Raw genomic sequence first — 43,307 nt, 5'->3', positions numbered from 1 at the left:
TTCTAGCTAATGCCGGAATATCCATCTCGTAGTACCCCTTCGGGTAGGAACTTTGCTTGAACCCTAGCTTATAGGAAGGTTACGGAGCCTCCACTTCCTTGAGCGCCTTCTTCGGTCGCCCAGATACATCAATTATGTCCTATTCTGAACGCCTTCATCCGTGGGTGATAGTTCGGCTATTGCCAAAAATGCAACGAGTGATTGTGGCTCGGTTTCGCAACCGATCGGATGCCCAAGGCCACTTGCAGGCTCTGAAACGACTGATGCCCGATGCTGAATTTATAATTATTTTTGATTTAGGAAAGCCGATGGAAGAAGACTCTGAAGACTCTTAGGGGTTTGGGTGATTCGTGATGCCATAGCGCTGCACCCAAGGGCATAGGGAGTAGGCGTCCGGAAATGAAACGGGCAAGATGCCCGTTCCACCTACCGGGTCAAAGTAAAACTACTCTTCCCGATTCCCGATTCCCGTTCCCCTCCTGGGAGGGGTTAGGGGTGGGTTCCGATTCCCGATTCCCTGGGCGCAGCGCTATATCAGAGGATTTTGGTGTAGCGGCGGATATCTGGTGTATCAGCCACTAAGCCATCAAGTTGCTTGATGGCAGCTTGGAGATGCTCAGTGACCAGATGAGCATCTAGTGCTTCTGGTGTTGCCCACTCTTCCACAAAGGTAAAATCTGTTGGTTTTGTCTGATTTTGAAGTAATTCGTACTTCAAACAACCTTCTTCTGCTCTTGTGGGTTCAATCAATGCGCTCAGGACAGCTTTGAGTTCCTCAACTTTATCTGGCAGAGCTACAAGACGGGCAACAACATGCAAGGTAGAGTTAGACATATAGTAAAGGGAGTAGGGAGTAGGGAATAGGGAGTAGGGAGCAGGGAGCAGGCAAGAGGCAAGAGGCAAGAGGTAAAAGGCAAGAGGCCAAAAATCCTGTGTACTTGATAGCTATGAGAAACGCTATAGAACAAAGGGAGTAGGGAACTTCAGATCAAAAATTATCACAATTCCTACACGGATTGCTATATTTTAAGCTGACGGCTGACAGCTGACGGCTGACAGCTGACAGCTTAATCCTTACTAATTTAAGACAAAAACTTCAAGCCTAAAAACAAAGCAGCAATTGTTCCTGAAACACAAATTTCTCCTTGTTCAATTTTTTTCATAACCTCGTCTATAGGTACCAAAACAATTTCCACCTCTTCCGTAATATCTAGATTTTGGATACCCGATGGCTGAGCATCTTCCGCCATAATTAAATGAATTGTATTGGTATCTTTTACCGGATTATCATATAAGGTTGCTAGGGAAAACATATGCTCAGAGACATAACCAGTCTCTTCTTCTAATTCCCTAGCAGCTGCCTTCAGACTATCTTCTACTGTTGAGTTGAAACCACCCCCAGGGAGTTCCAATAAAATTTCTCCCACTCCATGGCGATATTGACGGACAAAAACAACATTGCGATCGCAAGTAATTGCCAGTATCAGCACAATATCCGGTCTAACATTGATGAAGTAGTCATCAACAATTTCACCACTTGGTAATTCTACTTCATCTTGCCTGACTCGACACCATTTATTGTCAAAAACCAACTTTGATTTCATGGTTTTCCATGGCTGTATTGAAATCATTAAATTACTGAATAATTACAAAAGGATAAGTTACAGTATTAAGGGTGAAGGTTGAAGGTTACAGGTTGAAGGTTGAAGGTTACAGGTTACAGGTTACAGGTTAGAGGTTGAAGGTTACAGGTTACAGGTTACAGGTTGGGTTAGAGGTTGAAGGTTACAGGTTAGAGGTTGAAGGTTACAGGTGGTAGGTTACAGGTTACAGATTGTAGGTTGTAGGTTACAAATTGGGTTACAGGTTGTATGTAGGTTAGAGGTTACACCTTGTAGGCGAGTATGATCTGGCAAACCTATTATTGACCATCGTCCTAGTAGAGTATAACCTTCAAGCTACCCTTCACCGAACCCCAAAGGCGAACAACCTTGGCCTTTGGCCACGCTACGCGAACAACTAAACAACCTTCAACCTTTAACCAAATAACCTTCAAGCTACCCTTCACCGAACCCCAAAGGCGAACAACCAACTAACCTTCAACCAACTAACCTTTAACCTTAAACTAAATAACCATATACTAAATAAACAATGCGTATTGGCGTTGAAACGTTCACGGTACATAAGCAGTTCCCTTTAACCATCAGTCGTGGCACCACTTCTGAAACCACCAATGTCTGGGTCAGGATCGAACAAGAGGGTATTGAAGCGTGGGGCGAAGGGTCTCCCTTTTCCCTAGGAAAGGCAACTAGCCTCAGCAATAGCTCGTCAGATCCAGGCACAGAAAGTTTCCTAACCCCCACCCCCCATAAGCAAACTACTGAGATTCTGCTGGAAGCCCTAGAGGTGGTTATCCCGATGCTGGAGGTATTTAGTCCTTGGGAACACCAACAAATTGAACGGGTTTTGGAGGAGGTACAGGTGCCATCAGCGGCTTGGGCGTCCATTGATTTGGCAATACATGACTGGCTAGGGAAGCGGGTGGGATTGCCCCTCTGGCGGCTGTGGGGATTGAACCGCCGCCGAATTGTACCAATTTCCGCTACGGTAGGCATTAGTGACCCAGAAAAGGCCAGGCAACGGGTGCAGGAATGGATTCCCATTACTGGTGCTCATGTACTGAAAATTAAATTAGGTTCACCTGAGGGGATTGCTGCTGATCAACAGATGATTCTGGCTATCCGAGATGAGGCACCAGAAGCCGAGTTGAGTGTAGATGCCAATGGGGGTTGGAGTTTGGAGGAAGGGGTAGAGATGTGTAACTGGCTGGCGAGTCAGGGGGTGAGGCATGTGGAACAACCCCTCGCTCCCGGAAAAGAGGTTGATTTACCCGAGTTGTATAAGCAATCCCCTTTACCAATTTTTGTGGATGAAAGTTGCAAGACTAGCCAAGATATTCCGCCGTTGGCAAACTGTGTCCATGGTATTAACATTAAACTAATGAAATCTGGTGGTTTAACTGAGGCAATACGGATGGTGCATACCGCAAAAGCTTGTGGGTTGCAGGTGATGTTTGGTTGCTATTCTGACAGTACTCTGGCGAATACAGCAGCTTCTCATCTCTCACCACTGGCAGATTATCTTGATTTAGACAGCCACTTAAACCTAGTAGATGACCCCTTCACAGGGGCAACCCTACAAAATGGGCATTTGATACCGAATAATTTACCAGGACTGGGGGTGAAACGCCGTGAATTTAACCACTAATCGGCGTATTGCGATTCTACTCCATGAAGGGATTCTTGGTTCAAAAGGCAAAACCGGACTGACTCTGTTACGCTATTGCCCAACTGAGATTGTGGTGGTGATCGACCAGCAGTGTGCTGGGCAGTCTTTGTCTAAATTAACTGGAATTAAGGTTAATGTCCCGATTGTAGATTCCGTGTCTGCTGCCCTGGCTTATCAACCGGATATCCTAGCCATTGGTATTGCGCCCTCTGGGGGAGCATTACCAGAGCCTTCGAGGCAGGAGGTCAAAGTAGGGGTAGGAGCAGGGTTATCGATTATCAATGGTTTGCATACTCCCATGGCATCTGACCCAGAGTTACAGCAATTACTGCAAGACGGTCAGGTAATTTGGGATATTCGTCGGGAACCGAAGGGATTAGGAATAGCAAGTGCTCAAGCGCGATCGCTACCTTGTCAGCGCATCTTGACAGTAGGTACAGATATGGTAGTGGGCAAAATGTCAGCAGCTCTGGAGTTATATTTGTGCGCCCAACGTCAGGGCATATCATCGAAGTTTCTAGCCACTGGTCAAGCTGGAATTATGATTTCTGGGGATGGCATTCCCTTGGATGGGATTCGGGTAGACTTTGCGGCTGGTGCTGTGGAACAAATGGTACTGCGCTATGGTAATGACCACGACTTATTGATCGTAGAAGGGCAGGGTTCCCTTTTGCATCCTGGTTCCACAGCTACTCTACCGCTAATTCGAGGAACTCAGCCCACGGGATTACTATTGGTCCATCGAGCCGGACAGGAGTCTGTTCGTAATCATGACCATGTGCCGATTCCCCCATTACCCAAAGTGATTGAGCTTTACGAGACCGTTGCTAGTGCTGGTGGGGCATTTGGTCAGGTAAAGGTGATTGCGATCGCACTTAATACTGGCCACTTGGATGATCAAGCTGCCCGGTCGGCCATTGAACAGGTACAAACAGAGACTGGCCTACCTTGTACCGATGCTGTGCGATTTGGAGCAGATGTATTGTTGAAAGCAGCAATTGGTGATCGGGAGTCGGCAGTCGGGAATCGGGAGTCGGGAATCGGGAATCGGGAGTCGGGGTAAGACAAGAATTTACTATACCTCAAACATGTTTCCCAGCTCCCCAACTCCCCAACTCCCCATCTCCCCAGCTCCCCAACTCCCCAGCTCCCCATCTCCCCAGCTCCAGCTCCCCAGCTCCCCATCTCCCCATCTCCCCATCTTCCCATCTCCCCATCTCCCCAGCTCCCCAGCTAGCTCCCCAGCTCCCCATCTCCGGATTAATCTTGGCGTACCTGGCATACTGAAAGAAGGGGGCAAGTAGCAACTACTCCCAGGAAATCTTGACCCAGAAAATTCTAAACGTTAATTACGTTAATTGAGTCAAATGAAACGTGAATCCAACAGTTCTAATGGGATACCTGAACTTAATTACACAACCTTAGCGATTCTTGGTGGGGTTTTTGTCTTGGGACTTGGAGTTGGTATTGCTTTTAGCTCTGGTGCCACTCTCAACCCAGAAAACGTTGCCTCCCGTGAAGTGATTGACCGCAGCGCACCAAACCCAGAGCTTTGTATTCAGTATGGTGCCAGTGCGATGGTGACGGATATGCAAGTTTTCGTGACTCTCAATCCCTTTAATGTGTATGTGACCCAGCCCAAGATGCGACCTGGGTGTGTTTTACGTCGGAATAACTGGTCAATTTTGGAACAGAGGAGGCTGATCTCATCGGAACAGGTCCGGGAATGCAAAAATCGGATGAATACTTTTGGTTTCACTGGTGTCCTTGAAGGTTCACCAGAAATCCGCTGTATCTATCAAAACGATGCAACCGGTAACTTATTCCTTAATCAAGGGGGTGCCACCGGACCACGGGAAACGGATCAGTTTTGAACTCCGATCTTGCACCAAGTTTAAAATTTACCTGTAAAAGTAGGGAACAGGGAACGGGGAACAGGGAACAGTGATTAAGATTTTACTCTCTCTTGATGCAAAGGGCGAGTGGGAGAAACCCCGTTTTACCGACTGCATCGCTTTCAGTACTGAAATTGATTGTTATCGCTTCCGTTATTAAGTTTTTTTTGTACTGGTGCAAGATTTCAGCCCAGGATTAGTATTTTTATAATACTGTTTTCGTCAATTATTACCCCCTGCTCCCTATTCCCTATTGCCTATTGCCTATTGCCTATTGCCTATTGCCTATTGCCTATTCCCGATTCCCGATTCCCGATTCCCTCCAATATAGATAAGGAAATTGTTTGATTTCCTTATCTCGATTTCATAGGTCCTTAATAAGGAGAAGACCAAGAGCGAACTTCGCCTAAAGTCACAGGAATTAAATCACTAACATCAATGGTAAAGCGGAAGACTTTCTTAGCTCGACGGTTGTTTTCTGGGTCAAAGAATTTCAACTGCACATCCCAACAATCACTATCCATCCGACAGAAAGGACTGCGCTGCACTACAATACTATCTAATTCCATTCCAGCTGCTACTGCTTCAGAGAAAGTTTGAGCTGCTTGGAAAGCGTTTGTTGCCGCAAAATTCAGCGCCCGGTCTTGAGAAGTTTGTCCTAAGTTACGCAGATCATAGTAAACCCGGTTGAGAAAACTGCTGAGGCTTTTCCGCATTTGCTCATCATCTGCCTCTGCCTGCTGACCCCGTACCGCTTCCAAAGCAGAAGAAACCAGCGTATTCACCCTCCAACCGTAGATGCCACGAGGACTTACCGGTTCAACCACTGGAACAACTTGCCCAGAGAACAGTTTTACGGTTCTTCCCGTTAACCGTCCAGGGATACTTACCCGTTCAATGTATTCCTCAGAATCTTCTGCTTGTACTTCCCCAGAGAGCAATTCCTGAAATGCAGCATAGACATCTCTGGCAAAGGACCCCGAAGGTTCGAGGGCGTAAATTGGAGTCAACTCCATATTCAGCGTCCAAATTAAGGACTTGGCTTCCGACAGATTTGCCTCCAGATAGTCCACCATCTGACGGGCATCATAGGGATTTGCTGGCACCTGAGTGCCTTCAATCTCATAAGGTGGCATCAACTGTTTGAAGGAGTCGCGCCGTGCTTCGGTTCCAAAGTCGTAACCCAGGGTTCCGATCACATAAATTATATCGCCACCACTGGCTTGAACGGGCTGGCTGGGGGTAATTGCATTTGCAGTAGTGTTGGACATTGCAGAGATCTGGTGATTTGATGTGGATACAGAGGTCGCGGTGACCGGGGCTTGTGTAGATTGAGGTTCAGAAGCAATAACAGCAACATCAGTGGGTTGTGCAGGGGCTACCGCTGTCTCAGTTGAGGAGGCCGCAACGGCAGGTTGAGCTTCTGTGGGATCAACGGCTGAAGTTACCTCAGCACTGAGTGCCAGTTGGGGGCTAGTTTCTGGTGTTCCGTCACAGCCACAGCCCGATGCTTCAACGGTTGAGAGTTCTTCAGATTCAGACATGGTTTCTCCTGTTAAATCAGTAAACGCCCCAGCAATATTAACCTCACCCACCAAACAACGAGGACGCTGATCGTTTTCCGGTAGGTTACAGGGTAGGGCTGTTTTTAGCAAGGCAGTACGAACTTTTTGGGGGTCAGGTTCTTCACCCCGTTGCCGTTGCAGACTGAGCAAAAGTGCCGCAACTCCACTGACAATGGGGGTGGCAAAGCTGGTGCCACTGAGTCTGACTGTACCACCTCCGGGTTTAGCTCCTAGAATATTCTCTCCCGGAGCCAGAATCCCTTGGTTTTGATAGGTTTGACCCCAATTACTCAGTTCTAGGGGTTGTCCCTGGCCATCCGTGGCTCCAACTGCTAGGACAGCCGGAAGGGCAGCGGGAACGTGTAAACACTCACACCCGTCATTGCCCGCAGCCGCCACAATTAATACATTATTGTCTCGGCACAGACGGACAGCCTGTTGGAGCCAGTCCTCTGCTTCACCATAGTCAGTCAGTTGTCCGCCGCTGATATTGATAATATGCGCTCCGGCATTAACGGCCTGTTCAATGGCACGAGACAAATCCAGTTGGGAGAGGCGGCGACCTTCATCGGCGAACACAGGTATGACTAACCCCTGGCAGTTCGGGGCAATCCCCTGCACAGGAGAACCATGCTGACCCAAAATCAGACTGGCAACATGAGTCCCATGGCTCGACATCCTCCCCCTCGGGTGTGCCTCTCCCTGAACTAACGTTGGCAACCGCTTTAGCCTAGCCCCATCAAAACAAGGATGAGCCTGGTCAACAACCCCATCTAGAACTGCAACAACAACTTGGGAGTCCCCTTTGGTTTTTTCCCAAAGTCCCTGTATTCCTGGGATTTTAGCAATTTCAGACATTGAATCCCAAACTAATTTTGGATTGTTAAGCCATTGGTTAACATACTATGTCCAGTGGTATAGAAGACTGATATAGCCACAAAACTTAATATTTAGGCACTTGCGTGTAAAAAAAATATCAATTAAAGTAGAATGGGCAGAGTTATATATAGCAATTTTTAGCGACGTTTGAGGACAAATCTTATCTTTTTAATGCAAAAGGCAAAAGGCAAAAGGCAAAAGGCAAAAGGCAAAAGGTAAGCTATCAGCTATCAGCATATGCTTAGATGGGCAAATCCCCAAACTTTCAATTCTGTCAAATCTCGAAATATTAAATTATCCTGTTCGATGTTTATTTTAAGCATTAGGCATTATAGCTGACCGCTGACTGCTGACCGCTGACTGCTGAATGTTGAGGGCAAAAGGCAATATTCAAGAGGGTTTTAAAGGAATCAGCCTCAAATAAAACTGTACCTCATAACTGCGATAAACCCTATAATCTGGCTCAAAAAAACCAAACTGTTTTTGACCACCCTAAAAGCTATTCCCAATAGTCCAGGGCTATAGTAGGGTGGGCAAAGTTCTATAATCTAGAATACTCAAAAAAACCAAACTGTTTTTGCCCACCCTACAAGCTATTCCCAATAGTCCAGGGCTATAGTAGGGTGGGCAAAGTTCTATAATCTAGAATACTCAAAAAAACCAAACTGTTTTTGCCCACCCTACAAGCTATTCCCAATAGTCCAGGGCTATAGTAGGGTGGGCAAAGTTCTATAATCTAGAATACTCAAAAAAACCAAACTGTTTTTGCCCACCCTACAAGCTATTCCCTCGGTTCAGCTCAAATCGAAATGCTATAGTTATTAAGGTTTGACTGGAACAGAAGCTAACATAAATTCCCCGACAGAAGACTCTTCATAGTAGTCAATTCCAGTGGCTTTTTGAAATAGATCAGAATTACCTGCTCCGATACCGCAGGGGGCTAAATTCATACTGGTGGCAACCAGATAGAAGGTTTGATAGATAACTCCAACGTGTTTTAAAATCGCTGCATAGGCCATGGATTGATATTTCCAAAACATTCGTCCGAAGCGGGCGGTAATCACGAATACAACCTGGGGCTGATCATGTTGAGCGCTGGCAAACCAAACATCCTGAACTAATGCTTCCGTTTCTGCGGTCCATGCTGAGACTTGACACAACACATGGTCTAAGGGGTGATAGTGATAGAGTCCCTGTTCTAATCCTTGACAAGAGTTAACCACGGGATAAATTTCCAATTCATAAATCGCACCCCCACCAGGATAGGGACGGTTACTGACCTCTCCCCGTTCTGTATCGAAGAGTTTTTTCACCCTGGCGCAACGATAGAGAAACTGCCCCAATTGTTCAAGGGTGATCGGGGTTTCGTCATATCGCCGGATCGAACGGCGAGTTTCTAATGCCTGACTCAAGGGCATATCGGTTTGATTCAGTTCCTCTAAGTTTGGTTTTGCCAAGGGAATCACCACATCGGTCATCAATGGCTTCACCCCAGGCAAGGGGTCAATTTTACCGACATAGGGAAATATGCCACCCAAGGGATTATTATGTCTACCGAGGCGACTGCGGGAATGGAACAGTAAATCGTGAAATTCCCAAAACACTAAGGGTGGAGTTGCTTCTTCGCTCTCAACCTCTTCATCTTCTTCAAGAGGACTAGCAAAGGATGCAGACAACATCTGGGCCGCAAACAGTAAACTGAGAAACTGTTGGGCAATCTCTTCAGTAATTCCCGGAATTTCCTGACTCAAGCTGGCAGCGGTTTGGGGTTGAGATAACTGACTCACTAACCCAGGACCCCGCCAGTCTGAAAATTTAATCTTACCTTTGGTAAGGGGAGACTCTAATACCATTTCCCCTTCGACTTGATGGAGATAGGCGAAGCGAGACAGGGTAAATGCGAACGCATCCCAATCAATCTCAGGACAATCGAAGTAATAATCCCCTACCATGGGGATAGCGATCGCAAGGGGAGAAAGCTCAGGGGATGAGGGGGGGATGGCGTGACAGATCCAGCCCAGTTCGATCAGACGATTCAGGTAAGCATCGAACTTTTCCCGGACTTGTGTGCCGTCGGTTTCTAGGACTAAGGTTTGAAGTTGCCCGGCGGTGTGGGTTCCCTGTTTGAGAGCATCTAGAGCAGTTTTTAATCCCGGTTCCGGTTGATGAAATGTCAGCTTACGGCTTGAAGATTGGAGCAGAATATTGCTGTCAACAGAGGTGAGGGTGATTTCGGGTTTGAGGGAAACAGTTAAGGATGAGAAAGTCATTCTTCCAGTCAGAAGTCAACAGTAAGGCTGCATTTAACATTAACCCAAGCTGACAACAGATAACGAGAAGAATTTTTGCGCGTTAGCAACACCCTATATTATACCAAGTTGCGGTCAAACGTACAACTTTCTCTTCCGCCAATCTCCCTATCTCCCTATCTCCCTATCTCCCTATCTCCCTATCCAACCAATCTACTCTGTTTGAATGCAACTCGGTATTAAATTTGATCGGGATTAATGCCCAGCTGTCGTAACCGTTCTGGGAGTTGTTCAGCTCGTTGGTGTTCGAGTTGAGCTTTTTGTTGTCTTTCCTACGTTGCAAAAGCAAGTTCTGATCACAGGCAGCAATCAGTCCAACTTTTGATGCACTGAAAAAACAGATCACACTTGTCTATACAAAGTAGCTAGTCTGCGGGTAAACAAGCTTCTGCTAGTATTTATGGTGCATCTCATATTTGTAAAAAAGATGGGAAGTGTGGGGCCCGGGCGCGGGAATTTTCGCCCGAATTTTTGCCTAATTGCAAAAGCGATGCCTCAGGTGCGACCCGTGGCGAATTTAATTACGGGTCAAGCGCACCTAAGCGGTCTTGGGGAGGCAGCGCGGTCTTGGGGGTCTCCCCCACTCGCTATTGCCGTGGTTTCCCCCATGAGCGACTGCATCAAGACACTGAGATGCACCCAGTATTTATTAGAGTTTAGATAATTATTACTAATAACCTGATATTCAAATTGCTATATTTTTCCATTAAAAATGCCTTATTTAAGGTAAATGCAATGTTGTATCACTACTTATTTATCACTACCATACTGTGTACTTCCTTTCCAATGGCAGCAATTACGCCAAGAGCCTGCGTATCTGTGACCGAGTTCCGGCAGAAACTAGCTTTATTGCCGACGCCTTCAACCAAGCGGCTGGTTTCCCAGCTAGTGATGTCGGGATTGCCTTGTTCGAGAGTACCAATCCCTTAGCCACCAGTGGTTTAGCTGAGCCGAACATCTATCTGACTAATATCCCCGATAGCGATCGCGGTCGCTATTACTCACCGGGAACCTCAGTGCCCGCAGGATGTAATGTAGCGATCAACCAAAATGGAGTAGTGGTTGTCGAAGTCGGAGATGTGCCCCAAGCTACTGCACCAGGAGAGCCACCGAATTCCTATGGGTTTATCCGATTCCGGGGTCGAGTCAAGTAAACTGTTAGCCATTTAAATTGTGAATGGGGGCGCTTTGGGGAGATGGGGAGAGCCGAAACACTCAATACTGGCAAATTCTAGCTAGCGATCGCAAAAGTGCTAGTGCAGAAAATGCCAATGGCCAAACCATCACCCATGATTCTCTAGAATTGCCTGACTATCATGATAAGAGCAGGCTCGGAGAGGAACGAATTATGATAGCTAGCACAGCTACTTACGAAGTTACCTGGGAAAAGTTACCTGATGATTTCGTTCTAGATGACGAACCAGTGGATAATATCAATCAACCATCCCTGGCTGCTGCTCTGACACAAAGTTTGGAAATTGCTGGCAAACTACCAGCTAATGCCCTGACTACTACCAATTATGGCATCTGTGCCACTTTGAATGGCAAAATCGCGGTAAAAGCCCCAGATTGGGGATATGTGCCATCGATTCGGGTGCCCAGAGAAGAAGTGAAACGCAGTTATACCCCAACACTTCAAGGGGATATTCCTGCTATTGTCATGGAATTTCTCTGTGATACTGAAGGTGGGGAGTATTCCAACAAGCCAACCTATCCTCCGGGCAAGTGGTTTTACTACGAGCAAGTGTTACAGGTTCCCAACTATGTCATTTTTGAGCCAGACACTGGAGTAATAGAAGTCTATCGGTTAGATGATTCAGGACGTTATCAACTCCAACCACCCGATGGTAATAACCGTTACTGGATTGATGAAATCAGCTTATTTCTGGGTATCTGGCAAGGAACTAAGGAAAACGGAACTGGTTACTGGTTACGTTGGTGGGATCAGCCAGGAGAACTGTTGCTGTGGGGTTCGGAGTTGGTGATCGAGGAACAGCAACGAGCTCAACAGGAACGGCAGCGAGCTGAGCAGGAACGGCAACGAGCTGAACAGGAACGGCAGCGAGCCGAGAAATTGGCAGCGCAGCTAAGAGCAGCAGGCATCGAGCCACAGGGATAATTGCTCAACTGGGATATCATATCCATTCCGGTAGCATTGCTCTTTTCAAGCTTGGGTAATTGGTCATTGGTCATTAGTCATTGTGATTACTCTCAATCCATGACTTATGGCCGATAAATGGAAAAAATAAAAGCCAACCAAAAATTAGTTAACACTTAACCAACTAAACATTTCGGCAACGGATAATTGCCAATCTTTAAGACTATCTAGTACAGGTAAAATTTCTTGATCTGATTTGATTTCTGGCAATTGATTCGGTTTAAAGATCATCACTGATTCATCTTCAGGATCAATTAACCAGCCTAATTCTGTTCCTTGGTTCAGACAAAACAGAATTTTTTTTATCACTTTATTCGCAGATTGTTCAGGAGAAAGAATTTCGATTACCCAATCATGATAAAGCTCAAATTTCTTGGCAATTCTTCCTTTTTCTGTTTTCGGAATACGATCCCAACTAAATACTGTAATATCTGGAACAATAGAACGTCCCCCAAAAGTACATCTTAATTCAGGGAAAGCATGGGCGATTTTTTTCGATAAAACAACGTCATTTATCGCTGTACCAAGACGAATTTGTAAGGTACTATGTTCTCCTTGAGGCATAGGTTTTTGTTGAATTTCTCCATTGACATATTCACTAGCAGGTTTCGTTTCAGGAATTTCTAAAAATTCCGCCAGGGTCAACGTTTGTCTAATTTGATTAACAGCAACCATTTATGACCTCCTGTTTGTTAGATTTTAAGTAAGCATTCAGCGGTCAGCCGTCAGCCGTGAGCCGAAGGCTCACGCTTCGCGAACAGCTTATTTTATTCAAAAGCTGTTGCTGTAGCGTGTGCTATGGACATAAACTGTTCCCGTAGCGTGGCCACAGGCCTTTGGCTGATAGCTGTTGCCGTAGCATCTCAAGTAGCGCATTAGCTGATAGCTGATAGCTGAATGCTTAAGATTTTTACTGTTGCTGGATTCAGTTCCAGTAATCCCCACCAGAAAAGCGATGCTCGGTACGAGCCGCTACGCGAACGCATCCTACAAGATCCGTTTACTCTTTCAACCAATCAAATATCTCACCCACCTTAAGCTGCACTGCTTCGGCAAACTCTGGCACCGGCAACACCACCTCTAAGTTCTCAAACAGTTGCACGGATTTATCGGCACTATAGACAAATATCAAGGACTCTTCCGGATCCAATAACCACCCCATGTTAGTACCATTGTCGAGACAATGGAGAATGTTGCGAATGACTTTGGTTTGGCTCTGCTTGGGGGATAAGATCTCGATGGTCCAATCTGGATGTAGATTGAAGGAATTAGCCACTTGGCCATCATGATCACGAGGAATCCGTTCTGTACGAAAGACGGCAACGTCTGGGACAATTGATCGCCCACCAAAGGTACACCGCAGTTCGGGGAATGCCTGGGCAGTTCGCTCTGGCTTTAAGGCGAGTGTTAAAGCAAAACTCAATTCCCGTTGAAGGATGCTGTGCTTTCCTTGAGGCATAGGTTTTTGTTGAATTTGTCCATTGACATATTCACTAGCAGGTTTCGTTTCAGGAAGTTCTAAAAATTCTGCCAGGGTCAAGGTTTGTCTAATTTGATTAACAGCAACCATTTATGAGCTCCTCAGGACTTACGCGGTTAAGTTGATAAGCGCCCCCCTAGCCCCCCAATTTTGGGGGGTAATGATGTCAAAGTCCCCCAGAATTGGGGGATTTAGGGGGCAAATGCGTAAGTCCTACTCCTGTTTCTTAGATTTTAACTGTTGCTGGATTCAGTTCCAGTCATGCTCACCAGAAAAGCGATGCTCGGTACGAGCCGCTACGCGAACGCATTCTCCAAAACGCGATCGCATCTTTCATTCACTACAACCATCGCACTACAAAAGCTAGATTTGCTTTAAGATATCATCGTACTTGCTGTGTGGGCCGATCCAGAACCATAGAACTCCCTCTGGTTCATCAGAACCTAAAGCTCTATAATTTCTACCTACTCTTACCGACCACAAACTTTTGATCTTTTTTAATTTCAAAGATGGATGTTTGGGATCTTGCTTAAGCAATTCATAGTTCTTATCTGCTAATTCTTGAATTTCCTGTGGCAACTGACGGTAGTACTCCCAAAACTGTGAAGTAGTGAAATGCTTTAAATTTCCTGGCACTTTCCCTCTCTGAATTCTTGCCTTGCTTGTTTAATTAGATGATCTAGCTTGCCAGATTCAAAGTCTTCCTCAATTTGCTTATCCCATAGAGATTCATAGAATTCATCAAGCCATTTAACCAGATCTGTTAATTCTCCCGTAGAGAGTTTCATTACTGCTTCTTTGATTTCTGCGACACTCATAAAATTCCATCGCCTTTATCTACTGCATCTATAATTATAATAGTGATCTCCCATACCGCCAAATTGGGGAAGGGATGGAAGTCTAGAAATACCACAGGAAATTTTTGTCTTGAGGTTAATATTACCGTGTATGTATGGCTTGAGGTGCATAATTTACCACAAACGCCGCCCTCAATAAAATAGCGATCGCCCCTCAATTCACTACAAGCGATCGCCCTATTTCCCAATTTAAGAATCAGCTACACATCCTTCGCCTTGATGATCCAATTGACGTAGATGTTCTTGGGGCGGGTTTCTTTTCCACCTGCCTCCATCATGCTAGCAGTTATATCCCCACTTTTCTGGATATCGCCTGTTGTGTTAGCATCTTTTTTGTCTTGATTACCGTTGCCTGTTGTGTTCTTGAATTTGTGATTGTGAGCTTTAAATTCATCCTCCTGCACAGAACCAACATTATTACCCTCATTTCCACCTCTACCAGAAGCAGTGCGCTCATGAGTATCTGGATCTCGTCCTGCCGTACCATCTACGCCTCGGACAAAGCGACCTCGCAAATCGGGTACCCTGAAAAATTGAGCATTTGAAGCTACTCCATAATAACTTCCAATTACGCCGTTTAGCTCCGGATAGTTGCTCTGTAGATACTGGTTCCCATCGCAGATAAGCCATCCTTGACGTTGTAATTGTCCTGCAGCAGTTCCGTCAGTTTTTCCTGCATATGCCATAATCGTTCCAATTGGTACTGTCATGATTTAAGTTTCTCCTTTGTTTGATTTCAGTGTTTATTTGATAGTTCGATCCATGTCCATAGGACAATAAATCAGGGTTTGATATTTCCTGTTATGGGGGTCGGATCGAATGGTTTTGATTGTGAGTTTTCATAATTTTAGATTCTCCTTTGTTTTATTTCAGTGTTTATTTGATAGTTCAATCCATGTCCACGGATAGGAAATCTTCCCATTTACCCTCCTCTTCACCACCATGCGTGGAAGACGGCAAGCGGATTTCTGATAGAATCGGGAAGATAGGTTAGTGTTCTTGTCGGTAATGTCATCCTATGCCTGTTTTGAATAAACTGATTCTTTTCCCTAAAAACAAAATCCCGAAGAATTTGAGGATCTGTGCTATCAGCAGCAGAACCCATACGCCTTAATTCTTCATGGGCTAATTTAGCAGGGAGGGAATCGAAAGGAGACGCTAAACCTCTATTCGCGTTGTAAAGTGCGCGTGAGGGACTTCCAGGTGGCATTCGGAATTCCCTTGCAATATCAGAGTTTATCGCCTGCCTTGTTAGTCTATTTGCTATAATCCTCCCACATGGAGGATTATGAACCAAAATCCGTTTCTGGGTTACATAATAAGTATGCGCCCCGCCTACTTCAAAATTAAAGACTTGCGATCGCTCTAACTTCATTTCAATCCTGTCTAGACTTAATTTACGCCCAGCTTTATTGAGCAAAATATCGCCTTTTTTTAGACCTTCCGCAGGAGTCCAACCTTTTCCATTTACCCAGAAAGGATGCTCTGGGGTTGTTATAATTTCCTCCTCTCCAAAGGTAAGCAGAACAATATATCTTGATGTCCGCTCAAATGCTTCCAAAACGGGATACAATCCTACTTCACCCGTGTCTTCATTGAAAGCCCAGACTAAATCACCTTTCTCGATTTTTTCAATCGCTATAAAACCATCTTCAACCGCTACCTCAGTACCTGCCACAAAACATTTGGTTGTGTTATCTTCGGCAATGGTAGCAGCACCTCGTTCTTCTAAGGTTGCGGCACCTTTTTCTTCAGCAGTAGCAGTAGCTCTTTCTTCCAGGCCAACAGCAACTCTCTCTGCTGCTTCTTCCTCTCCTCCTACTGGTATAAGTAGGGAGCCTACTTCTGCGATACCTGCACCAAATTGCTCATCCTTGTTAATCTTGAATGGATGTGGAATCCCTACAGATTTCCCTTGAGACATCCTGTATGCGGCATAAGCCATACTGTAAGGTGAAGAAATTATATTGGCAAAGTTATAAGCATCAACGCCTAAGTTGACCGCCTCCTTACCTAAGCCTGAGAAAAAGCTTGTAAACGAACCAAAATTTCCTGTTGATAAAGACTTATCCAGGTCAGGTGCCAGGAATTTTATAGCGAAATGACCGACAGGGTTGATTTTTGACCAAACATGATACACAGATTTGGTGATATCACCTAGAAAACTGAAAACGGATTCTCCTGTTGGATCAGTATGTGATAGAGGATCGTTTCCTGCATAGAGATAGGGACTGAAAAACTCTCCTGCGGGGTCAATGGTATAGAAACGCCCCAACGTGCTGTCGTACAAGCGTGCGCGATAATTATATAAGCCAGTTTCTGGCTCGTATTCCTGTCCGGTATACCGATAACTGAGAATTTGCCCATCCCCTGTTGTTCGCAGTAGATTGCCAAACGGCATATAGTCATAGGAAGCAGCAACTGGATGCTGATCACCGGAAACATCAATAACGACTCGACTAGAACCCTCGTGATCCTTCAAGACATAGTAGAGTTTCTGGTTTTTCACCATCGCCAGCAAACCACCAGGTCCATAGATATAGAGAACTTCAGACTCCCCATTGTTTACATCCCTAATCTTCTCCAGCAACGGATAGGAGTTCATACCCCGGATATACAGTTTGGCAGTATTAGGGGAATTCCCACGCCAAGATTGTTTCAAAACCCGTTGATTCTTACCACCATAAGCATAGGTAACCAGACTGACAGTTTCATCATCTACCGCAATTGATCTGGTCAGTTGAGTCATGGGGTCATAGGTAAGCTTAGAGAGTGGCTTATTTAAGCCGCCAGCCCCTTTAATGGCAGTAGTAATATTGCCGTTGTCATCATAGTGGAAATCATCCTCGTTCCCACCAGTATTTTTGACCTGATTCGTACCTGGAAGGTAGGAGAATTGCGCCTCATCGCTACCCCGTTTAACATCCAAGAAATTCCCATTAGGATCATAAGTGACAGGTTGACCAACACCGAGATTACCCGTTTCGATCTGGTTATTCTGGGCAACCTTTAACTGGTCGATATTATCGTACTCAAACCGATAATTATAGGCTTCGGGAGCATTTTCCCAAGCGAAAGCCTGTTCAATTTGACTAATTTCGCCATTGTAATAGCCGTTATCGTCACTTTCTTGGGGCGTATATTCAAGGGTTTCGTTAAAGAAATCGTCAGCAATTTGAGTCACCCATCCCGGCGAATTATACTGGTAATACCGTTTGATTTGACCAGAATTGCCATTGTGCAACAACTCTGCTTTCAAGCTGCCATTAGCGTTATAGTGATAAGCTGCCAATGTTTCTGGCTGATCGGGAGATGTGCCAATGCCCTTGAGATAACCGAGATGGTCATAGGTGTAAAAGATTTCTGTGGGGCTTTCACTGCTTGTTTCTGTCCCATTGGGATAAGTTATCTTAATGACATTGCCCAGGTTATCGTATTCATAATGGGTAATATAGGTTTCATCCCCATAAGCATTGACTTTGAGGGTTTTGCTGAGAACATCCCCATAGACATCATAGGTAAACGTCTCCTCCACATCTGGCTCACCATGATCGCTATTATTGGTTAAGATTTTAGTTAACGCACCGATGGCATAAGGAGAAACCCCATCTCCATCATAGAAATACTTTTTTCGCCAAGTAGGGGGAGTTGATGGCCAATCAGGAGTTTCGGCTTTCTCCTGAAGGTCAGCTTCATCCCAAGTATATTCTAGATACCCCTTTTCCACAGGTCGGCTCAGGCGATCGTACTTAGTATAAAGAATATAGGGTGATTGTGCTGCTGCTCCATTAGCATCCTGCATGAAACGAGGTTTGCCCCCTCGGTCATAGATGTATTGTGAGGACTTATTATCAGGATTATAACTTTGCGTCAACCGACCTAAGAAATCATACTGATTGGTGGATACCCATTGTTCCGGTTGCGAGCCATCAGGGGGCTGGTAATAGTTGGGGGGTTTAGTGGTAACTAGCCTTCCAGCATCATCATATTCATAGGCAAGGGTGATATATTCATTTGTTTCCGGTTCAATCAGCGTTTTCTTGGCAAGTATTTGGCCTGCTTGATCTTTGAGGGTATAAGTCTTGACCCCATTGGGATCGGTAATAGTCTTGATCAGATATTCGTTACCAGGAAACTTGAACTCGCCAAAAACATCCCCTTCCCCGTTAATCCCATAACCATACCTCAAAGTATGATTCAGAGCAGGATTGTCTGTATTTGCGATCGCAAAATCCTTCCCTGGTTTACCCCTTTCCATCACCCGCGATAACGGAGAGTTCTCAAACAACTTACGAGAATAAGGATAGCCCCCATCATCGGAGAAACCGCCCCCTGTAGCTGAGTAATACTGGGCAACATCCCCTTCCATTACTCCAGTTTCCCAATCAAATGTAGTGACAAAATTACTCTGAAAAGCAAACAAAGTATTCTCATATTGAGCCGTTTTTGTCTGCACTGCTGCACGTCCAAGTTCGTCATAGATAGCTTGGTTAACCAGACAATTTACTCCTTCTAGCAATTGGGTTTGCTTCTTGCGACCATTGCCATCGAGATAGTCAATAGAGGTCATCGGATCTTGGAAGACGACAACATCTTGATAAGAAACCCGATCTCCACAGAACAAGCTCAACGCCCCAGAAACCGTCTGGTCTAGGATGCCAGCAAATAGTTGTTGCCCATCAACATAGAAAAGAACAGCACTCTCTATAGCAACAAGAACCCAATCTCCCGCAGGTTTCATAGCCGATGGAATCTTATCACCGTTTACCTGCCACCCATCCGAGGACGACCATTGAACGGTCAGATGTGAGCCAATGGAGATACCAAGGGGCTGATTCACTGTTTCTGGCGGAGTTACTTGCACTCGCACCCCATAATTAGAGTAAGCATCGGAGTTTTTGAGAGTTATCTGGTCTGTTTGCGTACCAACGTGAACCAAAGCCTCATTTTCCACCTTCCACGCATTGGCATCTCCATCCCATATATCCTGCCATTGTCCATCATGGAAGTTATCGTAAATCCCCCCATTTCTGGCAGCAATCCGCAAGCTACTGTTAGGATCTGTCCCAGTGAATGCGTCATTCCCTTGTCGGGAATAATAGGGTACTGTTAAAGTACGGACATTTTCATCTGGGCCAATAGTAGCTATCATTCGCTGATAGTTGTCATAGACATAGCGCAGAGTGTCGGCATGATTGCCAAGTTTAGCTGTCATGATTTTGTATTTAGTGTCATAGACATTCCCTTGGAAACCACCCATCAAAGGAACAAAGCAAATATCATCGATTAAAAAAGATTTAGATGTTTTTTGATTAGATATTTCTAGTCCTAACTGTGTTCCTTGAATTTTATTTGTATCAATTACATGATGCCAATATTGCCATACGCTATCAGTTGATTCAATGGGCACAGTAATAGGTTGCCCTACAGGGTTATCACCGTTGTAAAATTGTAGTTTAACTTGGGCTTTACCCCCATCTGTTTCAAACGCTGTTTCTGTTTTAATCCAAGCAGAAATAATATAGGTTTGAGCAGTATTATTCAGGGTTAGATATGCTTGTTTTTTGAGAGTAAAATTAGGGTGAAGTCGCAAACTAGAAACACCTGTATGAGCATCTCCGGTGACAATCAAAGCAGTTATATTACCTTGATTTATACTCCAATCACTGAGATTCTCGTAAGCTTCAAACCCTGTATAAGTTACCTCTTCAATCGTAGCATTAGTAAATTGAGCAACAGGATAAAATTGCTGGTTATCTAATAGAGTTGAAGTGTGAACCCCATTGACATCAATCAAATCTTGCGCTACTCCATTTGAGGTACGATAAATTACTTCTGAAACCTTCAACCAATCTGTTTTATTTGGTTCACTTAAATTATCCCATTGGTCAAAAACAGCATCTTCATTAAGTCCTTGATAGGTTCGGTATAGCCCCCATTTACCTCCTCCCCAATCTTTCCAAGTTGAAACTGCGATCGCTGTGGTTTTATCATTATTTTTACTAACAGTTTGGACAACAGGAGTGAGGATATTTTGTTGTCTCAATTCCTCATACTTTTCCCAACCATAAACAGAAGTTTGTGTCAGTGTTTCCTTTTCACCCAAACTATTGTAATTGTAAGTTGTCTGTGTTTTTAGCAATCCCATTGCCGAGTCATATTCATATTCAACCGCTCGTTTAACTCCCACATCTGATGCATTACCATTTGAGTCTGTGGTGCTAATTTCTTGGTCATAGAGAATACTTTCCTCGCGTTTCTGTTGAATATAAAACCCGTATAAATCAACCGGCCTTGACTCTCCTAATTTCTGTCTTTGGGTTACTATGTTATATTCCACAGTTACAGTTTGGCGAGGTAACTTATCATCTGTTGAGTTATAGGCTTTCTGTTGATACAGAGAACCATGCAAGAAGCTGTAGTAAGAGGGAGGGTTTCCTTGAAAGTCCTTAAACCCTAAACCTTCTACTGAAAGTCCATTAAAGAAAAGATGTTCAGTCTTCCCAAAAGGAGTTAATTGTGAATTGTCACTGCCTTGTATCACCGTAACATGAGGATATTGAGTAACAATTCCTTGAGCACTAATAACTATATTACCTGTATCGTAATCATAGCTAGTCTGACTTTCTTGATAACCGTCATTAATAGTAACTTTTACTACAGGGAAATCAGTAACATTGCCTTGAATTGATTCATTAAAAACATAATAGAGATTCAATTCAGAAGCTTGATCAAAATTGTCCCCTTTGTAAGTAACAAAAGCATTCAATCCAGCTAAATTAGTTCCCGATTTGCCTTTACTGCTTTCGTTATCAACATAAATCCTTTCTGAGAGAGATTGAGGATTAACAACCTTGCCATTTTTTAACAAAAATATCTGAGTCTGTCCATCATTCGTCTCGCAAGCAATATAAAAAGGAGCGCGGTTAATTATGCTATCAGGCTTAATCTCCGGTGGAATTGAGTGTGGATCTTTGTTAAATACTCCTTGATTATCTCTGTAAAAAATTGCGTCCCCAATAGTGATAAAGTTACCACTGACAGTGGGTTGATAATCATTAATAATTCCATCTAGATTGAAATCTTTAGTTGGGATATAACCTCTAAAAATATTGTCTAGTAAAGAATTTAGCCATTTACAAACAGTCTGGTAAAGTCTAGTTATCCAATTGGGCGTAGTTGTTGACAAAGACCCCTCTAAGTCAGGGGTTTCCCATTGATCTTGATAAGGATTGTAAGCTTTTATATCACTGGAATCTGAACTTGAGGCGATCGCTAAATCAGAACCATAAGCCAACTTTGTTGCTTCATTTCCACTAGAAACATTCAGATTACTATCTATCCAGTCACTGCCATTATATCGCCAGAGATTACCAACATTTGCAACTAAGCTGCCTGTAGTTATGGAATAACCAAAGGGTTCTTTTGTATCTTGAGGTACGCTGTAGGATTTGCTGAAAGGTTGAGGATTGACTTCAAACTGAGCATCCCATTGATAGATGGCTACTTCATACTCAATATTGGTGCCGATACTTTTAACAAAAGTTGCTGTAGCCGAGTCATTACCCAAACTCCAATTAAGCAAGGGATTACCTTGTGCATCTTTTTCAACTGGACTGATCGTAGCAATTTCTTTTTGATCCCATCTTCCGGAAATTTCATCTTGGTAATATAACACCAGTTCACAGCTTTTAAAAACAGGATCATAGATACCAATAGTAAAATAATTACCGAAAGCAGCTAAAGCATAATTACCTTTACTTATATTTATACTGGGACAGGGAGGACTCCATATCTGATTCGGCTGATTCCAAACCCATAAATTAGCATCTGCACCAGACACAGCAGCAACAACAAAACTACTACCAGCAGCAAGGTGTGTTAAGGAATCACTTGAAGGTAAATCTAAAGGGGGAATAGAGGGTGAGTGCCATTGACCAAAACGCCCCTTTTCCTGATGGAATAGATACACATTCATTTGAGAATTTGAATTGAAACTCAGCGCAAAGAAATTACTCTGAGTTACTACCTGCAAACTCTCAATATCTAGCTGACTAGAGATACTTTTCTCATCCTCTATCCAGTTACCATTCCAGCTATATACTTTGACATCTAAATTTCTCCCACTATCATCATAATAAGCAACTACAACATAATCACCACCAAACCAAACACGAGGAATACCGTTGCCAGAGATGGGTATATTATGAGAAGTTCCAATTAGATTCTTTTTGTCGTAATTGAAATTAGCAATACTACCTGTAGGATAAGTAATGTTTTTTAATGCACCACGATGGACATTCTCATTTATATCCTCTGGATTCGTGTAATACTCAAACTTATAACCAGGTAAAGACTCTCCCTCTGCATTTTTCTGAGTTATTCCTGTTAGATAACGCTTAGAGAAATCCGCATTATTATTAGGATCAGTTAAGGAAACATTTTCCAACTCATAATCAAACTGGATATAAAATAACAGCGATTCTGAGTTTTCTTGTCTCACTTCAATGGAATCAAGAAATTTAGTTTCATACCGATCCTGATAAGCATGACGGTTTGATTGTCCGCTATCTTCATGGGGAATCTGATACTCTCTTATTTGGTCATCATACTGTTTAGGTTGGTAGACAAAATTAACAGTACGCCCATCTAAAGCAGTAATTTGTTTTAAGTAAGTAGCTTGGGTATATTTATAACCACCGATACCAATTTCTTTTAAATCAACTTCATAGCTAAAAGTAACCTTTTCGCCCCAAGTATTTTGAATTTCTGCTAAATTCCAAGCTAGTACAAAAGGTTCCTGTCCTGATGTATTCGTAGTGCTACCAATCCAGTTACCATTCCTACCACCCCATTTCACACCCCATTGAATATAGGGATTTTTGTCTGCTGGTTGGCTTGTATTCCCTCCATAAGTCTGCTTTACCCCATTTTCCTTGATAATCACCCATTTTTCTTTGTTTGGGTAATAGCGAATATCCCAAGGTTTATAGTCTTCCGTCTCAAAATTCCAAGATTCTATACTCACTCCGTCTGAGGCTAAATTTACGCCATCTTGATACAGCCGATTAGCCGAACCGCCAGAAACAAGATAATATTCGTTGTCGTAGCTAGAACCCGTATTTTTATTGTCAATGGCAATCATTTCATAGGGCATATTCCACCCCAAACCCAGAATTCCCGTCGGTGACTCCAGATTCCAGGTATCCACCAGATTTTGAATGTTACTCTGGTACATGATGGCGACCTTAACATCCAAATCGCCTCTACCCGGAAGGGATATTAATTCCAAGGGAAGGTTAACATCGCCTCGGAAGAGATTTACTGAATTGGGTATGGTGCCAATACCACTCCCATCCATCTGAAATGTTCGGATAACTGGGAGTTCAGATAAAGTACTTGGAGAGTAACCACTAGAAGTTATTTGAGTCATTTAGACATATCTTCTATCTAATTGGACTTTGGACAAAAAGCAAGACCTAGTTACATAACTAGAGCAGGGGAAACGCCATAATCAATAAGGATTCTTCTTAATACATTAATATAACTATGCAATAGCGCTGTTCATCAAGGATTAGTATGATCCTAATCCTTGCTCTATCTCACATTTTTGCTCAGTTTTTCTGACGCTTTCACTGATAACTATAGCAGTCCTAAATTAAAACAATTACCTAATTACACATAAGTTTACATTCACTTCTTGTAAGTTTACATTCACTTCTTGCCCTGGCCGATGAGCGAGTCTTGGCTCGCTTTAAATCTATGGCATGTGAGGCTATAATTCCTCCAAAATCTAACCGTAGAGTGCAACGAAAGTACGATAAACAGCTTTACAAAGCGCAACATCTTTTTAAGAATTTATTCCCTAAAATCAAGCAATACCGTGCCATGGCAACCGGTACGATCAAACTGCTAGAAATGTCTTAGGCACAATTGATCTCGCTGCTGCTGTTGTTTGGCTTAACTGACGACACGCCCTAGGTTTTAACTACAGCCGAGGTTCCAGTCACCATCGACAACTTCATGATTCTGGGGTCCAGACAGTTTTATCTCCTTGCCCCCAAAAGCCATCATATTTGGTAAGACAAACATCACCTAAAACCTTTGTCTGACAGGCTAAGCGGCGATTTGCCGTCGGAGAATGGGGCGGAAGCGATCGCCTAGCTTTATCCTTCCAATTTGGCTCGGATACTTCCCCGTCTATCTCAACCGCACAGGTACCACAGCTACCTAATCCTCTACAGTTAATTAGTTTAGCGTTGCCGTTGTATAGGGCAACCCCATGGTCTAGTAACACCTTGCGCAGATTACTGCCCTGGTCACATTCAAAGCTTTTTCCTTGTGCTGTTACTTTAGGCATTATTCAAGATTACTCCTTATCTGTAGCTTATTTTTTAATACAATTAGATGCAGCTATGTTTAGTGTTGTGAACAAAGCCAATCTGGCAATACACTAAGGTGCTCTTATTGTTTGATGGTTCTAGATAAGCTGCGTTTATAAATATCTAGAGGTCTAGTCCTCTGACTAAGCTTTAGGCCCTCAAAGCTTACCCTTAACTACAATTTACATTTCTTTACGATAAAGTCAACTTTTATAACTGCCCATGACTTCAACAACTTCTCACCCCATCTGGATTTACGATACAACGCTGCGGGATGGTGCCCAGCGTGAAGGAATTTCATTGTCTCTAGAAGATAAGTTACGCATTGCTCGACAACTGGATGAGTTAGGTATTCCCTTCATTGAAGGAGGATGGCCAGGGGCAAATCCGAAAGATGTGCAATTTTTCTGGAAGCTCAAAGAAGAACCTCTCAAACAAGCAGAAGTAGTAGCCTTTTGCTCAACTCGACGGCCAAACATGATCGCTGCAGAAGACCGGATGCTGCAAGCTATTTTAGCTGCAGGAACGCGCTGGGTGACGATTTTTGGGAAATCCTGGGATCTTCATGTCACCGAAGGGCTGAAAACTAGCCTAGAGGAAAACCTAGCCATGATTCGGGATACCATAGAATACCTCCGTAGTCAAGGGCGTCGGGTGATTTACGATGCAGAACACTGGTTTGATGGCTATAAAGCCAATCGAGACTATGCCCTCAAAACCCTGAAAGCTGCTAAAGATGCGGGTGCAGAATGGCTAGTACTGTGTGACACCAACGGTGGTACCCTACCCGATCAAGTTAGTCAAATTGTTAGAGATGTAGCTAAAGAGTTGAACGTTGGAAGGTTGAATGTTGAAAGTGAGTTGAACGTTGGAAGGTTGAATGTTGTTCGCGAAGCGTGGCCAAAAGGCCAAGGTTCTAAGCTTCAACCCGCTAAGCTTCAACCCGCTAACCTTCAACCCGCTAACCTTCAACCTGCTAACCTTCAACCTGCTAACCTTCAACCTGCTAACCTTCAACCTGCTAACCTTCAACCGCCTAACCTCCAACCCATGTTAGGAATCCATACCCATAATGATTCCGATACAGCGGTTGCTAATGCCTTAGCTGCGGTATCTGAGGGAGCGTGTATGGTTCAGGGAACGATTAATGGTTATGGTGAACGCTGTGGTAATGCTAATCTCTGTTCTGTGATTCCTAACTTACAGTTGAAGCTTGGTTATTCCTGTATTGAGGATAATCAGCTGGCCAGACTGACCCAAGCTAGTCGTTTAATTAGCGAGATTGTCAATCTTGCTCCCAATGACCATGCTGCCTTTGTGGGTCGTTCAGCCTTTGCTCACAAAGGTGGCATCCATGTGTCAGCGGTGGCAAAGAATCCTCTGACCTATGAACATATTCAGCCAGAACAGATTGGTAATCAGCGTCGGATTGTAATTTCTGACCAGTCGGGATTGAGCAATGTCTTAGCAAAAGCCCGTAGTTTCGGTCATGATTTGGATAAAAAAGACCCCGCCTGTCGCGAAATCCTGGAACGCCTCAAAGATCTAGAAAATGAAGGGTATCAATTTGAAGCAGCGGAAGCCAGTTTTGATTTGTTGATGCGGGATGCTTTGGGATATCGAGAACATCCCTTTGAACTCAAAGGCTGTCAGATACATTGCGATATGCTACAAGGGGTCCGTAAACCCTACAGTAATTCTGTGGCAACCATTAAAGTATCTGTTAACAACCAGGATATTTTGGAAGTAGCAGAAGGCAATGGACCAGTGTCAGCCCTTGATGCAGCGTTGCGCAAAGCCTTAGTGAACTTTTACCCAGAGATTGCGGCTTTTCATCTAACCGACTATAAAGTGCGGATTCTGGATGGTGCTGCTGGCACATCGGCTAAGACAAGGGTGCTAGTGGAATCAAGCAATGGAGAACAGCGCTGGACAACTGTGGGGGTTTCCAGTAATATTCTTGAAGCGTCCTATGAAGCTGTGGTGGAAGGCATTGAGTATGGTTTGCTGTTGGAATCTTCAGCAAAAACACCATTGAGCAATTCCCCAGCCCTGAAAGAGCGGTAATTAGAGCGCTAATTAGTAATTAGTAATTAATTTTTGCTATTTGCTCACTAGCGTGCTACCCAAAGTAGACTATCTAGCTTCGCCTTGGTGAGAACCTCTTGGGGAGGTAACTTATGATAAGGCCCTTCCCAGTTAAGGGGTTGGTATACGTATAGGATCGAGGCATTTTCCTCAAACCTACAAATCACTTTACCAGTGGACCCTTCCTCACCTGGCAAGCAGTCTAGTTTCTCTTGTCCAGGAGTGGCTGAGTAGGCTATTCCTACTTTCACATCCTTTGGACCAGGGATGCGATCGCTTAGTATTTCAATCCTGCCGATTTTTTGCTGGGAGATGTCGGCATCGATTTCCACTACCGGGCTATCTTGCCAGTATGCTTTGAAAATATCGTAAGTTTCGCCTTCAGCAGAGGTGGTTTCTTTTTTTACGGTATAACTGGGCAAAGCACTCTTGATGGTATCAGCATCAAAGTTGCTGGTTTTGTTGAGTGTTCCCAAACCTTCCGGAGTCAGCCTGAGATTAGACTTAGTTTCAGGCGGGGAAGGTTCCTTGGTGCAAGCGCCCAGGATACTGGTGACTAGGACTATGCTGGTTAGGGTAAACAGTGTTTTTCTATACAATAGACCTCTCCAAAAACTTGAAAGTATCTCAGTAACTGCTTTTCAGCAGCCAAATTGAGCAAGTCAATTTTAGGTTGAGTTAACGCTATAACAGGCTTGACGAAGCTATTGATGTTAATTTAGCACCAAAACTATGAGTATAGAAAACCTCAATTGTTTCAGCCCTTTAATGAGATGCCTTTACCCTGCAAGTGAGTTTGAGTAAGCTTAATGAAGGCAAGCAGCAGGAACAGCAGGGAGATGGAAAACCTCCGGGTTCAGCAAAACCGAGTGTCTGGCTTAGTTTAACACTTTTCCCCCTGTTGGTTAAGCCACTCAAGTAAATGCTTATTAATTTCTTGTGGCTTTTCCAATTGAAGCCAATGATTGGATTTAGATATTTTTATATATTTCCACTCCGACTGCACTAGAGCACTCGATTTACTCATCTGTTCCTCAGCCATAAAGTTGTCTCCAGAACTCCAAATACCAAGAGTTGGAACTTTTATTAAAGTTAGCTGTGATTGTTGTTGGCGAAGTGAAGATAAAATAAATGGAAGTATCGGATTAGCTTTTTCCCAGACTTGAATATAAAAAGGTTTTTTTTCAAGTAAAAATTTTTCAACTACATTTTCTTTGTCGGGGTGACCACGCAGTACCCACCTAAAAATCAATCCATTCATTGCACGATATATAGGGATTGCCACAGGTAAGGGGTTGAAAATTAGATACCAGCTTTTTAGGATTGACTCTAGGGAAAAGTTTTTTACTAATGCCAGAGGATGCCCTACTGATAAGGCAACATATGACACGAGCCGTTCTGGATACCTTGTGGCTAATTCCCAACCTACTACTGCACCGTAATCGTGAGCAATGCAATGGGCTTTTTCCAGATTCAGTGCGTCCATCAATCCGATCACATCAGCAGATAGGGAGGCGAGGGTATATTTATTTAAGTCTTCAGTTTTTTCACTCTGCCCATGACCAAGCCAATCAAGACAGATAACACGGTATCCAGATTGTATCAGAGCCGGAATCTGAAATCTCCATAAAGAACTGTCATCCGGCCATCCATGTAGTAGGATTACGCTATCGTTTCCATTACGCGAATCTTGGACATAATATTCACAACCGTTAATTTTGATATAAATTTCTTCCATATTCCCGTTAATCCGAACTTAGGTTGAATAAAACCAGCGAAAGTAGACCGCTACCAGCAGTGTAATTCCTAGCTCAACAATACCGAAAGCGATGACAGCACCCTCTATACCCATTTTTTGAAAATTCTCTACTGCAATCAGTAGTACAATTCCTAAGTTCCGCGAGGCAGTCGTCAAGGTCACTGATTTCCGCGTGCGAGTTTGAGAACCACCTAGTCCCCAACCACTGACCAAAGTCACGACTGTAAATAGTACCATAGCGGTAAACGACAGCCATCCAATACTAAAGAGTATGTCGAAATTTTGGCACAGAACCAGAAGCAGGAGTGCTACAAACAGAATATCTGAGAGCATCTTGACTGGAGAAAGTAAGCGCTTGGCAAGTCGCACACTCTTGTGGCGAATAGCAAAACCAGTAAGTAAAGGAAGTAACTGAAAGAATACCAGGCTCCAAATAATGGGCAGAGTGTTGATGAGTGTATCTTCAACCCCAGCGTAACTTAAGCGAACCATCAAGGGTGTGATGCCCACTGCTAAGATCGATAAAGTAAATGTCAGGCCAATAGCAGAAGCCAGATCGCCACCAGCAATAACAGCTAATTTTGGTGCAAAGGGTGCTCCTGGCGCTGCTGATGCAAGCAAGAGAGTTACTGCTGTAGTTTTTGGTAAAGCAAGCCCCTGTGTGAGTAGCAAAGCCGCGATCGGTACAATCAGGAAGTTGATTAACAACGAACGTACTATCAAATCTGATTTGCGAAATGTACGCAGGATATCCTCTATCGTAAGTTTAAAGCTAACCGACAGCATTAGGGTTGTAATGAATAATTGCAACAGAAATGTAACTAGCACGAGCAATACAGCATCTCATCTAATTCGCGTTCTTCTCCTGGGAGAGTCTGTTCAATTTCGCCAATTGCGTTGGAATAATCGGATATTAGCTCAGTAATAGTGTCAGAGCTAGACATTACCAGTTCTGCCGGTGTCCCAGATAAAACTCTTTCAAGTTTCTGTTCAAAATTAAGTTTTGCCCAAGTAACAGTACGATATAGACGCTCCGAACCAGAACGTTTAAAAGCACCTTCAACTGCAGCTAGTAGGATTGCTAGAGTAACTACTTCGCCAGTACAAGCATAGAGCCAGCGACTAGCGACACTCCTCTCGGAAAAAGGAATTTTAGAACTAGTGTAGCGAGCGTTAATTTGTTCCACCGCTACTTTTAAGATATCAGCAATTTGAGGTGCTTCCAGACCCTGGCAAATAAATTGGTATAATTCTTCGCTTTTATTGCTGATTTTAGAGCCAATAAACATATTCAAGGTTTCAGTAGGTCCTTCATAAATGCGAAGAATCCTAGAATCGCGCAGAAGTTGAGGTGCAATATTTGTTTCGATATAACCCCGACCTCCTAGCATCTGAACCAGGCTATCAGCCGCTTGCCAGAAGAACTCTGGACCAACTATTTTGCAGGCAGCATAAGCCTCTACAGGAATAGCACATCCGTCATCCAGTAGCTTAGCAATTCGAGTTACTAAGCTTTCAACAGCCATAATACCTTCTGTAATATCGGTCAATTTAGCCAGTGTTACTGGATTTTTTAGCAATTGACCTGTTGATATATTTCGGCGTTTTGCATAACGAAGCATTAATTGAGCGCAACGTTTCATTCCCCCAAGACTAGCTGCTGTAATTCATAATCGCCCGTGCATCATCGCATCTTGGGCAGCTTTCATGCCTACGCCCATTTCACCTAACAAATGCTCTGAATCTATAGAAACGTTATCTAGATAAACAGCATTTTGAACCATACCACGCAACCCCATAGTCAGTGCTTCGGGACCTTGCCGTAGACCAGTGGTTCCTTGACGAACTACAAAACCACTAACTCCTAGGTATTGCCCTTCAGCATCAAAGGTCTGGACAAAAACATTGATTACGCTTGCCCATGCTGCGGAGCCAATCCAGATTTTTGTACCTTGCAATCGCCAACCTCCTTGACTATCGGGTGTGGCTTTTGCGGAAATAGCTTGAGGGTTTGACCCTGCTCCTGGTTCTGTGAGGGCAAAAGCAGCTAATTCTCGACCTGTAGCAATGAGGGGAAGAAGTTCATCTCTGAGTTGATCACCAGCATAGTTCATCAAGGGACGAATCCCAAGGACATTATGAACGCCAACAAATGAGGCCAAAGTCGGATCGATAGCCCCTAATTGCTGTATTACACGCAAAGTATCTTGATTACTCAGACCAATACCACCGTAGTTCGGTGGAACCTGCATCCCCAAGAGTCCACGATTTCCTAGATCGAGCACGATATATGGTGGGATGCAACGGCGTTCATCGATTAGCCGAGAATTGATGCGCTCATTTGCGTAGCTACGAAGCCACTCGAGTAAATCATCAGCACGTGCTTTGCTTTGTTTATCTTGAGATAACATCTGTTAATTGGTTCTTATTCCAAAACTATAACTCTTGACAAATCTTCATGTATTTGTTTTTATTAGTATTTTTATACTTACTTTATAAAGTAGTTTTACCTTCTAATGTAATCAGGTTTGTAGTTAACCCTAAATACCAAGTAATCAGTCGATCTAAGACCAGGTCTGGCAATAGTTTTGATAACCAAATATTGATCTTGGCATCTAATCCGATAACATATCGAGTTTTTGGCCTTTTCTCAATCAGTCTCAAGCTTGGGTACAATTATACCTCACGATCCCATAGCACAAGCGATTGAACAGAGCCAGAGTCAACATCAAAGAAAGCGTAGCCTCCCTACGGATGTAGTAGTTGCCCTGTTAATAGGGATGAGTTTCTGGGCAACTGACTCGATTGTCGATGTCTTCAAAAATCTGATGGCGGGACTGAATGGGACTTGGATTCGTCAGCTAGTCCGTCTAAAAACTCCAACTTCTTCATCAATTAGCGAAGCCCGCCAACGAGTTGGTCCAGCGGTAATGACTCGTTTATTTGAGTTAGTAGCACGTCCGATGGCAACAGTTAAAACTAAGGAAGCTTTCTTAGGTGGACTAAGATTGATGGCAATTGATGGCACTGTCTTTGATGTGCCCGACACCGAAACTAATAGCAGAGTTTTTGGCTATCCAGGAACGAGAAAGGGAACGAAAGCAGCTTTTCCGAAAGCCAGATTGGTGTTGTTAGTTGAGCTAGGGACTCATTTAATTACGGATGCCTTGATTAGTCCTTATCGAATCGGAGAAAGAGTCAGAGCCAGAAAACTCCTTCGTGGAGTTGGACCGGGAATGCTTGTCATGTGGGATAGAGGATTACATTCATTTAGGATGGTGTTGGAAGCCCTTAAGCAAAAATGTCACATTTTGGGTCGTGTTCCTGCTAATGTTAAGTTTGAAGTCGTCAAAATTTTGCCGGATGGCTCTTATCTATCATGGATTGCTCCTGACCGAAAATCCAAGAAGAAAGGAGCTACCCGGAAACCGGTTCGGGTGATTGAATATGTGATAGAAGAAAACGGAGTTGAACAAGTATATCGTCTGATTACAGATTTGGTTGATGTGGATCTATTTCCGGCTCTGTTACTGGCTCAAGAGTACCACTGGCGCTGGGAAGCCGAGAATACTCTTGACGAAATGAAGACTCATCTCAACGGTCGAAAAACGTTGATTCGCTCGAATAATCCCCGTGAAGTTATCCAAGAAATTTATGGTTGGTTGTTAGCACATTATTGCATTAGATGCTTAATGTTTAAAGCCGCCGAAAAAGCTGAAATTTCTCCTTTAAGATTAGGATTTACTGGAACCCTCAGAATAATGCGTCGTGCTGTTCCCTTGTTTCAGCAGGCAGTACCAGAAGAGATAAATTTATTTATGAGCTGGCTAATTGCAGAGATTTTAGATAATCAAATCCCTGCAAGAGAGGGTAGAATTAATCCACGAGTTGTCAAAAAGTCTCGGTCAAAATTCAATGCAGCTAAACCATACCATCGAAAACAAGGAACCAAATTACAACAATTAACCTTCAAGACGGTTAAAGTTGCTTAGATAAACAATGGTTTTGTTCTAACTCTTCAATTAAGTTACCTTATTATCAATTCTTCTGAGTTCTTCTTTCTTAGCCTCTTCTGATAGTTTGACACAAGGAAGGTAAAAATTCAGAATTAATCTGAGCCCTTGTTCGCGTAAATAACACGCGAACAAATACTTCCCTCTTTCCTTAACCGAGCAGTATTGGCCCAGCGCCTCCTAAGCGATGGCCGGATTGCCTGGGAAGTCTACACTGAACCCAACGGGTCAGTGTAGGAGCTGTCACCTAACTTCTCAACAAAAAAACTGATTTTGTTGACTGACTCAATCCTTTACTAAGTTAGACTTAAGTCTTCTTAAGCCATTACTGGGATACCCTCCTGACTACGCGATCGCTGAGTTTTCAGCAAAGAAATATTAGTAGTTAACAAGAAACTGGCAAAGCTAGCAATAGCAATAATTGGAAGAATCGATGTATCAGACAGAACGCTAAGAATAACCGTGCTACTGACCGGTGTTTTGGTGACCGCCACATTCACCGCTGCCATCAGGCAAAGCATAGCAATGGTGGGGTGAATTCCGGGTAAGGCGATGGAGATAGCTAAACCCAGATTGGCACCGATGAAAAATAGAGGAAAGATAAATCCGCCTCTAAACCCACCGTGGAGGGTAAAACTGATCGCAAACATTTTTGCCAAGGCAATCCCTAGTAACATGGTTACCCCCAAAGTGGGACCTTGTTCAATCACTGTTTCAATTTGCTCCTCACTAAAAAATAGGGTTTGGGGAAAGAATACAGCAATCAACCCAATAGATAATCCGCCTAGTGTAGCTAGCAAAATATGGCGATGTTCAATAGATTTAATCCAAGACTTGGTAAAGCGAAAGATATAGATAAACACGATAGCAGCTAATCCACCAGCAACCCCGAGTAATGCACCCTCAATTAAATTTAGCCAGGATAGAGCAGGTAACGTATCAAAAAGGTTAAAGCGGTAAATTCCTCCCACATCTAACCCAGTACCAAAGCGGAAAACAGAGAAGCTAAAAATTGACGCGACAATGGCTGGTACGATGGCTTCATAGTATTCCAGACTCCGGCGGTGGGGAATTTCTAGGGCAAACAATGCCCCCCCGATCGGCGCACCAAAAAAGGCACCAAGAGCAGCACTCATCCCGCAGAAGGTCAATATCCGGATATGGCTGATTGCCAGTTTAAGCTTGACTCCTAGCCAGCTACCTAAGCTACCATTAATCTGTACCAATGGTGCTTCTGGTCCTGCACTCCCCCCAGCGGTGATGGAAATTAGAGAGGTCACAATCATGCCAGGAGTTTGACGAGGCTCCATCCTACCTGGATCGTGGACTTTTTCGATCACCAACGCCATTTCACCGGGTAACCCCAAGAAGTAGAGGGATAAGCCCACGAAAAACCCACCAATGGTAGTGGCAATCCACACATAATTCCAAGAGGGTAGCCAACTCGGGAAATAGGGTTCTAGAAATTCGGGTAACCAATGCCAAACAAAATGCAAACACTGTTCTAGGACAAAATAGTAGCTAGTTGCTACTAATCCGCCAGCAATGCCAATTCCTGTAGCGCAGAGGATTAGCTTGATATAGCCTAGCTTGACGGGTTTATTGTCGCTATCTGATTTTTCCGTCTGATTAGTCCTTTGATTTACTGATGATACTTTAGCCGTCTCTGATGTCATTGTTGTCATGACCCAGTTGTCTTTTACGAAAATTGGTTATTTTTTCATCATGGACAACAAGAACTTAAATAGATAGAGTTACTATGTATGGGGTACATGAAATTAAATTGCTTTTTACATAAAAAATTGTTTAATGTATATTTTGCATAAATTTAAAATGTTTTTTGCATAAAGTAGTTTTCATAACCTTTAAAACTGACTTATCATTAACAATGGAAGCCCTTGGTGAATCAGGGGTGATCGGTTAGGGGAATTTTGCCCTCGTCTAGTCTGATGGTTCAATACCTAACATTGATTGAGGTAAGCCTGACAAGAGTTTGCCTGAGTCGGGGGTGTTGCTACAGACTACAACAAACCCTCCGAGTGCAACTCCTCTAATTGGTAAGCCAGATGCAGCAGCTAGTCCACAACTGCTCGCTTCAAATCATTGGTCTAGCTGCAAAGCACTGGCTTAAGGTTTTAGCTGTAAGCATTCAGCTGTAAAAAAAAAACAAAATTTGGGTTTGAGACGAAACCTTGGAGAGGGTAGCCAATGAGCGTCGGCAGGTTATGAGTAATAGTTTTAAGTCTTTTGTAATAAGGCTACCCTCTCCTACGGTAACTTTAAAGGACAGCAGCTGACAAGAAGTATCCCGGGATTTTAAACTTTATAGTTGGTGACCGTAGTGCTGAAACTTTTAAAAAGCTTTGGAAAATCGTAAAGCGATGCAGCGCGGTCTTGGGGAGGCAGTGCGGTCTTGGGGGTTCCCCCCATGAGCAACTGCCGTGGTTTCCCCCATGAGCGACTGCATCAAGACAAGGCTGGCATAGCTTTTGGTATGTCACTGATAAATATATTGTTTATCAAATATTTATCAGTGACATTGACCATTTAACAAAAAAAAGTTATATGACTAGAATCGAGAGTGAAAATACGAGATTGAGACACTACTTGGCTAGGCTACATCGACGAACTCTGTGTTACTCTAAATCTCAAGAGATGTTGAAGTTATCAATCAGGCTTCTTATTTATTATTTAAAGTTTCATACAATCCCAGTTTTTGCTTAACCATTCTATTATTCAGCAACGCCTGGCGTTTTACCACAGAAGATGCACGAGTCAAACTCAAACACCAAAACCGCTGTTTTTGAAACTACTGATGAAGACTCCTCTGTCTAATGCACTCTTTAAGAGTGGTCATTCCACTACGCCACTCCCTATTCCCTACTCCCTACTCCCTGTTCCCTTCGCTAAATAACAAAATTATAGGCAATCTTACCATAAATCACCACAATTTCAAGTTATCCTTGTTCAAAGATGTGGGATGGGGCGCGGGAAGGGTGGGAATAATGTGCCTCATCAGGATGAGAAACAATATAGTTACCATAATACTTATCATAGTTATCTAGTTATTGCTGGCTTCGTGCTCTGTTAAATCTGACCAAGTCTGACCAATTCTGACTAAGTACGGTTTCAGGTTCTTAGCCAAGAAATTTTTATAATGGTTCATAACTCAAGAGGGAAACCAGATTCCCCTGGTGAAGGGTCATATGCTAAGAGACTTTCAACTGCTGAACTTTGTTGGGTGAGGATTTATGTTAAAAGAGCGTAAACAGCAATTTCGGTTATTGGCTGGAGCCATAGTGTTATTGGTATCAGTATGCCTGGGAGTTGTATTCTTAGGTGTCACCGTAGCAAATCAACTAGAGGAAAAAGAGGAAAACAAGACTGCCAGCCAAGGCTTAACGGAGTCAACAGGCAAATCCGCTGTAGCACGGCTGGTTTCCCTGCCACCTCAACAACGAGCAACTAACCTAGATGCCTTTGCCTCCGGTCCGAAGTCTCGGGAACAGTATCGCGCCCGTTATCTGTTGGCATCGGATTTAATTCAACAAAATCAACCAGAACAAGCCCTAAACCATCTCGAAGGACTTGAGTCAGATTATCCGGTTTTAGCATCCCACGTTGTCCTCAAACGTGCTCAAGCTTACCAAGCCATGGGGGATAGCGCTAAGGCTACAGCAGCCTGGGGTACTATCCTGAAAAAGTACCCCAACCAAGCAGTGGCAGCAGAAGCCCTTTATCATCTAGGCAAATCTAATCCTAAGCACTGGGACGATGCGATCGCAAAATTTCCCAGCCATCCCCGTACTCTAGAAATTGTCCGACAGCGCCTCAAAGCCAATCCCAACCAACTCCCATTACTATTACTCTTAGCCAAGCACACTCCTAAAGCCTTAGGAATGCAGGAGATCCGAGACCGGATCGTTGACAAGTACCCTGAGCAACTCACCCCCGAAGACTGGGAAATGATTGGCACTGGTTACTGGGAAACCTGGAAATATGGCAAAGCTGGTAAAGCCTACGCTAAAGCCCCCCGCACTCCCCGCAATCTCTACCGGGCAGGTCGAGGGCTTCATTTAGATACCAAAGCAACCAAAGGCAAAATCTTTTATCAACAGTTAATCAGCGCCTATCCCAATGCCAAAGAAACCGGATTAGCCTTAAGGCGTCTTGCTAGTATATCTAAGCCACCAGAAGCCTTAGCTTATCTGGATCAAGTCATCCAGAATTATCCCGATGAAGCTCCTCAAGCCTTGCTCGACAAAGCCAAAATCCTAGAAAAGCTCAACAGCAAAGTGTCTGCTGGCCAAGCTCGGAAGTCGGTATTGACCCAATATGCTAGTTCTGATGCTGCGGCTAATTATCGTTGGCAAATGGCTCAAAAAAAAGCAGCAAAAGGCCAGCTACAACAAGCATGGCAATGGGCGCAACCGATTACCACCAACAATCCCGATAGTGACATCGCTGCCCAAGCTGGCTTCTGGGTAGGTCGATGGGCAAGTAAGTTGGGGCGTCCTAATGATGCTAAAGCTGCCTTTGAGCATGTACTAGCTCGTTATCCAGAATCCTACTATGCATGGCGGTCGGCCAACTATTTAGGCTGGAATGTAGGGGACTTCACCTCCGTGCGCTACTTAATGCCAAAAGTGGTCAGACCCCAAGCTAGACCTTTACTAACCGACGGTTCTGCTACTCTCAAAGAACTGTACAAGCTTGGTCAAGATCAGGATGCTTGGGCTCTGTGGCAAGTGGAATTAGGAGACCGTAAGGAACTCAGTGTCTCAGAGCAATTTAGTGATGGTTTATTGCGGCTAGGGATTGGGGATAATCTCAAAGGCATTAACCAAGTCTGGAGCCTAAAACGACGAGAGACTCCCCAAGAACAAGCCGAATGGGCAGCACTGCGTGACGACCCAAAATACTGGCATGCTCTATTTCCCTTCCCTTTCCTAAATTCAATTGTTAACTGGTCTGGTCAACGGGAGCTTAATCCCTTACTCGTAACTGCCCTAATTCGCCAAGAGTCTAGATTTGAACCAGAAATCCGTTCCGTTGCTGGTGCCATGGGTTTAATGCAAGTGATGCCAGCAACAGGTAGTTGGGTTGCCCAAAAAATCCAGTTGAAAGAATACAATCTTAAAAACCCTGATGACAACATTAAATTGGGGACATGGTATCTAAGCTTTACCCACCAACAAAATAGTAATAACTCCCTATTAGCCGTTGCCAGTTACAATGCCGGTCCCGGTAATGTATCCAAATGGGTGAATAGATACGGTTTTAGTGACCCCGACGCCTTTATTGAAAAAATCCCCTTTCGAGAAACCAAAGGTTACGTGAAAACAGTGTTTGGTAATTATTGGAATTATTTGCGACTCTATAATCCTGATATTTCCCGGATGGTAGAAGCTCACGCTGCTACTAAATCCGTAGCATCATCCAATTAATTTTAGGGAGTAGGGAGTAGGGAGTAGGGAGTAGGGAAGTGTGGGGAGATGGGGAGATGGGGAGATGGGGAGATGGGGAAATAGGGAGATGGGGAGATGGGCAAATTTTTTGGTGTTTTGATCAATCACCATTGGTTTTCATATTAATGAGATACAAAGCATTTTTTCCCGATTCCCGATTCCCGATTCCCGATTCCCGATTCCCGATTCCCTGTTCCCTTTTATCGCCATAAAACTGCCCTTTTGTATTCAGAAAATCAGTAACGAATCAATCTACTGGTTACAGTTTTGATATTTGCTATTAACTTAACCGGAGCTACTTTAGGATTGAGATCCACGAGCAGATGGAGGTGGTCACTTTCTCCGTTCAACTCTATCAGGTTGCATTCCCACTTAACACAAGTTTCAGAGCAGATTTGCTGCGCGCCTGTTCGCGCAGCGGAGGCCGTAGGCCACATCAAAATTTGTTGTGATCTAACTTGACGTCTGTTTATCGTCTTACTGTACACCTTGTAATAGTAAGACGATAAACAGACCTGTTTTCTTTTGTATAATTACCTTTCATAACTATAGGATAAATGCTACAATACTAGTATGATAATCACTTACTGCTACCGAATCAAGCCAAGTCCTGAACAAATTGTCACCATGGAACGGTGGCTCGAATTGCTTCGACGCCACTGGAACTATGCATGTTTGACAAAGGCTTGATTGGCTCAATCGGACTCGTTCCCCGATTGATAGGTGTAGTCTGGTAAGTGAGCCGATCGGTGAGATTCCAGAAGAGGTAAATTACTACACTCAACAAACAGCCCTTAAGGAGACAAAACGACTGTTTCCTGAATATAAAAAAATTTATGCAGAGACTCAACAAGTTAATCTGCAAAGGTTAAACAAAGCCTGGGAAAGATGGAGAAGACCTGACGCAAGTGGTAAACGTGGGGGTAGACCTCGCTTTAAAAAAGCTGGAGAACTTAGATCGTTTGTATTCCCTAGGGTCAATAATTCTAAGGCTGGGGCACACTTGGTTGATGGTGTTTTAAAGTTAAGTCGAATCGGGTCAATGCCTGTTGTAATGCATCGACCATTGCCTGTTAGCGAAGCTTGCCCGAAGGGCGTGGGTTTTGTCCTTAAGCAATGCACCATTGTCAAGAAGGCTGATGGTTGGTACTGCTGTCTTTCAATGAAAGACGACACTGTACCTGAACTACTATCCATAGATTCAGTTAAGTCTGCCGTTGGTATTGACGTTGGCCTAGAGAAATTTTTGACCACATCTGACGGAGAGGCAGTACCTATTCCGCAGTTTTACAGGAAAGCTCAGGATAAACTTGCTCAGGCTCAAAAAGTAATGTCGCGCCGCGTCAAGGGTTCTAAGAATTGGAAAAAATCAAAGCATAAAGTAGCTTTGTTGCACCTTCACTTAACCCGTTGCCGGAAGGAATTTCATTATCAGGTTGCTCATTGGCTATGTAGTAAATACGACCTAATTGCTCACGAAAATTTAAACATCAAAGGACTCGCTAGAACTAATTTAGCAAAATCAATACATGATGCGGCCTGGGGAGCATTCTTGGAAATATTGCAAGCAGTGGCGGTTAAACGCGGTTTGTTAGTTCAGGAAGTTAACCCACGTGCCACAAGTATCGAGTGTTTTAGTTGTGGTTCTAGGGTCGAAAAAACTTTAAGCGATTCGGCGAAGCCGACGCTGCGCGAACGCATTCATTGTTGTTCCAGTTGTAAAGTTAAAATTGACCGCGACTGGAACAGTGGTATCAACATTTTGAATCGTGGACTATTGGCGGTTGGACTGCCGCTTAATGGCTGTGGTAAATCGGTACAGGATATCGTTCGCGTAGCGTCGGCATCCGCCGAGGAGCAGCAAGTCTCATTCGTGAGTTTGAGAAGCCCACATCATAATCTTTGATTTGATGTGAGAGTAGTCACAGCAGCTAATCCTAAGAAACCTAACAGTGATGTGGTTTCAGGAACAGGGGCGGGCTGAACATCAAGACTTTGGCTAACTGGTTTAAAAATACTGGTTACATCTATACCATTAGCATCAATTGCAGAAGTAACAGTAATTGCTAAGTCAGGCAATCCATCATTCTTCAACCCAGGCAGTACTTGGTCAGTTGTCCTCACTATATCTAAGATAGAGTCTGGAGAAACTCCAATTGAATCACTACGTTGAAAAAGTACTGTAGGTATTCCAAAGGGTGGGTTTTCTACTAGGCTCCCGCTAAAGTCTGAAAAGGCAGCTATATCTGCATCTGTCCTAAATCCTTCTAAAGTAACAAGCTCAGTACTATCTTGTTCTACAAGAATGTCCAATGACTGTAAATTAGCGGTGAGACCGCTAGTATCTAACACGAAAGAGAAATCAATGGTGTCACCAACATTGACTTGGAGGTCATTGATGGCATCTTGGTCTAATTGTGACCCAGTCGGAGTGAAGGATACCGAGGCTCCATAAGCTGGAGTAACTGCGATCGGCGAAGCCGCGCCAAAGGCGATCGCTCCCAGGAATACTAAAGAAGCACTAATGTGAGTTAATTTCATCGGTATTGATATAAAAAACGACTATCAATAGTTAATCAAACATTGTTTGATTTAATTTTGAAGAGTAAGTAAAGTTAACTAAAAGATTAAGTGATGAAAGTAAAAACTAATGATGAAAGAAAAAACTAACCCTAAATGCGATTGACCTTGGCCTTTGGGCCACGCTACGCGAATGGTCACGCTTCGCGAACGCATCTGAATATATGGTTCTTCAGTACCTACTATGCTAAGAGGATATCTGAAAAGTTTTTTGATACTGAATTTTGCCCCCCTAGCCCCCCAACTTTGGGGGAAGAGTCAATTTGCTTCTAAAAGTCCCCCGAGCGAGGGATTGCTCGCTCGGGGGATTTAGGGGGCTTGGATGTAGCAAATGAGACTTCTCAGACAACCTCTAAATTTCCAGTTAAAAAAACTCATAAAGCTTGCTGAATAAGGGTTATAAGGCAATTTAACTAATAAAATTTTCTGAATACTGCCTCTTTACCCTGCTCCCTGCTCCCTTTGCCAAAGTGTTTATTAGACCTCTTGTAAAAGTATTTTTCTGATAGTGTTTCCCTGGCCGTAGGCCACGCTACGCGAACAATTCTTGTCCACTGTTCCCTATTCCCTGTTCCCTGTTCCCGACTTCTGCAAGAAGTCTAATATGAAGTTATCTCCTTTACGTTAAGGGGTACCCAGAGCCAGCCTGTGGCCTAGGAAAACTCTTAGGCTGGCTCTTCCCGTGGATTTGATTGTCCACACTTTCATTATACAATAAAAAATTGCATATTATAGCATATTTTAAAAAGTTTTGTAACAAATTATTGATCGAGTCGCCAGAGGTATAGCGCTACGCGCTTTTCAGATTTATTTGAGGCTGATTTCCTGTCTTGATGCAGCGCAAAGTAGCCGATAATCTATCCAAGATTTCGGCTCTAATGGTAATCTATTTAGTTGGTAGGCACCCGATCAGGCGTTCGCGTAGCGTGGCCTAAAGGCCATGGCTTGAGCACCTACTTCATTTTTCTGTGGACAGGCATGTGATTATTTTCATTCTGAAGCCAACTGTTGTGCTACTGTTTTTGGGTCTTTATCTATTTCCTCTGTATATGGATTGAGGTCGATGTCAGGATAGAGTTTTTGCGCTTTTTTAAATTTTTTAACAGCACTCTTGATATTTGGCTCTTTTTGTGAACTAATTGCCCTACCTTGTCTTACCAGAAAGTCGGCTTTGGCTTTATCCTCCCAACTGGCATGCTTAAGACAAGCTTCTCCTGCTTTATTATTTTTAGGTGCAACGAGGTCAGGATGAAATTGCAGCTGATCACATGCCTCTTTTAAAGCCTCTTGCCAAGAGTAATTGTTCCACAAACGCACTGTTCTGTCCCAACTGCCACTGAGAATCTGTTTGCCATCTCGACTAAAAGCGATATCATTGACATAATGTGTATGACCTTTTAATGTATGAATTAGTGTACCGGTTTCTGTGTTCCACAAACGCACTGTTCTGTCCAAACTACCACTGATAATCTGTTTACCATCTGGACTAAAAGCGATATCAGTGACATCAGCTTTATGACCAACAAATGTATGGATTAGTGTACCGGTTTCTGTGTCCCACAAACGCACTGTGCTGTCTTGACTGCCACTGATAATCTGTTTGCCATCTGGACTAAAAGCGATATCAGTGACATATATAGTATGACCTTCTAATTTATGGAGAGGAAGACCGGTTTCTGTGTCCCACAAACGCACTGTGTTGTCAAAACTGCCACTGATAATCTGTTTGCCATCTGGACTAAAAGCGATATCATTGACAAAACTGGTATGACCTTTTAATGTATGAATTAGTGTACCGGTTTCTGTGTCCCACAAACGCACTGTGTTGTCGTTACTGCCACTGAGAATCTGTTTGCCATCTGGACTAAAAGCGATATCAGTAACACTATTGGTATGACCAACAAATGTATGGATTAGTTGACCGGTTTCTGTGTCCCACAAACGCACTGTTCTGTCCCAACTGCCACTGAGAATCTGTTTGCCATCTCGACTAAAAGCGATATCAGTGACATAATGTGTATGACCTTTTAATGTATGAATTAGTGTACCGGTTTCTGTGTTCCACAAACGCACTGTTCTGTCCAAACTACCACTGATAATCTGTTTACCATCTGGACTAAAAGCGATATCAGTGACATCAGCTTTATGACCAACAAATGTATGGATTAGTGTACCGGTTTCTGTGTCCCACAAACGCACTGTGCTGTCTTGACTGCCACTGATAATCTGTTTGCCATCTGGACTAAAAGCGATATCAGTGACATATATAGTATGACCTTCTAATTTATGGAGAGGAAGACCGGTTTCTGTGTCCCACAAACGCACTGTGTTGTCAAAACTGCCACTGATAATCTGTTTGCCATCTGGACTAAAAGCGATATCATTGACAAAACTGGTATGACCTTTTAATGTATGAATTAGTGTACCGGTTTCTGTGTCCCACAAACGCACTGTGTTGTCGTTACTGCCACTGAGAATCTGTTTGCCATCTGGACTAAAAGCGATATCAGTAACACTATTGGTATGACCAACAAATGTATGGATTAGTTGACCGGTTTCTGTGTCCCACAAACGCACTGTTCTGTC

Annotated in this window: 35 protein-coding genes and 4 pseudogenes; 17 read left to right on the top strand and 22 right to left on the bottom strand. The window is 43.7% G+C overall.

The genetic code is table 11. From position 1 onward, the window contains the following. The first annotated feature begins 134 nt into the window (after window positions 1–134). Window positions 135–335: a hypothetical protein gene (locus tag F6K51_RS18310; RefSeq protein WP_293022523.1), complete on the top strand. Its 201-nt coding sequence runs from the start codon at window positions 135–137 to the stop codon at window positions 333–335. A gap of 64 nt (window positions 336–399) precedes the next feature. After that, window positions 400–582 carry a hypothetical protein gene (locus F6K51_RS18305; protein ID WP_293022520.1) on the top strand — a complete coding sequence of 61 codons (183 nt, stop codon included), beginning with the start codon at window positions 400–402 and terminating at the stop codon, window positions 580–582. Here the strand turns inward: F6K51_RS18305 and F6K51_RS18300 are convergent. Both F6K51_RS18300 and F6K51_RS18295 read right to left on the bottom strand, forming a co-directional pair. After that, window positions 535–903 carry a putative quinol monooxygenase gene (locus F6K51_RS18300; protein ID WP_293022517.1) on the bottom strand — a complete coding sequence of 123 codons (369 nt, stop codon included), beginning with the start codon at window positions 901–903 and terminating at the stop codon, window positions 535–537. The genes F6K51_RS18305 and F6K51_RS18300 overlap by 48 nt on opposite strands. 179 nt (window positions 904–1,082) lie before the next feature. Next, window positions 1,083–1,631, bottom strand: coding sequence for an NUDIX hydrolase (locus F6K51_RS18295; RefSeq protein WP_293022514.1), 549 nt, complete (start codon window positions 1,629–1,631; stop codon window positions 1,083–1,085). A 520-nt stretch (window positions 1,632–2,151) separates the two neighbouring features. Between F6K51_RS18295 and F6K51_RS18290 the strand changes: the two genes are divergently transcribed. Continuing rightward, window positions 2,152–3,267 (top strand): dipeptide epimerase, encoded by a 1,116-nt coding sequence (locus F6K51_RS18290; RefSeq protein ID WP_293022511.1) that lies wholly within the window; start codon window positions 2,152–2,154, stop codon window positions 3,265–3,267. Beyond that, on the top strand, window positions 3,251–4,351 hold the full coding sequence (locus F6K51_RS18285) for a DUF1611 domain-containing protein (protein WP_293022508.1): 1,101 nt from the start codon (window positions 3,251–3,253) through the stop codon (window positions 4,349–4,351). Before F6K51_RS18290 ends, F6K51_RS18285 begins: the two co-directional genes overlap by 17 nt. A gap of 19 nt (window positions 4,352–4,370) precedes the next feature. On the opposite strand, the gene F6K51_RS18280 is transcribed toward F6K51_RS18285, so the two are convergent. After that, window positions 4,371–4,541, bottom strand: coding sequence for a hypothetical protein (locus F6K51_RS18280; RefSeq protein ID WP_293022505.1), 171 nt, complete (start codon window positions 4,539–4,541; stop codon window positions 4,371–4,373). Window positions 4,542–4,655: 114 nt separating this feature from the next. Here F6K51_RS18280 and F6K51_RS18275 point away from each other — a divergent pair, with 114 nt between their 5' ends. Both F6K51_RS18275 and F6K51_RS18270 read left to right on the top strand, forming a co-directional pair. Next, on the top strand, window positions 4,656–5,162 hold the full coding sequence (locus F6K51_RS18275) for a DUF3172 domain-containing protein (protein WP_008187233.1): 507 nt from the start codon (window positions 4,656–4,658) through the stop codon (window positions 5,160–5,162). A 159-nt stretch (window positions 5,163–5,321) separates the two neighbouring features. Further along, window positions 5,322–5,531: a hypothetical protein gene (locus F6K51_RS18270; RefSeq protein ID WP_293022497.1), complete on the top strand. Its 210-nt coding sequence runs from the start codon at window positions 5,322–5,324 to the stop codon at window positions 5,529–5,531. Window positions 5,532–5,557: 26 nt separating this feature from the next. Here the strand turns inward: F6K51_RS18270 and F6K51_RS18265 are convergent, their stop codons facing one another. Continuing rightward, window positions 5,558–7,606 (bottom strand): PatA/PatG family cyanobactin maturation protease, encoded by a 2,049-nt coding sequence (locus F6K51_RS18265; protein ID WP_293022495.1) that lies wholly within the window; start codon window positions 7,604–7,606, stop codon window positions 5,558–5,560. An 842-nt stretch (window positions 7,607–8,448) separates the two neighbouring features. Then, entirely contained in the window at window positions 8,449–9,897 is a 1,449-nt protein-coding gene (locus F6K51_RS18260) for a SagB family peptide dehydrogenase (protein WP_293022492.1), read from the bottom strand. A gap of 809 nt (window positions 9,898–10,706) precedes the next feature. Here F6K51_RS18260 and F6K51_RS18255 point away from each other — a divergent pair. Beyond that, entirely contained in the window at window positions 10,707–11,090 is a 384-nt protein-coding gene (locus F6K51_RS18255; protein WP_293022490.1) for a hypothetical protein, read from the top strand. 194 nt (window positions 11,091–11,284) lie between these two features. Beyond that, window positions 11,285–12,055 carry a Uma2 family endonuclease gene (locus F6K51_RS18250; protein ID WP_293022529.1) on the top strand — a complete coding sequence of 257 codons (771 nt, stop codon included), beginning with the start codon at window positions 11,285–11,287 and terminating at the stop codon, window positions 12,053–12,055. A 144-nt stretch (window positions 12,056–12,199) separates the two neighbouring features. Here the strand turns inward: F6K51_RS18250 and F6K51_RS18245 are convergent, their stop codons facing one another. The 3 genes from F6K51_RS18245 to F6K51_RS18235 all read right to left on the bottom strand — a co-directional run bounded on the left by F6K51_RS18245 (window position 12,200) and on the right by F6K51_RS18235 (window position 13,664). Beyond that, the gene (locus tag F6K51_RS18245) at window positions 12,200–12,769 is read right to left on the bottom strand and encodes a Uma2 family endonuclease (protein WP_293022488.1); all 570 of its coding nucleotides are present in this window, start codon (window positions 12,767–12,769) and stop codon (window positions 12,200–12,202) included. Between the two features lie 96 nt (window positions 12,770–12,865). Continuing rightward, complete coding sequence (locus tag F6K51_RS18240; RefSeq protein ID WP_293022485.1) at window positions 12,866–13,039, bottom strand: hypothetical protein; 174 nt, start codon at window positions 13,037–13,039, stop codon at window positions 12,866–12,868. Between the two features lie 55 nt (window positions 13,040–13,094). Next, a complete protein-coding gene (locus F6K51_RS18235; RefSeq protein WP_293022482.1) occupies window positions 13,095–13,664 on the bottom strand; it encodes a Uma2 family endonuclease in 570 nt (189 codons plus the stop codon). A gap of 150 nt (window positions 13,665–13,814) precedes the next feature. Here F6K51_RS18235 and F6K51_RS18230 point away from each other — a divergent pair, with 150 nt between their 5' ends. Continuing rightward, on the top strand, window positions 13,815–13,952 hold the full coding sequence (locus F6K51_RS18230; RefSeq protein WP_293022479.1) for a hypothetical protein: 138 nt from the start codon (window positions 13,815–13,817) through the stop codon (window positions 13,950–13,952). Here F6K51_RS18230 and F6K51_RS18225 read toward each other — a convergent pair. The 4 genes from F6K51_RS18225 to F6K51_RS18210 all read right to left on the bottom strand — a co-directional run bounded on the left by F6K51_RS18225 (window position 13,938) and on the right by F6K51_RS18210 (window position 23,864). Next, window positions 13,938–14,210 carry a hypothetical protein gene (locus F6K51_RS18225; protein WP_293022477.1) on the bottom strand — a complete coding sequence of 91 codons (273 nt, stop codon included), beginning with the start codon at window positions 14,208–14,210 and terminating at the stop codon, window positions 13,938–13,940. The two genes, F6K51_RS18230 and F6K51_RS18225, sit on opposite strands and share 15 nt — an antisense overlap. Beyond that, window positions 14,195–14,392, bottom strand: coding sequence for a hypothetical protein (locus tag F6K51_RS18220; RefSeq protein ID WP_293022475.1), 198 nt, complete (start codon window positions 14,390–14,392; stop codon window positions 14,195–14,197). Before F6K51_RS18220 ends, F6K51_RS18225 begins: the two co-directional genes overlap by 16 nt. 239 nt (window positions 14,393–14,631) lie before the next feature. Next, on the bottom strand, window positions 14,632–15,141 hold the full coding sequence (locus F6K51_RS18215) for a phage tail protein (protein WP_293022473.1): 510 nt from the start codon (window positions 15,139–15,141) through the stop codon (window positions 14,632–14,634). A 224-nt stretch (window positions 15,142–15,365) separates the two neighbouring features. Then, on the bottom strand, window positions 15,366–23,864 hold the full coding sequence (locus F6K51_RS18210) for a polymorphic toxin-type HINT domain-containing protein (RefSeq protein WP_293022471.1): 8,499 nt from the start codon (window positions 23,862–23,864) through the stop codon (window positions 15,366–15,368). A 329-nt stretch (window positions 23,865–24,193) separates the two neighbouring features. Between F6K51_RS18210 and F6K51_RS18205 the strand changes: the two genes are divergently transcribed. Then, a complete protein-coding gene (locus F6K51_RS18205) occupies window positions 24,194–24,358 on the top strand; it encodes a hypothetical protein (protein ID WP_293022468.1) in 165 nt (54 codons plus the stop codon). 94 nt (window positions 24,359–24,452) lie between these two features. On the opposite strand, the gene F6K51_RS18200 is transcribed toward F6K51_RS18205, so the two are convergent. After that, window positions 24,453–24,791 carry a 2Fe-2S iron-sulfur cluster-binding protein gene (locus tag F6K51_RS18200; protein ID WP_293022465.1) on the bottom strand — a complete coding sequence of 113 codons (339 nt, stop codon included), beginning with the start codon at window positions 24,789–24,791 and terminating at the stop codon, window positions 24,453–24,455. 244 nt (window positions 24,792–25,035) lie between these two features. Here F6K51_RS18200 and cimA point away from each other — a divergent pair, with 244 nt between their 5' ends. Continuing rightward, a complete protein-coding gene (gene cimA / locus F6K51_RS18195; protein WP_293022463.1) occupies window positions 25,036–26,880 on the top strand; it encodes a citramalate synthase in 1,845 nt (614 codons plus the stop codon). Between the two features lie 47 nt (window positions 26,881–26,927). Here cimA and F6K51_RS18190 read toward each other — a convergent pair whose 3' ends face one another. From F6K51_RS18190 to F6K51_RS18170, 5 genes are all read right to left on the bottom strand, one after another. Next, window positions 26,928–27,500, bottom strand: coding sequence for a DUF1131 family protein (locus F6K51_RS18190; RefSeq protein ID WP_293022461.1), 573 nt, complete (start codon window positions 27,498–27,500; stop codon window positions 26,928–26,930). 284 nt (window positions 27,501–27,784) lie between these two features. Beyond that, on the bottom strand, window positions 27,785–28,639 hold the full coding sequence (locus tag F6K51_RS18185; protein ID WP_293022459.1) for an alpha/beta hydrolase: 855 nt from the start codon (window positions 28,637–28,639) through the stop codon (window positions 27,785–27,787). An 18-nt stretch (window positions 28,640–28,657) separates the two neighbouring features. Beyond that, window positions 28,658–29,488 (bottom strand): bile acid:sodium symporter, encoded by an 831-nt coding sequence (locus F6K51_RS18180; RefSeq protein WP_293022457.1) that lies wholly within the window; start codon window positions 29,486–29,488, stop codon window positions 28,658–28,660. Beyond that, the gene (locus F6K51_RS18175) at window positions 29,482–30,327 is read right to left on the bottom strand and encodes an acyl-CoA dehydrogenase family protein (protein WP_293022526.1); all 846 of its coding nucleotides are present in this window, start codon (window positions 30,325–30,327) and stop codon (window positions 29,482–29,484) included. Before F6K51_RS18175 ends, F6K51_RS18180 begins: the two co-directional genes overlap by 7 nt. Beyond that, the gene (locus F6K51_RS18170; RefSeq protein ID WP_293022455.1) at window positions 30,328–31,071 is read right to left on the bottom strand and encodes an acyl-CoA dehydrogenase family protein; all 744 of its coding nucleotides are present in this window, start codon (window positions 31,069–31,071) and stop codon (window positions 30,328–30,330) included. A gap of 228 nt (window positions 31,072–31,299) precedes the next feature. Here F6K51_RS18170 and F6K51_RS18165 point away from each other — a divergent pair. After that, window positions 31,300–32,484: pseudogene (locus F6K51_RS18165) on the top strand (IS4 family transposase); the annotation flags it as partial. A gap of 506 nt (window positions 32,485–32,990) precedes the next feature. Here the strand turns inward: F6K51_RS18165 and F6K51_RS18160 are convergent. Beyond that, window positions 32,991–34,358 (bottom strand): chloride channel protein, encoded by a 1,368-nt coding sequence (locus F6K51_RS18160; protein WP_293022452.1) that lies wholly within the window; start codon window positions 34,356–34,358, stop codon window positions 32,991–32,993. An 802-nt stretch (window positions 34,359–35,160) separates the two neighbouring features. Here F6K51_RS18160 and F6K51_RS18155 point away from each other — a divergent pair. The 4 genes and pseudogenes from F6K51_RS18155 to F6K51_RS18140 form a co-directional block, all read left to right on the top strand. Next, window positions 35,161–35,397: pseudogene (locus F6K51_RS18155) on the top strand (IS1 family transposase); the annotation flags it as partial. Continuing rightward, window positions 35,390–35,587 carry a hypothetical protein gene (locus F6K51_RS18150; RefSeq protein ID WP_293022449.1) on the top strand — a complete coding sequence of 66 codons (198 nt, stop codon included), beginning with the start codon at window positions 35,390–35,392 and terminating at the stop codon, window positions 35,585–35,587. The pseudogene F6K51_RS18155 and the gene F6K51_RS18150, both read left to right, overlap by 8 nt. Before the next feature lie 337 nt (window positions 35,588–35,924). Then, entirely contained in the window at window positions 35,925–38,120 is a 2,196-nt protein-coding gene (locus F6K51_RS18145; protein ID WP_293022446.1) for a transglycosylase SLT domain-containing protein, read from the top strand. 56 nt (window positions 38,121–38,176) lie between these two features. Further along, the gene (locus F6K51_RS18140; RefSeq protein ID WP_293022443.1) at window positions 38,177–38,353 is read left to right on the top strand and encodes a hypothetical protein; all 177 of its coding nucleotides are present in this window, start codon (window positions 38,177–38,179) and stop codon (window positions 38,351–38,353) included. A 24-nt stretch (window positions 38,354–38,377) separates the two neighbouring features. Here the strand turns inward: F6K51_RS18140 and F6K51_RS38480 are convergent. After that, a pseudogene (locus F6K51_RS38480) lies at window positions 38,378–38,632 on the bottom strand (transposase); the annotation flags it as partial. 82 nt (window positions 38,633–38,714) lie between these two features. Here F6K51_RS38480 and F6K51_RS18135 point away from each other — a divergent pair. Further along, a pseudogene (locus tag F6K51_RS18135) lies at window positions 38,715–40,047 on the top strand (transposase). Here F6K51_RS18135 and F6K51_RS18130 read toward each other — a convergent pair. Both F6K51_RS18130 and F6K51_RS18125 read right to left on the bottom strand, forming a co-directional pair. Continuing rightward, a complete protein-coding gene (locus tag F6K51_RS18130; protein ID WP_293022441.1) occupies window positions 40,035–40,682 on the bottom strand; it encodes a hypothetical protein in 648 nt (215 codons plus the stop codon). The pseudogene F6K51_RS18135 and the gene F6K51_RS18130 sit on opposite strands and share 13 nt — an antisense overlap. 1,029 nt (window positions 40,683–41,711) lie before the next feature. Then, the coding region (locus F6K51_RS18125) for a WD40 repeat domain-containing protein (RefSeq protein ID WP_293022439.1) at window positions 41,712–43,307 on the bottom strand (1,596 nt) is incomplete at its 5' end.

Origin of the sequence: Moorena sp. SIO3I8 (genome assembly GCF_010692325.1) — a bacterium.
GTDB lineage: Bacteria > Cyanobacteriota > Cyanobacteriia > Cyanobacteriales > Coleofasciculaceae > Moorena.
This window is presented reverse-complemented; position numbering and strand designations above follow the sequence as displayed.

Excerpts from the sequence above, each read along its gene's own strand:
- F6K51_RS18235 (WP_293022482.1), bottom strand. The coding sequence starts at position 13,664 with ATGGTTGCTGTTAATCAAATTAGACAAACCTTGACCCTGGCAGAATTT.
- F6K51_RS18145 (WP_293022446.1), top strand. The coding sequence starts at position 35,925 with ATGTTAAAAGAGCGTAAACAGCAATTTCGGTTATTGGCTGGAGCCATA.
- F6K51_RS18250 (WP_293022529.1), top strand. The coding sequence starts at position 11,285 with ATGATAGCTAGCACAGCTACTTACGAAGTTACCTGGGAAAAGTTACCT.
- F6K51_RS18215 (WP_293022473.1), bottom strand. The coding sequence starts at position 15,141 with ATGACAGTACCAATTGGAACGATTATGGCATATGCAGGAAAAACTGAC.
- F6K51_RS18265 (WP_293022495.1), bottom strand. The coding sequence starts at position 7,606 with ATGTCTGAAATTGCTAAAATCCCAGGAATACAGGGACTTTGGGAAAAA.
- F6K51_RS18140 (WP_293022443.1), top strand. The coding sequence starts at position 38,177 with ATGGGGAGATGGGGAGATGGGGAAATAGGGAGATGGGGAGATGGGCAA.
- F6K51_RS18310 (WP_293022523.1), top strand. The coding sequence starts at position 135 with ATGTCCTATTCTGAACGCCTTCATCCGTGGGTGATAGTTCGGCTATTG.
- F6K51_RS18305 (WP_293022520.1), top strand. The coding sequence starts at position 400 with ATGAAACGGGCAAGATGCCCGTTCCACCTACCGGGTCAAAGTAAAACT.
- F6K51_RS18160 (WP_293022452.1), bottom strand. The coding sequence starts at position 34,358 with ATGACAACAATGACATCAGAGACGGCTAAAGTATCATCAGTAAATCAA.
- F6K51_RS18280 (WP_293022505.1), bottom strand. The coding sequence starts at position 4,541 with ATGGGGAGCTGGGGAGCTAGCTGGGGAGCTGGGGAGATGGGGAGATGG.
- F6K51_RS18170 (WP_293022455.1), bottom strand. The coding sequence starts at position 31,071 with ATGTTATCTCAAGATAAACAAAGCAAAGCACGTGCTGATGATTTACTC.
- F6K51_RS18245 (WP_293022488.1), bottom strand. The coding sequence starts at position 12,769 with ATGGTTGCTGTTAATCAAATTAGACAAACGTTGACCCTGGCGGAATTT.
- F6K51_RS18205 (WP_293022468.1), top strand. The coding sequence starts at position 24,194 with ATGGCATGTGAGGCTATAATTCCTCCAAAATCTAACCGTAGAGTGCAA.
- F6K51_RS18185 (WP_293022459.1), bottom strand. The coding sequence starts at position 28,639 with ATGGAAGAAATTTATATCAAAATTAACGGTTGTGAATATTATGTCCAA.
- F6K51_RS18290 (WP_293022511.1), top strand. The coding sequence starts at position 2,152 with ATGCGTATTGGCGTTGAAACGTTCACGGTACATAAGCAGTTCCCTTTA.
- F6K51_RS18220 (WP_293022475.1), bottom strand. The coding sequence starts at position 14,392 with ATGAGTGTCGCAGAAATCAAAGAAGCAGTAATGAAACTCTCTACGGGA.
- F6K51_RS18295 (WP_293022514.1), bottom strand. The coding sequence starts at position 1,631 with ATGATTTCAATACAGCCATGGAAAACCATGAAATCAAAGTTGGTTTTT.
- F6K51_RS18210 (WP_293022471.1), bottom strand. The coding sequence starts at position 23,864 with ATGACTCAAATAACTTCTAGTGGTTACTCTCCAAGTACTTTATCTGAA.
- F6K51_RS18130 (WP_293022441.1), bottom strand. The coding sequence starts at position 40,682 with ATGAAATTAACTCACATTAGTGCTTCTTTAGTATTCCTGGGAGCGATC.
- cimA (WP_293022463.1), top strand. The coding sequence starts at position 25,036 with ATGACTTCAACAACTTCTCACCCCATCTGGATTTACGATACAACGCTG.
- F6K51_RS18260 (WP_293022492.1), bottom strand. The coding sequence starts at position 9,897 with ATGACTTTCTCATCCTTAACTGTTTCCCTCAAACCCGAAATCACCCTC.
- F6K51_RS18200 (WP_293022465.1), bottom strand. The coding sequence starts at position 24,791 with ATGCCTAAAGTAACAGCACAAGGAAAAAGCTTTGAATGTGACCAGGGC.
- F6K51_RS18275 (WP_008187233.1), top strand. The coding sequence starts at position 4,656 with ATGAAACGTGAATCCAACAGTTCTAATGGGATACCTGAACTTAATTAC.